Genomic DNA, 54,613 nt, shown 5'->3' on the forward strand with positions numbered 1-54,613 from the left:
AGCCCCTCGTAACTGCCCGGGATGCCCTTGGCCTTCATGATGGCCAGCGACTGCTTGATCCAGCCGTCGAGGTTGTTGCCGTTCCCCTTGCCGTCCGCCGCCGAGACCTTCGCCACGGACGAGCCGACCGGCTTCACCTCGGCGGCCTGGGCGGAGGTGGACGTCAGGGTGAGGGCGGCCGCAGCGGCGCCCAGCGAAGCGACACCGGCGACGGACAGGGTACGGATGCGGGCGAAACGGCCGGTGCGGGACTGCGTGTGCGTGGTCATACGGAAGAAACTCTCCAATGCGGGGACGTCACGTGGTGCCGGCCGTCTCGATCACGGCGGCCTGCGGAGCGGAGCCCCGCCATGCGGGCCGGTGCGATCCGGACCGACGCGATCCGTGCGGCCCGGTCGCGGTCTCCCGCAACGACAGCCATGGTTAACGCCCGGCCGAACCCCACGCAAGAATGTGACGTACTACCCTAATTAGGAGCAATGTCCGAAATGCCAGATTCTGCGGCATTTCTATGCCGCTCGGGTCGTACTCGTCCTCCTATCTTCCCTAGGATGTGACGCACCTCCTATGGGTGGCATCACATTCCAGGGCCCGTATCGAGCGTTTCGACGGGTCTCCGGCGCTGCTCGAACGGAGCAGCCGGCGGGGGGGGGGGGGGGGGGGGGGGGCCCCCGGGCCCCCCCCCCCCGGGCCCCCCCCCCCCCCCCCCCGGCGGCGCCCCCCCCCCCCCCCCCCCCCCCGCCGCCCCGTACGCGGTCGACCCCGCCTGCCCCGGGGTGCGGGGTGCCGAGTCCGGCACCCCCGCGCCCCCGCCCGACGGCATGGGCCCCGGTGGGGTCAGGTCTTCCGCAGGTCCGGGGCCGGGACATCGATGAGCAGCCTCCGCAGGGCGTCCCACGCCACGCGCATCGCACGGGTGATGGCGGGTGAATCGCTCCCGACGATGCGCACCCACGCACCGCAGTCGTCGGGCAGCGTGCTCACTCCGAACGCCAGGCCGGTGGCCAGAAGCGCCTCGTGGAGGGTGTCCGCGACCCGGGTCGCGGGGGCGAGCGGAGTGACCGCGTACAGGGAGGCCATCAGATCGTGGTCCGCGAAGACCGCCGGACCGGTGACCGCGCCGGGAGCCTGCGGATCGAGGCGGACGCTGTCCACGGCCAGGAGTGTCCCGTCGGGACGCTGGATCTCCAGGTCGCTGAAGAGCATGCGGTAGGCATGGCGCTCACCGCGGGCCAGCCGTCCGGCCGCGATCGTCTCGCCCATGAGCACGGTGGCCGTCGGATCGACGGTCACCCGGGTGTGCTGGTAGAAACGTGCGTCCCGGTACGGGATCAGGGAGTCCGGCAGGTACTCGACGTAACTTCTCTCGCCAGCAGTGAGGTTGACGACCTGGGTCGCGTGGTCGAACTCCATCCGGTGGACCTTGGTGGCTGCCTGGGTGGTGAGGTGCACCGCGGTACCGGGGCCGCAGTCGATGTCGATCCGGTTGCGGTCGGCCTGGATGACCCCGCCCCCGGTCGACATCAGATAGGTCACCGGCAGATCGGGCCGCGCCGGATCGACGTAGAGCGGGCGCATGATCTGCAGCGGTGACTTCTGATAGCGGTCGACGAGCTCGGTCCGGTCGCCCACACGCGCGTAGCGCAGTTCGAGCAGGCCGACCTTGCCGGGGCGCCCGGCGGCCAGCGTGTCCGGGGGGCCGGCGAGGTCGAGCATCCGGGCCGGTACCCGCCGGGGTTCGTAGTGCGCGGGTTCCAGCCGCGCGGGCGCCTTGGTCACGCGGAGGCCGCCACCTGGGCGGCTTCGTGGGACAGGAGGAAGTCGGCGATGGTGTCGAGTCCCTCTCCGGTGAGGGAATTGGTCAGCACCACCGGCCGTCCGTCCCGGACACGGTATGCGTCCGATTCCATGACGCCGAGATCGCACCGCACATAGGGCGCGATGTCCACCTTGTTGATGACGAGCAGCTCGCACTCGGTGATGCCGGGGCCCCGCTTGCGCGGCATCTTGTCGCCCTCGGCGGTGTCCAGTACGAACAGGAAGAGGTCGACCAGCGCGGGGCTGAAGGTGAGTGTCAGGTTGTCTCCCCCGCTCTCGAAGAGCAGGGTGTCCACGTCGGGGAAGCGCTCCACGAGTTCGTCCGCGGCGGCCTGGTTCATCGTCGGGTCGTCCCGGACCGCGGTGTGCGGGCAGGCCCCGGTCTCCACCCCCACGATCCTCTCCGCGTCGAGGAGCCCGGCCAGGGTACGGCGCACGTGCGCGGCGTCCTCGCTGGTGTAGATGTCGTTGGTGATGACGGCAGGGGTCCGACCGCGCTCGATCAGCACGGGGACGAGCGCTTCGATCAGCGCGGTCTTGCCGGAGCCCACCGGTCCGGCGATGCCGACGCGCAGTACGCCGTCCTTGGGCCGCTGCATGAGCTCGTCGTGGTCGTGGTGGTGCCTGGCCTGCATCGGGTCGTGCATGGTGATCCTTCCGAAGGGGTGGTCTTGTCTGTGGGAGGGGCGGGTGGTGAAGGGACCTTTCGTCCGGAGCACGCCGGGCTCGCGTGCCCCGGTGACGTGCCGATCGCCGATCCCTGGTGCCGTGGCCGGAAAGGCTTGCCGGCCACGGCACCAGGGGCTGTCCCGTCATCGCGCGCCCGCCAGGGGGTACGGAGCCGGCCCTCAGCTGGCGAAGAGGCGTGCCTCGGCGCGCTCGTGACGGCCGGCCATGACATCCGCCACCGGGACACAGCCTCCGAGGTCGGCCAACTCCCGCCGCAGGGACGCGTCGACGGTCTCCTCGATCACCGGGGAGGCGTCGTGCAGCACGACCTGCGCCCGGCGGTGGTCGGTCAGCCGCAACCGCACGGCGGCCCCCACGAAACTGGCCGCGAAGGCGAACAATTCGCAGGTGACCGCCTGGCGGGTCGACAGACCGTTGGCCGCGTGGACGACGGCGGCGACGACCGGTTGGCAGCCGCGTACGGCTCCCTCCCGGTAGAGGGCCTGGTACCGCTCGATCCGTGGGGTGCGGTAGACCTCGCCGGCGAGGTCCAGCAGCTGCCGTCCGGTGCGGACGGCGGCCTGCCGGGCCTCTCGACCCAGTTTGGTGGCATGCAACCGCTGTTCCACGGCCACCACCTCCGCCCAGTCGTCGGCGATGACCGCACGGTGGGCGAGGGCGAGGGCGGTCGCGTCGGCCGGCCCCGCGCTGTTGCGCAGCAGGTCGTGGAGGAGGGCGGGCAGACCGCGCGGGGTGACCGCGCGGGCCTGTTGGAAGCCTTCCAGACCGTGGGAGAGGGTGTAATAGCCGCTGGGGAAAGCCGAGTCGGTGAGCTGGAGTCCGGTCAGCAGCGCCGGGATCGGCATCGGGTCGTTCACGCCGGGGATTCCGTTCGTGCCAGTGGGCCGTCCGAGGTGGTCCGGCCGTAGACGGCCGTCGCGAGGACGGTCAGACGATGTAGAAGAGGTGGTTGAGCGGGAGGCGCTCCGCCGGCTCGATGGTGGCGGGCTCGCCGTCGACCGTGACCTTGTACGTCTCCGGGTCCACTTCGATGCGCGGCAGCGCGTCGTTGCGCACCATGTGCTCCTTGCCGATGGTCCGGCAGCGCTGCACGGGTTCGATCCGCCGCTGCAGCCCCAGCTCGTCGGGGACGCCCGCGGCGATGGAAGCCTGGGACATGAAGGTCACCGACGTGCGCTGCCGGGCACGGCCGTACGTGCCGAACATCGGCCGGTAGTACACCGGTTGCGGTGTGGGCAGCGACGCGTTCGGATCGCCCATCAGTGCCCAGTTGACCATGCCGCCCTTGATGACCATCTTGGGCTTGGCCGCGAAGGAGTGGATCGGCCAGAGCACGATGTCGGCGAGCTTCCCGGGCTCCAGGGAGCCGATCACGTCCGCGGCACCGACGGCGGTCGCGGGGTTGATCGTCAGCTTGGCCAGATACCGCAGCACACGCGCGTTGTCGTTGCGGGAGCTGTCCTCGGCCAACGGGCCGCGCAGTTCCTTGCAGTGGTGCGCCGTCTGGAAGGCACGGACGAAGGACTCGCCGACCCGCCCCATGGCCTGGGAGTCCGACGAGAAGATGCTGATCACACCGAGGTCGTGCAGAACGGTCTCGGCCGCGATCGTCTCGGCCCGCACCCGGCTGTCGGCGAACGACACGTCCTCGGGGATGTCGCGGGACAGGTGGTGACAGACCATCACCATGTCCAGCAGCTCGTCCACCGCGTTGATCGTGTACGGCAGGGTCGGGTTCGTGGAGGCAGGCAGTACGTTGGCCTCGCCGGACACCCGGATGATGTCGGGGGCGTGACCGCCACCGGCACCCTCGGTGTGGAAGGTGTGGATGGTCCGGCCGTCGATCGCCGACAGGGTGTCCTCGTAGAAGCCGCCCTCGTTGAGGGTGTCGGTGTGAATGGCCATCTGGACGTCGTGCTCGTCGGCGACCCGGAGCGCGGTGTCGATCGTGGCGGGGGTGGCGCCCCAGTCCTCGTGCACCTTCAGCCCGGCCGCGCCGGCCTCGACCTGCTCGCGCAGCGCCTCGGGCAGGCTGCCGTTCCCCTTGCCGAGCAGACCCACGTTGACCGGCAGGTCCTCCACGGCCTCCAGCATCCGGTGGATGTTCCACGGGCCGGGGGTGCAGGTGGTGCCGTTGGAGCCGTCGGTCGGCCCGGTGCCTCCGCCGAAGAAGGTGGTGATGCCGTTGGACAGACCCTCCTGGGCCTGCTGGGGCGCGATGAAGTGGATGTGCGTGTCGACGCCCCCGGCGGTGGCGATGAGGTGTTCGCCGGATATCACCTCGGTGCCCGGTCCGATGACGAGCTTGGGGTCGACCCCGCTCTGCAGATGCGGGTTTCCCGCCTTGCCGACGCCGACGATCAGGCCACCGCGGACGCCGATGTCACCCTTGACCACGCCCAGAACCGGGTCGAGCACCACGACATTGGTGATGACGAGGTCCAGGGCGCCTTCGCGGTTGAGTGCGGACGGGTCCTGGGCCATCCCGTCCCGGATGGCCTTGCCTCCGCCGTAGACGGCCTCTTCCCCGTAGGAACCGGCGTTGTGGTCGTACTCGACCTCGACGACCAGATTGGTGTCGGCCAGGTGGAACCGGTCACCGACGGTGGGACCGAACAGATCCGTGTACTGCTTGCGCGGGATGATCGCCATCAGACCCGGGCCCCCTCGTGGTCGGTCTCGGTGTCGCTGTCGTCGTGTGTGAAGCCGAGCTCCGCCGCGCGGCGGAGGGCGACGCGCTTGGTGTCCGGGGCCGACAGGCCCCCGTTGACGAGCGCGGCGAAACCGGTGAGCCGCCCGGTGCCGGCGAAGGCGCACAGCTCCACCTCGCGGGTGTCGCCGGGCTCGAAGCGCACAGCGGTGCCGGACGGGATGTCCAGGCGCATGCCGTAGGCGGCCTCGCGGTCGAAGCGCAGGGCGCGGTTGATCTCGAAGAAGTGGTAGTGCGAGCCGATCTGCACGGCCCGGTCACCGGTGTTGGCGACCGTGAGTGTGATCCTGGCCCGGTCGGCGTTGATCTCGACGGGGTCGTCCCCGTAGAGGTATTGAGCTCCGCCAGACATCTGTGTCTCCTCGGTGTTTCAGGCGCTGATCGGGTCGTGGCAGGTGACCAGCTTCGTCCCGTCGACGAAGGCCGTCTCGACCTGGAGGACGGTGAGCATCTCCCGCACTCCGGGCATCACGTCGTCGATGGAGACGACCTTGCGGCCCAGCTCCATGCATTCGGCGACGGTGCGGCCGTCACGCGCGGCCTCCAGGACGGCTTCGGTGATCAGGGCGGCGGCTTCGCTGTAGTTGAGTTTGGTTCCCCGGTTCCTGCGGCGGCGGGCCAGGTCCGCGACCACATAGACGTGGAGTTTGTCGATTTCCCGCGGTGCGAGGTTCATGGCGTCACATTGCTTTCTGGGACGAGATGCCGGGCCGGCCCAGGAATGGACCAGCCGCCAGGAAGAGCCAGGTCGTCACGGTGAACGGCCAGGTGAAGGGGTATCCGCCGGAGGGCTGGGCAACTGCTTCCCAGGCAGCGGCGAACGGGACCGAGGCAGCCGCGGCGAGCGCGGCGTACCCGGCGGTCCACGGAGTGAGAGTCAGGAAGGTGGCCGTCAGCGCGATCGCGCAGAGCACCGCGTTGTATCCGTACAGCCCCTCGATGATCCGGTCGGCGGGCAGTCCTGTCAGACAGGCGGTCAGAAACGCGACGACACTGGCGCCGATCGCCGCGACGGCGGCGATCCGCGAGGCGACGAGCAGCCCGACGAGCAGGATCAGCCCCGCGTACCACTTGTCCAGGTAGAAGATCTGACCGATGTTGTTGCAGAGCGCCCGCCCGGTCTCCGCGGCCGTCATGGTCGTGAACCCCGAGACGCGTGCGGCCGGACCGTCGGTGACCGGCGCCTTGGACAGCGTGACCACCAGCGCCCCGGCGACCAGGCAGTAGGGGGCCGTCAGCACGGGCAGCCCGAGAGGGCCGAGAAGACGGCCCGCCGCGGCGCTCAGTACCGAACAGACCGCTGCGCCGAGCACGGCCAGTACGGCGGTCTGCCACGAGGTGCCGAGCCGTACGACGAGTGCGATCCCGGTCAGGCAACCGCAGTAACCCTGCAGCCCGTTGACCAATCCCTTCCGGTCGGCGCCCAGGAGCGCCGCGGCGGCGGTGGACGAGGCCGCACCGAGCAGGCCGTACACGCCCAGTCGCCATCCACCCACGAACAGTGCCACGGTGAACAGCAGCCCGGCCCAAGCGTTCGAGCTGAGTGCGACCTGGGCGACACCGCGCAGTTGTATCTGTCCGGCACGGGTAGAGGCCCAGCTCTTCGCCTGCACCACCTGTTCCACTGCAGGCATGTCTTCTCCTTTGAGGACATGACGAAATCACCAAAACCCCCGCATCCGGGAGGCTTTGGATCTTGATCAACATTCTGTTGAGACCGTACGCCCGGCAAGGACGGGCCAGGGGTGCGAAATTTCGATGCTCAGCGTGATCGCATGGGCGCAATCAGACATACCCGCTGCTGGGGATGGGCGTTTCCCGGGCCCACAACGACGATTTCCAGCCCCGTCGCGTCAATTTCTTGGTCAGAGGTTGAACATTCCGTACCTGTCGTTTGACCGAACCGGGCGGACGCGGCCGCACTTCCCGCTCTCTCTCCGTGCGGGGCCCGCGAGGGGGCCGCACTCGGCGCACCCGGTGCGGCGGCTTGCCGCAGACCGGTACGGACATGTCGCTCCAAGTCTCCCGAATCCACGGCGACTTGACATGAACAGCGCGGGCTTGTGCCTGGCGGAGCTTCGTCTCGGGGCAAGGACGGAATGCGCCCGCGCGTGGCGTCGTCGGTGTGCATCCCGCCACCGGGGACAGAAGCGCGGCGCCACTACGTGTTCCTGAGGCCCCGTCGGGCGCTGCGGACGTCGGGCAACTTCGGGGTGAGGAGGTGGAGGGACCACTCGCCGTCGAGTACGCGGGGCCGGGCGGCGTCCGCAGGACCCGGGCCGTGTCCCTTCCCCGTCAGGGCGGACTCACCGAGCAGGCCGCCACCGGCGCAGGCGACCAGGCATGTCGCATGCTTCGACTGCCCACCATCCGCTCTCGGTTCCCCGACCTCGCCGAGACCGCCGGCCGTGAGCAGATGTCCCACCTCGGTTTCCTCGCCGAGCTCCTGCCGGGGTTTGCGGCTGGGCCGTGCGCCGTTGTTTGCCCTACGTGCGCTCTGGGTGTGCTCTGCGCGGAACGCCCCGGTCCGGCCTACGTTGGCGCGGCACTGATCGACCACCGAACGGGGAGGCCCCGATGTTCAAGCGCCGTACCACTGCGGCCGTATCCACACTCGCTCTCGGAACGGGCTTACTGCTGGCGACAACAACCTCAGCAACAGCCGGCCCGGCCCAGACCCAAGCCGTGACGTGCGGCGGCCTCAAGGAGATGGTGGGCAGCGGCGGGCACCACGGGGCATCGATCACGTGCCTGGGAAGTGGCTCTTTCACACTGACGATCGACTGCTACCAGACCAGCACCGGATACCGGTACAGGCACTACGGCAACCGGACCTCGGCACCCGGCACTTCCACGGCGTGGTGCGACCTGGGAGCCACGATCGAGGGCTACGGCATCCTGTAGCCGAACGTCCCGGCCCGCTCCCGACGCCTCCCGGTACGGGCGCACCATCGGCGGCGGCAGCCGGTGAGGCGTGCAGGCAGCAGGTCGAAGACGGCGGAGCTTCACCGCACGCACCCGGTAACGCAGGCGGGTTGACCCGTGAGGAGAACGCACGAGTGCTCGGGCGTTTGTCCGCCTGCGCCGCCGACATCTCCGGTGAACAACCTGCGCGACAGCTCCCGCATCGCAGTGGTCGGCCGCAGAGCGGCGGCCGGACGGCGGACCATGTCCCCGGCCAGTTCGTCCTTGGTCGCGAGGCCCCGCTCGTTCAGGAACTTTGCCGCCCGGCAGCGGTCCCGGCCTCGTCGCCACGGACGGGCGAAGCCGAGCGGAGCGCGAAGGCGCTCGACGTACGCCGGCTCCGGCTTGCGGTTTCCGCTGCGTCAACTTCTACGGTCGTCCATGCGGCCGGAGGGACCGGCCGGGTGATGGGAGGCACGGCAATGGCCTGGTCGATCGCGGATGTGGCCCGGATGTCCGGGGTGACGTCCCGGACGCTGCGGCACTACGACGAGATCGGTCTGCTGCCACCCGCGTGGATCGGAAGCAACGGGCACCGCCACTACGAAGAGGCCGGTCTGCTGCGACTGCAGCAGATCCTGCTGATGCGGGAGTTGGGCCTGGGGCTGCGCGAGATCCAGGCGGTCCTGGACAGCCAGGCCGACCAGGTGACCGTGCTGCGCGAGCACCACCTGCGGCTCCTCGGAGAGCGTGACCGGCTGGAGACGCTCGCCCGCACGGTCGAGCGAACCATCGCCGAACTGGAGGAAGGCAGGGAACACGACGCCATGACAAGGATCAACAGGCCGGAGAACCTGTTCGACGGATTCGAGCACACCGACGCCGACGCCGAGGCCGAGGCCGAGGTGCGCGAGCGGTGGCCGAAGGCCTGGGAACAGTCCAGAAAGGCCGTCGCGACGATGACCGCCGAGGATCAGGAGCAATGGCAACGTGAGGTGACGGCGCAGATCATCCGCGTCGCGGAGCTGATGGTGGCCGGCACGCCGGTCGCCGATCCTGCGGTGCAGGCCGAAATGGAATCCCACTACCAGGGCATCTGCCGGTTCTGGTCCCCGAACGCGGTCGCCTACAAGGGATTGGGCCAGACCTACGTCGACAACCCGCGGATCAGGGCGAACTACGACAGGATCGCCGACGGTTTGGCCGTCTACCAGCGCGACGCGATGGCCGTCTACGCCGACGCCCGGCTGAGCTGACCGGCGGCCGGCACCGCCGGGGGGCTGCAGACCCCCGGCGACAGACGACTCGCCCCGTGCGTGGAACGCGCGGGCACCGGTGACCCGAGGATCCTCCATCGTGCGGCACGAACCGGGCCACACCGGCCCAAGGATCCCTTCACCACCGCACGGCCTCATGGGCGAGGAGCACGGGCCGGGGTGAGCGGTGATCGCCAGGACCGCACCGGAAAAGAATTTTGCACACCACGCAAAATTACATAGCATGCACACCATGAGTGCCGACGACATGCCCCTCGGGCTGCGCGAACGCAAGAAGCGTGCGACGCGTGACGCCCTTGCGGACGTGGCGTTGCGCATGGCCGCGGACCGCGGAATCGAGAATGTGACCGTGGAAGCGGTCACTGATGCGGTCGGCGTCTCCGTGCGCACCTTCTTCAACTACTTCCCGTGCCTGGAAGACGCGATCACCCGTCCCGATCAGGACAACGCCGAGCGGGCCCGTCGCGCAGTGCTCAACGCACCGAAAGAACTCACGGCACTCAATGCCCTGCGCGAGGGGATCGGCCAGGAGCTCGCCCACATCGAGGAGGATCACGAACGCTGGGAACTCCAGATGTCCGTGCTCAGGGCGAGCCCTTCGCTGCTTCCCGCATTCCTGGCCGCACAGGGCGCGGACGAGCGCGCCCTGGTCGCTGTCGTGGCCGAACGCCTCGGCCAGGACCCCGAGTCGGATCTCTACCCTCGGCTTCTCGCGCACGTGGTGATCGCCGCCGTGCGCGCCGCCGTCGAGCTCTGGGTTGCGTCCGGCCGTACCCGCACGTTCCAGAGCATCTATCGCGAGGCGTTCAACTCGCTGGCCGACGGTCTGAGCGGCTGAAGCACATCCGAGGCCCCCGGCCGGGGGCCCTTCACAAGAGAATGAGGAACGTCAGCCGATGACCGCTGCCGTCACACCCGAAGCCGGTGCGCCCGAGGGGGCCGCACCAGCCGCCATGACACGCCGTCACATACTGCAGGCCATGTCGGGCCTGATGGCCGGCATGTTCGTGGCCATCCTGGCCTCCACCGTGGTCTCCAACGCCCTTCCCAGGATCATCGCCGATCTGCACGGCACCCAGTCCTCCTACACCTGGGTGGTCACCGCCGAGCTTCTGGCGATGACGGCGACCGTCCCGATCTGGGGCAAGCTCTCCGATCTCTACGACAAGAAGCTGCTCATCCAGCTCTCCCTGTCGATGTTCATCGTCGGCTCGCTCGTCGCCGGCTTCTCGCACAGTGTCGGCCTGCTCATCGTGAGCCGCGTGGTGCAGGGCATCGGTGCGGGCGGTCTCACCGCGCTGGCCCAGGTCGTGATGGCGGCGATCATTCCACCGCGTGAACTCGGCCGGTACTCCGGCATCTTCGGCGCCGTCTTCGCGGTCGGCACCGTCGCGGGACCGCTCATCGGCGGTGTGCTCGTGGACACCTCCTGGCTGGGGTGGCGCTGGTGCTTCTTCATCGGTGTGCCGTTCGCCCTGCTCGCGATCGTGCTGCTCCAGCTGACCCTGAAGCTGCCGACGGTCCGCAGAGAGGTGAAGATCGACTACCTCGGTGCCGTCCTCATCATGAGCGGGGTCAGCGCACTGCTGCTCTGGGTGACCCTCGCGGGCAACCGGTTCGACTGGGCGTCGTGGCAGACCGCCGCACTGGTCTCCGCCGGTGTGGTCCTGCTGGTCGCGGCGGTCGTCGTCGAATCCAGGGTCCAGGAGCCGATGATCCCGCTGGACATCTTCCGCAACCGCACGGTCACGCTGACGACGGTGGCGAGCCTGCTGGTCGGTGTGGCCATGTTCGGCGGTACGGTCTTCCTCTCCCAGTACTTCCAGATCTCGCTCGGCAAGTCCCCGACGGTCGCGGGCCTGATGAGCCTGCCGATGATCCTCGGTCTGATGCTGTCCACGACGATCGCCGGGCAGATCATCTCCGCCCGGGGCAAGTGGAAGGGCTTCCTCATCGCCGGTGGCATCATCATGACCGCAGGCATGGGCCTGCTGTCCACGATCAGCGCGGACTCCTCGTTCGGGCTGCTCAGCGTCTACATGGTGGTTCTCGGCGTCGGCGTCGGCATGCTGATGCAGAACCTGGTCCTGGCGGCCCAGAACGACGTACCCGCGTCGGAACTCGGCGCGGCGACCTCGGTGCTGTCGTTCTTCCGCAGCCTCGGTGGGGCGATCGGCACGAGCGCGCTGGGCGCCGTACTGAGCCACCGGGTGGCGAGCGAGCTGGAGAAGGGCTTCGGCGGGGCGGCGGGCGGCGGAGGTGCCGGGCACGGCGTTCCCGACCTCTCCACGCTTCCCGCACCGGCCCGTCTGGTGGTCGAGCACGCGTACGGGGTCGCGACCGCGGACGTGTTCCTGATCGGAGCCCCCTTCGCGTTCCTCGCCCTGATCGCGGTGCTCTTCATCAAGGAGAAGCCGCTCAAGACGCAGAGCGGCATGGAGCGGCTCGCGCAGGAGAATGCCGCAGCGGCAGGGGCGCCGTCGGCCCCGACGCACTGAGCACACCGAGCTGGAGGAGGGTCGCCGTGCCCGGACAGAATCTGCGGACGCGCAGGATGCAGCGCACGCGTGAGGACGTCGCGCGTACGGCGGCCGGACTCTTTCTCGCCCAGGGGTACGAACGGACCACCGTCGACCAGATCGCGGACGCGGCGGAGGTCTCCCCGCGCACGGTCTTCCGCTACTTCCCCGCCAAGGAGGATCTCGTGCTGGCCCCGCTGACCGCGAGCGGGGACGCGCTGGTCGCAGCGCTTCGGTCACGACCGGCGGAAGAGAATCCCATGCGTGCGATGCGCGCGGCGTTCGGTGCGGTTCTGCGCACTCTGGAGGGAGGCGGCGCGTCCGGTGTCGATGCGTCGCTGCTCCGGCTGATCGACCGGACGCCCGGCCTGAACGCCGAACTACTGCGCCGCACCGCCGGACTTGAGGCTCGGCTGGCCGAGGTCATCGCGGAACGCGAAGGCATCCCCACCGGTTCCGACATGCGTCCCCAACTGATGGTCGCCGTCTTCGCCACGGCCGGCCGCGTGGCGATGCGGAACTGGTGCGGCAAGGAACCCACCACCGCGTCGCACATCGGAACGCTGCTGGAATCGGTCCTCGACCAGATGGGTCCGGGACTCTTCGGGGACTGGCGCAGCAGGAGCGACGGCGACACGGCCCCCGCGCGGCCGTAGCCGAAGGAGCGGGGGCCCAGGATGAACAGCTGGTCGCCAGAGGCGGACGAGGTGTTGGAGGCGTCGGGAAGGGCGCCTGGACGGATGGTGGACACGGGGCGCCGCCGATCCGGCGACCGGCAAAGCGGCGGCGGCGGCCACCTGCCCTTGGCGCGCGGTCGGCCGCGTGTCCGTCCGGCTACGCGGAGTTGATCCGGTTTTCGCGGCACGGGCGATGTGTTGCCAGTTCCGCTCCGCCGGCGCCGCGAGTCACTCAGCCTCCCCAGTCGGCGCAGTGGCACGACGCAACGGTGGACTGCAGGGCAAGTAGCCCCGGGGGCCGCCTGCGAGCCGCAGCCGCGGGTCCTTGTGCCCGCCCGAACGGACGTCACCTGTTCCCTTCGATCTGACGCTCTCGTGGCGCTGCAAGAGGGCTTCTTTCCTAGGAGGGACACGACTTCGTCCTGCATACGCGGTGAGTCGGTACAGGCCGAAGGTACTTGAGGGCAGAGTGAACCGGCCGTGCGGGCAATCACCCACGACTGCCGCAGCCGTACGTGCTCGGCCAGGGTGCGAGCAGCGGATCAAGGAGTGCCGACGCGTACGGCGGTGGTCACCAGAGTGGTGTAGTGCATCGTGAAGCGGCCACCCAGAGCCTCGATGGCAAGGCCGACCGCGCCCAGTATCTCGGCCAGCTGATCGGGACGAAGTCGGGTGAGGCCGCCGGTGGTGGGGAGCAGGTCCAGCCATTGGTCGCGCGTGTAGGACTGCTCCCAGTCGAATCGCCACTGTTCCAGGTCGTTGAACTGCTCGGTCTCGCGGATCTTGTCGGCGATCTTCGCGTACCCCGCTCGGTACACGTCCGACGGACGTCGCGCCGGCTGATGGCTGAACGGGGAGTCGGGCACCACCCGACGGCAAGCAGCCGCGAACGGCTCGGCCACCTCGGCAGGCGGCTCGAATACGTGCCCGAAGATCGCCAGGCGCCCGTTCGGACGCAGCACCCGGGCCGCCTTCACGCCGCCGGCGACCGGGGCCACCCAGTGCCACGACTGGGCCGCGATCAACGCGTCGAACACTCGGCCGGCCGGCTCCCAGGCTTCGAAGGTTGCCACCTCGACCTGCAGGCCGCGGGCCTGCGCGAAGTCGGCCATCCGCGCATCCGGCTCGACGCCGAGCACGGCGCAACCGGCGGCCTGGAATTGACGGGCCGCGATGCCCGTGCCGCAGCCGACGTCGAGCACGTCAGGCCCCGGGCTCCCGGCGACGACACGCGCCACCAGGTCATCGGGGTAGCCCGGTCGGGCCCGGTCGTAGCGTTGCGCATCCGTGCCGAAGGACTCGGCCATCCTGCGAACCTGATGCGGTTGCGTCGGCTCTGGTTGCTCTCGCGGTAAGGTGGGCATGCGTTCACTTTAGTGGGCAAGCGCCCACATGCCAACGGATGCCAGGATCCTGGCGCACGAGAGGACCTGCAAGTGCCGACCGGGGTACACCTTCGCGACGCGCGGCAGCAGCTGTTCGACGCCGCCGAACGCGTGCTGCTGCGGGATGGCGCGAACGGGCTGACCAGCCGGGCCGTCACCGACGAGGCAGCCTGCGCAAAAGGTGTCCTGCACCGGCACTTCACCGACTTCGATGCTTTCCTCACCGAGCTCGTGCTCGACCGGGCCGCACAGCTCGAGACGCAAGCGCATGCGCTGCGCGAGACCGTCGGCACCGGCACCGTGGCCGATAACCTCACCGAGGCGCTGACCACCCTGTTCGGACCGGTTCCCGTGGCGATCGTCCCGCTCATCACTTTCCGGGACGAGTTGCGCGCGCGGCTGCGGCAAGCCAGGCCCGAAGGCGGCATCGCGATCCTCGCCCAGGTCACGACCGCGGTCTCCGCCTACCTGTCCGACGAGCGCGCAATGGGCCGCATCTCGGCCGACGCCGACATCGACTCACTCACCCTCTCCTTGGTCGGAGGCGGGCACCTCCTTTTCGCGGACCGCGCCCCCGACCCACCGACCACGGCAACCGTCAACAAGCTGGTGACCACGGTGCTCGCCGACGTCGTACAACGGCGGCCACGCCGAACCTGACTCGCAGCCCGCAACGGTCCGCGTCGAAAAGGGGTCTCAGCGTCGCCTGTCGCCGGGCGCGAGCAGTCTCGTGAGCCCGGCGATCGCCTCAGGGGAGAGCTTGCCGCAGCGGCGGACGTTCTCCGCCTTCCTGTGCCGGGACCTGGCCATCAGCAACAACTCGCACACGCCCTGCCCACCCGGATGCGTCAGCCCGGAGCGGCGCCACGTGTACAGGTCCCAGCCGGTGCCGGGCCCGCGCAGGGCAGCGCGCTGGTCCGGCATCGCGCGGGCCTGCCCGCAGGGCGGACGGGCCGGGCCGGTGTCCGGGCACACGTCCCGCGTGGTGTCTCCTGTCACCAGGACAGGAGACACCACCACGTTCATTTTCAGGGCAGGAATTCGTAGAACGGGCCGTCAGGAGCGAAGTTGCGAGAACGGACCGTCACGTCCCTGCCCTTGAGATAAGCCAGCAACCACTCACCGAACGTCATCTCGTAGAGCGTCCAGGCCGGACTGTCGAACTCCTGGACCACGACTCGCCAGGGCGACGAGGGGTTGTCGGGAATGCGAAGGAAAACCGCCTCGCCCGTCGTGGCCGACGCCACCGGCAACAGTTCCCCGGGGTTCGCACCCACCGGGCTCGGCAGGAACTCCGCCATGTCCTCCTCGCGCCAGAGCTCGAGGTCTCCCCTGATCTTTTCTCCCAGACTGTGCAGAAGGTGGCCGGCGGGGTGCTTCAGATACAACTGGGTGTTGATCTCTATCGAACCGTAGGCGTCAAGGATCTCATGGAAATCCGTGGGAAATTCGATACCGAGTTCCTGCTCCAGTTCGATCCATGGAGCCGGATCCGACCAGTTGAAGCGGGGCTCGCCCAACAGGGCTGTGATTTCCGGAAGCATTGTCACCACTACTAGTACTCCAGCCGTAGATCGCGATCCTGGTTTGGTTGGTTCTTCAGATGTTTCATGTGACAGTGTGGGCGGATGACCCTCGACGGAGATCCTCAGCCTGAGGACTGGCCGGTACGTGCGCACGAGTCCTTCGTCAATGCCCTGTGGAGCCTGGTCGTCGATGAGGACGACTACAACGACGGCAAGCCGGCGTGGATGGAAGCGTGGGGCTGCCAGCAAGGGCACGTCCCAGAGCCGGCCGCTCTGAACCGGATCTTGGCCTGTGGTGTGGATCCGGACGATCTGACCGATGTGGTGCGAGTCATGCAGCACCTCGTCATATACAACGCCTGCCAACTGATCGACGATCCTGGGCTGTTGGGCATTGGGTTGAACAAGGAACGGTCCGAGCGGGCAGAATTTGGCTGGGAGCTTGTGGCCTTCCGCGCCGAACGGCCTACCGAACGTGCACCGCTTAACTACCTGCACTCTCTGTGTAACGAGCACGATCCCAGCGGTCGTAGCGGCGAGCCACGTGGACGACCCATCCCTGTCCAGCTCCCGGGCCAGCCCCTCTACGCGCGACTGGCCGTTTCTCACGCACTTGCGGGCGATCGCGTTCAGGCACTCAAAACCTGGCGGAAGGCAACTGGCACGCCTTTGGGGGAGGCGAAGGCAGCTATCGAACTCCTCCTCGACCAGCTGCGGCAAAAACCGGAAAGCACGCCGTGATGAGCTGCCCCGAGTTTCGTAGCGGCCGGCTTGTGTGCTTTCAGGCGGTATTTTGGGTCACCAGGGAACGGTAGTACGCGGCCTCGAATTCCTCGGGTGGGAGGTAAGGGCAGAGTGCAGCCGCTCGGTGTTGTACCGGCCGACCCACTGGACGACGGCATGTTCGGCCTGGTCAACGTCCCGCCAGGAGCCCTGGTGCTCGATCGGCTCGGCTTTTGACGAGCCGTTGAGGACCTCGGCCATAGCGTTACCGTACGAGTCGGCGACGGAACCGACCGATGCGGCCGCACCCGCCTCCAGGAGTCGCTCCCCGTAGCGAATTGACACATATCGCGAACCGCGGTCGCTGTGATGAATCAGTCCCGAACCCTTCTTGGTCCCCCGCCTCCACAAGGCCATCTCCGGTGCGTCCAGTGGGAGATCGGTCCGCATGTGGGTGGCGAGCTGCCACCCGACGATCATCCGTGAGTACACGTCCAGGGCGAAGGCGGCGTAGACCCAGCCCGACCATGTGCGGATACAGCTCAGGTCGACGACCCAGAGCTGGTTGGGTCGGCTCGCGGCGAAGCGCCGGTTGACCAGGTCCGGCGGGCGCGGGGTGGTCGGCTCGGGGATGGTGGTGCGGCGTCGCTGTCCGCGGATGACGCCTTCCAGGCCAGCCGGCCGCATCGAGGCCGCCCGCCTGGCCCTGCCCCTGGGCCGACGTGATCGCAGGGCGTCCGCACACCTGGTCTTCCGGTACGGACACCGCACACGTACGGCGCCCGTATCAGGTCCGCCCCATGTCGGATCATTTTTCTCAGGGGATGTCAGTGGCCTGAGAATGGAATACACACCCCTTCAGGCCCCATTCCATCAAATCCCGCATACCCCAACCCTCGCTGCCGAACCGGGCTCCGGTGAAGGTGGCGTCACCGTGGAAGGATGCGCGCCCCGAGTGGGTTCCTCGGATACAGAAATCAACACCTGTACTGAACAACACTTCTTCGAATGTGGTTGCTCCATAGAACTGGGCTCCGGAGAAGTCCCCGTACCGCAGGTGACATTCACTGAGGTCGAAGTCGATCAGTGTTGCACCGGAGAGCCTCAGAGAGAGGTCTCCCCAGTGCGTGTCCGCCGTGTGGCGCGTGCGGTCTGCGAGGATCCGTTGCGCGGCATGTCGTGTGCGCAACTCCTGAGCCTGGTCGGCGGTGAGGGCTGTCGGCTGGACTGTGACGTCGAACGTCAGGGGCATCCGCAGATACTCACATATCGTGTCGGCCACTCGCTGCCTGAGCCCGGGTTCGGCGTCGCCGACGCCTTCGAGGTCGCGCAAGCCCGAGAGCCGTACCGCAGGATCCGAATCAGCGATCTGACGACAGAAAGCGTGGGTGGCACGATCGGGTATCAGGCGACCCGCGTATTCATCCCCGTTCTCACCTTCGCCTCCGCGCTCGAAACTCACCGTCCAGCCGAAAGGCCAGCGCTGCTCGTCGTCCGCACCAGCGCCGGCCACCCGGGCGGCGGTGAGGTCGACGGAGGGGTGGTCGAGATGCACTCGGCCGGAGAACGCCGCACGCTGGAACAGCGATCCGCCACCGAATCGCGCCTTCCAGAACCAGGCGTCGTCCTCGAACCGGGCGTCCCGAAAGGACACCTCGCCGTTGAATCGTGCTCCATCACCACCCTCCCCCCAACTCTGGTACTCACCGACAAGAACGTCGCGCGGCCACATCGGGTCGTCCTCGTTCAGCTCTCCCCAGGGAATCGCTCTTCTCTTTTGCACGGCCTCCCACGTCGCATCGTCATTCTCGTCGATCGACTCCTCGCCGTGCCCGAACCATGCCATCCCCTGGAAACGAGCCCCATCGAAATTCGCTCGACCGCGGAATCGGGTGCGACCGAAGACGGCCCAGCAACCGAACCGCACTTGTGAGAAGCTGACATCGGATGCGAAGAGCGCGCACTGGAATTGAGCTTCGCCAGTGAAATGTGCACCGTCGAAGACGCACTGACCGTTGAACAATGTATCCGCGAAAGACGCGCCATCGAAACGGCAGCCGCTGAAATCGACATCCCCGAGCTCGGCACCGGAGAGATCCACCTGCAGACCCTTCGGGACTCTCGCGGCACCAGGGGTTTCTCCCGAGTTGTCCGGAGCTACCCGCAGTTGGGAGGCCAGAATCCGGAGCGCTTCCCGCCGCACCTCACCGTCCTGACTTCCCTCCATCTCGGGCGCGCGCAGATAGCCGCAGATCGCGTCCACCACGCTCTGCCGCCACGAGGAGTCCTCCATGACCAGCGCGTCCAGTTCGAGCAACGCGGAGAGGCGGGCGCCGATATCCCGGCCTGCCAAGCGGTCGACGGCTTTGTGGTATGCGTCGGGAAGCTGTGGTCGCGAAGCCATGATGGCCCTCTCTACTGACCCCCGCGTTTCAGTTGCGGTGGTGTCCGGATCGCGAGTGGGAAGCGGAAGCGCCTTCCGGCCCGGGACGACAGGCTTGTCCGGGGCTTCTGTCGCTACGTGGGAAAGGAAATTTCTACGTGCACACTATCGGGTCACGTCCCAGGCCTTTCGTTTCGTCCGACGATTACGGGGTGGTCAGCCACACCGGGTCGGGACGGGTCCGTCCCGCCCATACCGACGTGAACCCGGCCGGCGACCACATCTCGGTCCTGGACGATGCGCTTGTCGGTGGGGCGACGCAGTACAGATGATCGAGGTCCTCATGCGCATCGGCGTTGCCCGCCCCAGGGCGGGCGGCCACGCGAGCCGTCGCCACCCGACCACGACTCATGGCTGTCCCGGAGTCCCTGGTGGGCCGGCGCGAGGCATCGGACGCGGCGCGGCGCTGTGCGCGAAGGCCGAGGGCACCTCGGTGGCGTCCGGGGTGGAAGTCAGGAAGGCTTGCGCGCATGGTTTCGGTATTGCAGAACGTGGCGATCGACTGTGCGGATGCCTATGAGCTGGCCCGGTTCTGGAGCAAGGTGACTGGCTGTCCACTGCATCCGGAGGACAGACCGGGTGACCAGGAGACTCAGGTGCTGCTGACGGACGGACCAGTGCTGTACTTCAACCAGGTGCTCGAGTCCAAGAAGATCAAGAACCGGATCCATCTGTGTTTGCGTCCCGAGACCTCGCGTGAGCAGGAGGTGGAACGGCTGCTGGGCCTCGGCGCCACCCTTGTGACCGATCACCGGAACCCCGATGGCTCTGGCTGGGCAGTCCTTGCCGACCCTGAAGGCAACGAATTCTGTGTCCTTCGCAGCGATTCCGACCGAGCCGCGGTGAGTTCCTGAAGCACACGCACCATCCGGCGCGGGCAAGGGCTGTCGTCGAACTCCTGTCGTCCGCCAGGAGGGCGGGCGCCGCGGCGTCAGGTGCGTGCTCCGGGGGGGCACCCCCTCTGCTCGGAGAGCTTGAGGAAGTGCCGGGTGCAGGCTCTCGTACCGGATGTACATGGGTCTGTGCCCAGTGCGGCGAGTGGGGGTGTTCCCTGCTCGCAGAACTTGGGGTGGGTGTACCTCCCTGCCCGTAGAGCTTGGGAAGTGCAGGGCGTCGCGGCGCAGGCGGGAGTTCGAAGACCGGGCCCGGGGGGCGAGTGCGAAAGTCTGACCGCGCCCGGTCATGAAACCCGGTGAGCCGCCGGTCCCCCTCCATCGAAGCGTGCTGCTGCCGGACGCCTCGAAGATCTCGACGTCATCCCTGCCCCGCCCCCGCCAGCCGCCCCCGTGCGGCTGCCTGGATCCGGGAGGGCCCGAGCCCCCACTGGAGGGTGCGTCCGACGGCCGTCGCCAGGGGCCGGTCCCAGCCGGTGCGGACGGGGGCCGGACGGTGGATGCCGAGTTCGGTGCGGGCCCAGTCGGGGAGCAGCCCGACCGAGGCGTTCGTGAGCAGGCTTACGACCAGCCGCTCCCGTCGTGTGCGTCCGAAGCGACGGAGGAACAGTACCGAGTCCAACGCGGCCGCAGTGGCGTGGAGTCGGGGGCGGAGGCGAGCCAGGTATCGCTCGACTTCGAGGGACGTGAGCGGTACGTTCCGTGCGCCCAACGCCCCTGCCATGGGGGCGACTTGGCGGTAGTAGTCGTCGCACTCGGCGGGGGTCAGCCGGAGCTGCCGGGGCGCGTAGGTCTGATAGCCGGCGAGGAAGCTGCGCACCTCGGCGGTGTGCACCCAGGTGAGCAGGTCGGGGTCGTCCGCGCGGTACGGCCGGCCGTCGGGGGCGGTGCCGTGCACCCGGGTGTGGATCCGCCGGACGAGGTCGATCACCTCGCGGGCGGGGGCCGAGGAACCGAACGTGGTCGTGGTGATGAACCGTACGGTTCCGTTCAGCCGCCCGACCGGATCGGCGCGGAAGTCGGAGTGCTGGTCGACCCCCGCCATGGCCAGCGGATGCAGCGACTGGAGCATGAGCGCGGCGAAGCCGCCGATGAGCATCCCGGTAGCCTGCCCGTGCACCCTCCACACCGGATCCCCCGGCGTGATCCCGAACAGCCCGGGATCACCGGGCGGCCCGGCGTACCGCTCCAGCTTGAGATCCCCGCCGTGCATGGTCGCGGTGAGTTCCGCCGCGATCCGTTCCCGCAGTCCCACCGACACCTCCAGGATCCGTTTCCCTCAGCCGAGGGTACCGACCCGTCCGGCGAGCACGGCCACGAGGATGAGCAGTCCGCACAGGGGATTGGTACCAAACGCCCGCCCGCAGGCTCCGACATCCGCAGGGTCGGCCCGCCACACCTGCCATCCCAACTGCCCCGCGACCACGCACAGTCCGGGCCAGTACAGCGGCCCGAGCCCGGCCACGACCCCGAACCAGGCGAGCAGCACCACACACCCCGCGTACACGCCGCCCACCAGCACCCGGCTACGCAGCCCCAGCAGCACGGCGGCCGACCGCACCCCGGCCCGCACATCGGCCTCCCGGTCCTGGCAGGCGTAGATCACGTCCGTCCCCACGGCCCAGCAGATCAGCGCCCCGTACAGCACCCCGCCCCCGAGCCCGAGCCCTCCGGTGAGCAGGCCGTACACCAGCGGCACCGTCCAGTTGATGGTGATCCCCAGCCACACATGCGGCCAGTGGGTGACCCGCTTCATATACGGATACACCGCCGCAAGCGGCGCCCCGACCGCCGCCCACACCACGGCCTCCACACTCCAGAAGCCCATCACCAGCGGAGCGACGGCCCCCACCACGACACACAACACCAGCGCCCGCCCGACCGCCAGCCTTCCGGAGGCGACGGGCCGCCCTGCCGTACGCGGCACCTGCGCGTCGAACCGCGCGTCCAGCACATCGTTGAGCCCGCAGGCGGCCCCTCTCGACAGCACCCCGTACACCAGGAGCAGCAGCCCGAGCAGGCCCCCGTCCCGGGGCCCGGCGATCGCTCCCAGGGCAATCCATCCGGGCACCACCAGCAGCCAGGCCCCCACCGGCCGGTCCAGCCGCAGCAATTCCAGATACGGCCGCACCCCGGCGGGGGCCCGCCCCACCAACCGGGCGACACAGCCTCGGGCCGGAACGTGAGTCGGGACTTGGGCCGGGGCTCGTGAGGCGACGGTCATACCGACTCATGTCCCCTTCCAGGGGGATTGCATGCCGATCGGCCCGACCTGGCCCCGGCTGGGTGGTGCCTTCGAACGATCTCGAGCGGTGGATCACAGTCGGTGATACGCCGACATGAACTGCCTGACGTCGCAGGGCAGTTAGCCCGGCTGTTGTCCAGGTCGTTCCGGGTCAGGAAGCGGCTGGACACCGCACCTTCCACACGATCCCGTTGAGTGTGGGGCGTCGCGTACCGCGCGCCGGAGCTCATCCACCGGTATCAGTGGGTTGTCCGAGCTGCCCGGGCCATCGCTGTCGCGCTGTTCCGGAATCACGACGGTCGCTGCGATCTGCGGCGTGGCGTCGTGGGTGGTCGTGGCCTCGATGCCCAGGTCCTGCCCGGCGGCCGGTGTGAAGGGTTCGGCGGCTTCCGGCGGCGGTGCCGCGTGGGCGGCAGGTACGCGTCCGTTGCCGGTGAGGGGCGGCGTCGGTGTCATGGGCGGGGCGAGCGGGGTGAGGGCTTCGATTGCTTCCCTCACCCCGTGCATCTCGCTTTGCAGTGCGGTGACGGCCCGGCGCACCTCCGTGTACAGCATGTCTCCGCCGGCCGTCAGCCGGTCCCGGGCCTCGCGCAGGTTCCGTCCGCATGCGGCTGAGTTCGTCGACCACGGCCTGCTCGGTGGACTCCTGTGTGGCCTGCCCTCTTGCTTCCAGCTTCTCCATGCCCTTGCCGATGGCATCGCGCGGATCGGTCCCCGTGTTCATCACGGCGGTGTGCAGCATCGTCAGCGTGCCGGTTCAGTCGGTTTCCTTCGGCCGTGACATCCGCCCCCTATTGATTGCAAACGGTAGTGACGTGTGTTCACTGCGCATGCCGCCCAACTAGGGGCTCCCGGTACGGGAGATACGGATCAACTCACCCGGGATCAGCACCATCCGGCCGACAACGCCGCAAAGCACCCGGTCCGGAACTTCGGCGGCCCGGGCCGTGAGAGGTCCGGGTGGCACCGCGCGCCAGCCATTCCACCAACTGGTAACCGGTTCGGCCGGCACCGGGATGGACGAGGGAGGTTGCGTCTCACCCGTGGTCTGTGGATCCGGCCGTCCGGTATCAGTGGCCCCACGGTGTGGCGCGGGTCACGGGAACCCCTCGGTCGGGCCGGAGAGGTAGAGGGTGTGAGAAGTGATGAGCAGGGAGATCGGGAGTGCATGCGCGCACGGATCAGGGCGGGCGACCGCGAGGCGTTCACCGCGCTCTACGAAGAACACGCGCGGAAGGTCTACAACCACGCCTACCGGCTGTCGGGCGACTGGTCGACGGCCGAGGAGGTGTTGTCCGAGACTTTCCTGGCGGCCTGGCGTACCCGTCACGCCGTCGACCCGGAGGGCGACTCGCTGCGGCCGTGGTTGCTCGGTATCGCCACCAACAAGGCACGCAACGCCAACCGCGGTATCGGGCGGCGCCTGGCCTTCCTGGCCCGCCGCCCCGCCCCGGAACTGGTGGCGGACATCGCGGATGCCACGGTCGGACGCGTCGACGACGCACGGCGGCTCGCCGCGGTCCGGCAGGCGCTGGGCGGACTCCGCCGCCAGGAACGCGAGGTGCTGGCCCTCTGTGTCTGGTCCGGGCTGAACTATGCCGAAGCCGCCGAGGCGCTGGGCATTCCGGTGGGCACCGTGCGGTCGCGGCTGTCCCGTGCCCGTACCCGGCTGCGTCGGCTCACCGACGAGGAACTCGGCTGGACGCCGGGTGGGTCCGCGCGGGAAGCCCACCCCGGAGAACCGGTCCGGTCCGGGAGGGAACCACGCCCCGGCCGCGGAGAGGTAGAAAGCAGGGCCGCGTTCGTGGCCCTGCCCATCCAGGAGGAAGCCTGATGAACGACCGTACCTCCGGCCTCGAGCGGGCCGAACGCGAGGAACTGGCCCGGCTGCTGCCGGCCCCGGCCGAACGGGACCTGCCCCCTGGCCGTCATCTCCACCACAAGGACACCCTGATGCGTCTGATCGAACAGGACGGCGACCGCACCTCCACCCGCCCCCGTCTCCTGCGCCCCGCCGTTCTGCTGCCCGCCGCCGGACTGGCTCTGGGCGGGGTGCTGCTGACCACGCTCGCCGCCACCGGCCAGGACAACGCTCCGGCACCGTCCGCCACAGGCACGGGTTCCCGGGCCACGCCCCCGCGTGGCGCGGCCGTGCTGCTCGACCGGATCGCCTCGGTCGCCGCGAAGAAGGGCGAACAGAAGGTCACAGACGACCAGTTCGTGTACGTCAAGACACTGCAGACCGAGAACGACGGCAAGCTCGGCAGCCCGGTGAAGCTGACCAAGCCCCGCGAGCGTGAGGTCTGGATGTCGCAGAAGGCAGGACCGGTGATCGATGTCGGCCTGATCCACGAGGACGGCTCGTACTACCCGATCGAGGTCGGCGTCCCGGACGGCGAGCCCGCCGTCGGCTACCCGGCAGGCCTCAGCCGGCCGACGTACACATGGCTGGCCTCGCTACCCACCGATCCCGATGCCCTGCTCCAGCGGCTCACCACCGAGATCGCCCGGGACCAGGACCAGCGCAACACCCCGGCCAAGGACCGGGACCAGGCCCAGGACACCTTCGACACCATCGGTGAGCTGCTGCGGGAGACGGTGATGCCGCCGCAGACCGCGGCCGCCTTGTACAAGGCCGCCGCGAAGATCCCCGGCGTGACCGTCGACTCCGACGCGGTGGACGCGGCCGGCCGGCACGGGATCGGTGTGGCCCGCGACAACACCCGCACCGGTGACCGCACCACCTGGATCTTCAACTCGACCACCCTGGAGTACCTCGGCGAACGGAGCTACCTCATCAGGGACACCTCCATGGGCGAGAAGGGCACCCTGATCAACAAGTCGGCGGTCCTGGAGCGCGCGGTCGTCAACACCCTCCGTGAGAGGCCGTCGACGGAGAAGTCGCCGACGACGACCTGACCCCGACAGCGACCGGGGCCGGGGAGTGACCCAGCACCCTCGGCACCGGTCGCTCTCTGCCCCCCGCCAGGCACGCCGAGCACACGGCGCCTGGACGCCCGCGCGTGCAGCCGCCCGTCCGGCGGACCCGCGGCAGTCGGTGGTGAGGAAGCTTCTGCTTCCCCGTGCTCTGCGTGGTGGACCTCCTCCTTCATCCGCCGGCCCAGACGGTTGTCTTTCCGTCGGCCTGGACATGGACGGTGGGCGACATTTCGCGGTAGTCCCACGCTGCCTGCAGGGACGGGCCGACCCAGGCCACTGCCTGAAACGCCGAGGCGGGCTGCTTGTCCACGACGCAGCTGTCCGGAGGGCTCATCACGCTCGTGCCGGGCTTCACTGTGAGCTGCACGCCGGTTCCCCACCGCGCGGGGCAGGGGTGGGGAACGGTTGCGCGGACATAGGCGAGTTTCGTTCTGACCCTTACCGGATCGGATCCGCTGTTGGTCAAGCGCACCACGAATGTCAGTTCTGCCGCATCGACAGAGGTGCACGGCGACCACGACAGACCATTGAGAAACCGGGGCCGGGCGCAGCGGTAGTCGCCGTCGAGGTCTGCGTCCGTTGTCGGCGCCGATGGAAGCAGGCTTGGTTCGCCAGTGGGCGATGCGGATGCACCGGGTGCGGCGGCCGCACCGGGGCTCTTGGTGTCAGCCGTCGCGGACTTGGGCGCAGCCATGAATCGGCCGACGAGAACCGCAGCCGCCACCACGGCGATCCCCACGAGGGCCCACCCCACCTTCTTGCCGCTCGTACGCAGCCGTGCTCGAGCATCGGGGGCAACCGGCGGTGCCTCGGTCAGGGTGGTCGGCGTTTCCTCGCCTGGTTCCTCGCTCTCCTGGCGGGACTCCTCGCTCTCCTGGCTTGGCAATGAGGGAGGACCGTCCGGGGAGAGCTCTGCTTTCGCGTTCCGCCACCGTGACGCCCACGTACTGACATCCGCTTCGATCTGCTCCCCGCTCGCCTTTGCGTAGGAGAGGCAGGCTCTGACGAACGCAGACGTCACGTCCCATGACGGCAGCTCGTGACCGCGGGCGGCGCTGGAGAGCGTCGTGTCGGAGTAGGGCGTCCGGATCTTCCGTGTCCAGGAGGCAAGTTCCCGGTAGGTGGGTGATCCGCAGGTCTTCCTGAGGTCGCGCAGCTGCTGGGCAAAGAGCGCCTGGGGGCCGTGCGCCGGATCGATGGAGCTTTCCTGCCGCCCCTGTCGACCACTCATGTGGGCTCCTTCGTGGAGTCTTTTGATGACCGGTTGATGACCGGGAAGCCAGAGTGTGGCGGGTCATCGAGCCTCTGGCCAATCTGCGGTCAACGGCCCTTCCAGCAGGTCACCAACCGGGTGACCCGGAGGGCCGAGTGCAGATGGGACACCTGATGACGAATCTTCACGAAAATCTCAAGCGGGCCGCCGTGGCGACCGCGGCCTCGGTTGTGCTGCTCACGGGCGGGGTCGTCGCCGGCCCTGCGCCTGCCGAAGCCGCCACGCTCGGCCGGGTCTGCATGGTGAACGCCCCCGACGGGGTGGTGGAGAACATGAACATCGGGCACGCGGCCTTCATCGTCAAGGACCGTGCCAGGAGCAACCACTGGATCTACGGGTCCTTCGGCAGCACGGTCAATGGGCCGAAGGCCGGCTGGATCCGCGGCGGCACGTGGGAGCAGGCCCGCGCCACGTTCACCAAGGTGAACTTCCCCGGCACCAAGAAGCTGTACTACACCCGCTACCGCTGCATCAACACCGCAGATGGCGACCTGAAGACCGCGCAGTCCTGGTACACCGCGGTCCGCAACCGCGGATACGCCGTCCACACGAACAACTGCCTGCACATGTCCATGGCCGTCTTCAAGGGCTACAGCAGGATCCTCCGCAATGACAAGCGCCTGCCGAGCGCGACCAACAAGTTCCCGAACTCCTACTACGAAAACATCCTCAAGGACGGGCACTGGGAGGCGTCGCACAAGCTCGACAGGTAGTAGCCCTGCTGGTGCTGCGGGGACGGGCTGGACCGATCCCCCGCAGCACCACGCATTGCGAAAGGGGGCGGGTACCAAAAGGGCTTGGCAGGATGTCCGAGCTCAAGCCCCCGATGGGAAAGGACCCGCCGACCATGGCTCGTGCCATCACGTTGATCCGCTCTGCCTCCCTGTCCGACGTTGCCGAGTATGCCTACGCGGCCACGGCGCCCGCTGAGTCACGCCTGATCTTCCTCGCCGGGGCGTGTCCGCTGAACGAGGACGGCTCCACGGCAGCGATCGGTGACTACGCGGGTCAGGCTACGAAGGCCATCGAGAACATGCAGGCTGCCCTCGCTGCCTCAGGTGCGTCACTCCAGGACGTCATCAGCACAAGGGTTCTGGTCGCATCGGCCCGGCGAGAGGACCTGGTGGCTGCCTGGGAGGTGGTCCGGGACTCGTTCGCCGACCATGACGTCCCAAGCACCTTGATGGGCGTCACCGTGCTCGGCTACAAGGACCGACTCGTCGAGATCGAGGCCGTCGCCGCCGTGCTCGATTCTTGAGCCCACTGACACGCTGTGGCGGCGTGACCAGCAGCCTTCGCCGGCGGCGTGAGCGAAGACCACACGCCGAACCACTGCTCGGCACCCCACGCCTCGAACCGTTCCAGCTCGGTGAACCCCAGCTTCGCCGCGAGGTGCATCGAGCGGGTGTTGGCGCTCTGGGTGTAGAGCACCACCGGCTCACCGGGCAGCGCGCCGGCAAACCAGTCGAGTGCCGCTGTGCACGCCTCGGTGGCATACCCCCGGCCCCACGCCTGCGGCAGGAACAAGTAGCCGAGCTCGGTCCCGCCGGCCGCCAGACGGTGGTTGCTCGGACTCTCGGGGGCATGCGGTTTGAGCTGGATCGTGCCGATCATCGCTCCGTCGAGCTCGACCACGAACCAGCCACGGCGCTGCCCAGGCACCTCGGGCATCATGCGTTCGAGCTCGGCGCGCGGTCGAGGGCCACCAAGGTAGGTGTTCACCTCTGGCGAGGCGTTCAGCTCGATGGCCGTCGCGCGGTCCCGGGCCTCGGACTCGCGGAGTACGAGCCGCTCGGTCTTGATCGGGGCAGGTGGCCAGGCGAGGGCTCCGTGGTCGGTCATGCCGGCCAACCTAACCAGCAGACTCAGAAGCGATCAAGACTCGCCGACCGATCAACCCATCGACCCGGGCCTCGCCCTCAAATCACCGACGGGGCCGGGCCCTATAAGCCACGCCTGTCAGGGACGCGGCCCGAAGGACCCGTGCCATCACGTTGTCCGACGCCACAGAAGTCGAGCCAGAACCCGGCTTCGGGAGGCAGTGCCGAGGGCCGCGGCGTCCGAATGGTTCACAGGATGCGGCACCAGTTGCAGCGCTCAGTGGCGGTACGCGGCTGTCGCGATCTCGATGAAGGATCGGATCAAGGGGTTGGTGTCACCTTCGTTCCACACCGCCACCACTCGGCTCGGCGCCATGTCGGCCAGCGGTACCAGGGCCAGCTCCGCGGACAGGTCGTGTCCGAGCGGGGCCAGACCGACCGTGCCGTTCCACAGCACGGCCTGCAGGCATTCCTGGACTGCGCGCACCACGGGGCCCTCACGCGGCCTGCCGCCGTTCCAGTACGACTGCCAGATGGGATCGGTGCCTTGTGGAAACTGGAACCAGCGGCGGTCACTCAGCTCAGCCAGCCGCAACCGGTCGCAGCGGGCCAGCGGATCGTCGGCGCGCAGGACCACGCCGACCGGATCGGTTCGCAGCGCACGCATCGTCAGGGTGGTCTCGTCGAACGGCGCCCGGGTGAGGGCGACGTCGACCAGTCCGGCGCGCAGCCCGCACGTCGGGTCGGTCAGATCGGTGTCACGGACGCGGATGTCGATGCCGGGGTGGCGTCGTCGGTAGGCGGCGGCCAGCCTGGACACTCCCGGGTCGGTGCCGTCGCCCAGGATGCCGACGGTGAGGATCGCGACGCCGGCCGCCGCGCTCACGCGTGCACGGACGCGGTCGGCATGGTCGAGTAGGGCCCGCGCCTCGTCGAGCAGCACCCTGCCCACCGGAGTGAGCGTGACGCCGGTGGGCGAGCGGGCGAAGAGCAGGGCCCCGACGTCGGCCTCCAACTGCTTGATCGCCCGGCTCAGCGGCGGCTGGCTCATGTGCAGTCGGGTGGCGGCCCGGCCGAAGTGGAGTTCCTCGGCGACCGCCACGAAGTAGCGCAAGGTCCGTAGTTCCACGCTGCAACGATACCCACGAGGTATCGCCGCTGCGGGATGGGTCTTGGACACCGGCAGAGCCCCGGCGGTGCACTGGTGAGCATGACCGAAGAAGCGAAGACCAGCGAGCCGCAGACCGACCCCGCCGTATCGGTGGTGGGTCCCGGCGACGGCGAGACGATCGTTCTGGGCACGACGCGCATGCGCGTCCTGGAGGACGGCAGCCCCACCGGGCACCGCCTCGCGATCGCCGAGTCCGTCCTCGCCCCGCGCACCCAGGGACCGCCGCAGCACCGCCACGCCCAACACGACGAGGGCTTCTACATCCTCTCCGGCACCGTGCGGTTCACCGTGGGGGACGAGGACCAGGACGCCACCACGGGCACGCTCGTGATGGTTCCGCCAGGCACCCCGCACACCTTCGCCAACCTGACCGACCAGCCCGCCGTCATGCTCAGCACATTCACCCCCGACCTGTACGTGCAGTACTTCCGAGACCTCCAGGAGGTGCTCACCGGCGGCCGGCCGCTGACGCGACAGGCCGACATCGATGCCATGAGCCGCTACGCAACCGAGCCCGCCACCGACCGCGCCTGAAGCCGATGGGAAGGAACGGCCCAGCCACCCGCCTTGCGACCGGCGAGGCCGTGGCGCTGCCGCCTTCCCGTCCGGCCCCCTCGGACGACGGACCGGGCCTTCTCCAGGGGCTTCCCCGGCAATCGACGCAATCGACGGGCCCGGCGAACCGGTGGCCCATGAACGGGAACGATGAACATCACCTACTGGATCGTCGCCGGACTGCTCGCCCTCTTCTACTGCTACGCGGGAACGCTGAAGGTGATCAGCAGCCGCGACCGACTCCGCCCGATGATGGCCTGGGTCGACCGCGTACCCCTGCCCGCCCTCAGGGCGCTGGGGACGGTCGAAATACTCGGCGCGACCGGCCTGGTCCTGCCACCTCTGACCGGCATCGCACCCTCGCTGGCGCCGGCCGCGGCCATCGGTTTCGTCCTCCTGCAGACCGGTGCGATCGCCATGCACCTGACCGGCGAAGACCGCCGGATCGCACTCAACGTCGGGCTCACCGCCACCGCGGCGGTGACCATCTGGCTGGCCACCAGGCTGTGATCGAGCACGGTCCTCGACCGGAGGATGCGCATACCGGGCCGGCCGGCCCTCGGCCGCTGTCATTCCTCATGAACATCGAACATGCCGTCCACGCGCTGCTCGGTGAGGCGCACATCTGCCGTCGCAACTCGTGAACGTCCCAGGCGATCAGGCCCTTCTCCTCAGCCTGGGCCCGGAGTTGCGTGAGGCAGCGGTCCAGGTCCCGTACCGCTGCCGGCGGCAGAACAGGTAGTACACCCGGCCCCAGGGTCCGGAGTGTTCTGGGACATCCCGCCACGGCGCCCCGATCCGGGTTCGCCATCTCCTGGCATCGATCGGTTGCCGCCGGATTTGTGTCGGAGGCCGCCCCGGCAACAGCGGCTGGAGCCAGGTCCACTGTGCGCCCGTCAGGTCGTCACGTGCCGCAGACCGGGATCACTGCTGTCCGGGATCTACTTCCGATGCCCGCCCCTGGCGTCCCGGTACTGATCCCTGACCTCGGGGCCCTGCTGGAAGCCGGCTGACTTGTAGGTGGCGACGGCGCCGACATTGGAGCTCGGGGCGCAGACGAGCGCGCTCGACGAGCCCAGCTCCTGAAGTACGGACGCCGCGGCAAGGGTGATCGCCTCGCCGTGACCGTGACGGCGATGTTCCCGGTGTACGCCCATCGGTTCGAGCAATCCTGGCCTGTCCGGACCGGCCGACCACACCGTCACCGCCGCCACCGCGTTGCCCTGGTCGTCCCACGCGACCAGACACCGGGCGTCGACGTACGGCAATCCGGCCGCCATCGCGTACCAGCGCTCGTCCGTGAACCTCGACCCGTCGAACGCGGCCCGATGTACGGCGGCAAACACGTGCGCCTGCTCCGGCCCGACCAGCTCGATCCGCATGCCTGGATCCTTCACCGGATCGGTGAGGTCGCGGCGCAGCGGCGTCCACGGCTCGTCGGTGTTCCAGCCGTCCTCGCACAGCAGATCCCGGACCAGTACGCCCATCGGCGTCTCGATGTTCACCCTCCCCTCGGGCAGCACGCCGCACTCCGGCTCGGTCACGTCTTCGAGCAACTGCTGCGCCAACTCCTCGTCCCGCTGGGCGTCCGGCGCGATCGTCAGCCGCAGCAGCCCGGGACCGTCCAGCAGCCCGACGGCGAGAATCTGTCCGTCCCGGCTCCACGTCCTGACCGCCGCGGCGGTCGCTTCCGCACCCAACCGCCAGAGCCAACCCAGGTCCCCCGGATGCAGTTGCATCGGCGCCCCGTCGTTCTGCCACTCCCGCAGCACGCCCACAGCCCCGCTCAGCCCGTCGATGCCCGGCTTGCCCAACGTAATCACCATGCCCCCGATCGCACACCACGGCACCGACGGTCCGCACTCGGATTCCGATCGGTCGGCATGGTGCGGGTCCTGGAACTCGGGCCGGCATTTCGAGCTTCCGAGCGGCCATGCAGGAGCGGACCGTCCCGTGGCAGACACCGACGCGGTGTTCCTCGGCCAGCCGATGAAGGACGCGCTGGTACGCCCCCTCCCGCAGCGACCTGGGTGCCGACCTCCGGCATGTTGATGTGATCGAACACCGGCGCTTCGGGGACGGAACGGTCCCGGTGCCCCGGTTCGGCCTGCCCCAGGTCGGCCCAGGACGGGGGCGCCCTGCGACACCATGTGGTCGACGAAGCGTGCTGCGACCGCTTTGCCGACCACATGCGCAAGCGGCTCGGAGCATCGGACGGTGGCAGTCGTCGACTGCTACACCTTCCGCGCCACGAATCCCCACTGGTCGACCGGCGCAAGGTCCTCGTCCTCGGCTCGCCAGAGAGTGATCGAACCGAATCCGGGCTCGACCAACTCCATCCCCTCGGCACTGGCGAGGATCTCCTCCGGCCGGCGCACCAGATACGGCGGGGTGTCGCCCGACGCATACGCCTCCTGCGCGGCCAGCGTCTGGGGTGTGGCGACCGTGTCACAGAGGACCAGATGGCTTCCTGCCACTGTGCCGGCCATGTACCGCCGCATGAGTTCGATGCCTGCCTGCGGCTGGAGGTGGCCCAGCGTGGACAGCACCATGACGGCCACGGGTTGTGACATGTCCAGGGTGCGCGCCGCTTCCTCAAGCACCCGCTCGGCTTCCCGCATGTCCGCGTGCACGTAGTCCGTCAGCCCGTCCGGTGCACTCGTCAGCAGGGCACGGGCGTGTGCCAGGACCAGCGGGTCGTTGTCGACGTACACGATGCGAGCCTTCGGCTCGGTGCTCTGCGCAACCTCATGGGTGCTGTTCTGCACGGGAAGCCCGGTGCCGATGTCAAGGAACTGGGATATTCCCGCTTCGGCCAGATACCGCACCGCACGCGCCTGAAAGGCCCTTGAGGCCAGGGCGAGTTCCCGAGTCTGGGGATAGCTCGCGATGACCTGGTCTCCCAGCTCCTGGTCCACCGGGTAGTGGTCCTTGCCGCCGATCCAGTAGTTCCAGACGCGGGCCGAGTGCGGGACAACACTGCGGAATTGCTCTGCATCGTATGACTCGTGCTTCATAACAACCTCTTCTATCACGGTTGTTCGCGCCTCACGCCCACGCCTCGGCGTGCCAGGATGGTGTGTGCCCGCCCATGCGCGAAGAGTTGGCACTGCGGCCGGTCCGTTGCACGGACATCGGCGGCCGCCCGTCCCCTGAGCGTCCGGGGCGGAGCGGTCGTGAGCGCGAAGAGGAACGGCAGTCTCGGCAGCCACTGCGCATACGCGAGCACGTCGGCGTCGTCCCGTGATCCATCGATTCCGTGTGTGCATACGCACCGGAGGCAGTGTGCCGCTCGCCACCGGGCAGGCAGCAAGAACCCTGGCAGCCCGTGGATCTGCGACATCGACAGCGCCCATCCGCACGCCGTGCCGGTCCTGAACCCAGCTGTTGATGGGTCGTCGGCTGCGGAGTTCTCACATCGTGTGGGCCGGGACGTCATGGTGCGACCAGTGCCGGTGTGGCAGAAACCCGGTTCAGTCCAGCTCCAGCACCCCCACCGTCTCATCCCCACTGGTCTCTCCGGTCGGGCGGAATCCGAGTCCCAGATAGAAGCCTGCCGGGCCATCCGTACCCGGGTGCCAGGTGGCGGTCAGACGTGTGCCGCCACGACGCCGGATCTCGGTGGCCACGGACTCCACCGCGAATCGTCCGTAGCCCCGTCCCTGCTTTCCGGCCGCGATGTTGAGGCGCCAGAGCCCGGAGCGGAAGTCCGTGCCTTTGCCTGTCCAGTCGATGTCGAAGAAGGCCATGAGGAACCCGACGGCCTCGTCGTCGTCGCAGATGAGGCGGGGCCATGCGACAGCGGTGTGAACATATGCCTCGGCGAGAGACTTCATCACTGGTGCCACCAGGTGTTCCTGATCGGGGCGGACCCTCAGGTCGATGGCAGTCTCGAAATTGTCAGGAGTGATCTCTTGCAGGTGCAGTGAACTCGGCATGTCTACACCCTATGCAGGCACTGCAAGGGATTTTCGCCCGCCGTCGGCCGGGCCGGTGCTTCTCGGTCGAGCGCTCCGGCGTCATCACCGCTGCCCTGAGACCTACCGCACTGCGGAGCTTCTACGCTGCGCCGATCGTTCTCGGTCGAGTGAGGGCGACAGCAGGTAGGGGTGCGCCACGTGTGCTGTGAGTGATCTGCGTACGGCGGCAGTTGCGACGACACGCCGTCGCGCCGGAGACGGCGCGGGGCAAACCTGTCGTGCCGGAATGGCGAAGACGGATGAGGCAGCGCCCTCCGTAGCGCCTCGGGTCGTGCGGCGCTTCAACGGTTCCGGTTCCGCCACGGCTCGCGCGTGAGGTCGGACGGTCGGGACGTTCCGGCAGCGCCGAACTCGGAGCAGAACATCTGCGGAACCGCTGGATCCGGCGGCCACCGCCGTCGTACCGGCGGATACCTCCGCGGGCGTGCAGGTCAGGATCGAAGGAGAGGACTTCCTGGTCCTCCGGGCGGCAGTCGAACCGTGATCACCCCAGGGCGCACGTCCAACGAGTCCCGAGGCGCAAACGGCGGACGGCCGGTCGGCCGAACCGGGTGGGCCTGGTCGGGAACCGATCCGCTTCGGGAGTTCCGCCAGGTGACTCAATCACTTTCGCCGTGCTCGCGCATCGCGATCCGGGCCAGCTTCGTCAGCATCAGGCCGTTGCGGACCGCGACAATGTAATCCACGGGCAGTCCGTGCATCCGGGTGCCGGGGCCCCGCAGCGGGTGCCAGTCGAGAACGAAGAGGGTGTTGTCGCCCCAGGGGATCAAGTTCATGGCGATGCGGGCCGCGCCGAAGGGATCGGCCTTCGCCTCCAGTTCGAGGCGGTGTCGCGGTTCGCAGATACGGACTACGCACGTGTCGTCGAGAGTCAGTGGGCCGGCCCCGACTCGGACTTTCAGACGGGCGCCCACTTCTGGCCAGTGCGGGTCCGCGGCGAGGACCCGCCGGGTTCCTGTGACCCACTCCCCGTAGCGGTGGCCGTCGGACAGCAGGCCCCAGACCTCGGACGGCGAACTGAGGATCAAACGGTAGTTCCGGGCCACGCTGAGCACGCTCCTTCTGCAGAACGAGGGAAATGGGAAGGCTGCCGATCGTTGTTCCTCCGGGACGAGGCCGTCCGGCACAGCAGGCGCTGGGGAGCCATGAAGCCCGGCGTGGCAACCCGTCGACGGGACTCGGGCGCTTTCCGTCGATCGCCCGCGCGGAGCGCTTCGTCACCGCTCGTACGGGGCGATCGGCCGAGCACGCGTGGAACTGCGGGAAACCCTCATCCCTTACCGCTTTCACCGCACCATGGATGAACTCCGTCCTTCGCACCGCCCGGCGCATGGCCGCTTCGACGAGACCGAGCCGTCGACCCGATACCGATGGCCCCCGGATGCTCACGCCGGTCGGCCGTCGTGATCCTCGGCACGACGGCTCGGCGCGGCGGTACCGGGCTCCCGGTCCGGCCGCCCACGGACTCGGCCTCCAGCCTCATGCCGGTCTCACCAGCTGCACAATCCGACAGGCCCATACGGGGCTGAGCTGAAAGGATTCCGAAGGAACCGTTCTCTCCGTCGAGCCCGGCTTGCCGCCCACGGCGAGTCGTTCGCACACGCCGGCGAGCGGAACGTCGGCGGAGCGGCCGACGTCGACGCACAGACTCAGCCGCGTGTCGTGGCTCCCGGGCGGACCACATCGCGGTAGAGCCGGAAGAGGCCGACTTGCCCGACCCCCTCCGCGTGCTCCTCCAGGAGCGACCAGCACTGCGCGACGAGTTGACGGGCCTCGGTGCCGGCCCAGGGCCGGGGCAGCAGCTCCGGGGGCAGGAGGGGATCGGGTTCCATGGCGCGGGTGAACTCCGCAGCCAGTTCGATCGCGATGGCCAGCCGCTGGGGACCAGGGAGGTCGGCGTCCTCCTGGAGCCGGCGCAGCCGCGGTCGGGCGACGGCGGCAAGTCGCCGGTAGCGGTCGGCGATCTCGTCCTGCGGCCACAGTGCGCGGGCGAGTGCGGCGGGCTCGTGTTCGTCGCCCTGGCGCAGGTTGTCCGTGGTCAGCAGTGTGAGGTGGTCGAGGACATCGAGCTGACGGGCCTGGTCTTCGACGTACGGTTCCCAGGCGTTGGCGCTCAGGTAGAGCCCGCCCTGCACGGCGGCACCGCCGAGCCGGGTGAGTGCGGCCCGCAGGGCGTCGCGGGCGGTGCGGGCGGTCTCGGGGACCGCGAAGGCGACCAGGTGCCAGATGCCGTCCCAGGGTGCGAGGCCCGCGTCCTGCTGGAAGGCGTGCGCGACGAACTCGACGTCGGGCCCGAGAGCCCGCTCGGTGGCTCCGACGGCCCGCAGGACTGCTTTGCGCCCCCTGCCGTCCTGGGCGAAGCGCCCCTCGGTGACCAGCCGCTTGACGCACAGTCGCACCTGTTGGTCGGTCATGCCGAGCAGTGGGGCGATGGCGTAGAGCTCGCCGGTGTCGACGGTGTGGTCGGTACGGATCAGTGCCTCGACGAGCGTCCTCGTGGGGACCTGGACGGCCGGTTCCGAAGTGCGGGGTGAATCCGTTCCAGGCATGAGGTGGTGGCCCTTTCGAGCGTCGTCGCGACGATTGATCAAGGTGCTGCGGCGGACCGCCGAATCGAGGAGCGATCGGAATCGGTTCGATCGTTCACGAAAAGAGTACCGTCGGCTCATGGGGACTGAGAGTGATGCCGACCACCTCGACCAGGTCCTGATCGGAGGCCGCGAGGCGCGGCCGATCGTTGTCGTCGCCCCCGATCCGGGCTGGGGCGACCAGTTCGTGGCGCTCGCCGTGAGAGTCCGCCGTGCGCTCGGGGGAGGCGGCGCGGGTCGAGCACATCGGATCGACCTCGGTGCCCGGGGCCGGCGGCGAAACCGATCACCGGCATGCTGCTGATCGTCGAGGACGCCGACGCCGAGGAATCCTTCGTCCCGGCACTCGTGGCAGCAGGGTTCGAACCACGGGTGCGCGAGGGAGGCCATCGGATGCTGCGCACTCCCGAGCGCGATGCACATCTGCACGTCCATGGCGAGGGAGCGGGAGAGATCCAGGACTACCGCGATCTGCGCGACTGGCTGCGCCATGACCGGGCGGACCGGGACATGTACGCGGCGAAGAAGCGCGAGCTCGCCAAGAAGGAGGAGTGGCCGGACATGAACGACCGCGCCCAGGCCAAGGACGATGTGGTGGCTCTGGTTCTCGCACACGCCCGTGCGCGGCGTGCCGGCGGGCGCGCGCAGGACGACCGGGCCACGACCTGAGCGTTCCTTCCGACGCCGGGCCCTCGCGCCCGCGCGACGCGCTTCACAGGTCGTTCCGGAAGGAGCTGAGCAGAGCGGCTGTCTCCTCGGTGCGCTCGATCTGCGGCAGGTGCCCGGTTCGCGGGAAGAGGTGGATGCGTGCCCCGGGCAGGGCGGACGCGGCGTCGATGAGGTGACGGGCGGGGAGGATGCGGTCGTGGGCGCCCCAGGCGACGAGCACGGGGACATCGAGCGCCGAGACCTCCGCGAGCGGCTTCGTACGCCAGTCGGGACGTACGCCGCGCCAGGAACCGAGGTCGCGGGCCACCTGCCGCAGCGTCAGCGAGGACACGCGTGTGGGGGCACGAGCGGTGAGCTGCATCGCGATGGCCCCACCGAGGGAATTGCCCACGGCGTGCACGGCGGACGTGAGGCCGAGTCGGTCGAGCACCCGCTCGACGTGCCCGGCCAGTGGGACGTGCCGGCAGTACTCTGCCGGCACGTCGTACCTCCTGTTGCGTTTCACTCGGCCGGGGTCACGTCGATGACCACGCCGTCACAGGGGCCGTCGTCACCGACCAGGTCGGGCACATGGCGTGCCAGGTCGAGGAAGAAGCGTTCGGCGTCGACGGCTGTCTCCGGCGGGTGGACACCGAGAGGGCCACCGGTGCCGTCCAGTAGTTGTGCGAGCCCCAGCGCCAGGGGCAGACCGGTCGCCTCCGCCATGTCGTCGAGCAGCGCCGAGGCACCGGGTGTATCGGCGAGCCGGGCCAGAACAGTGACCCGGCGGCCGTCGCGGGTGCCCGTGGCGGTGGCGAAGAACGGGGGCAGTGACCCCGGCCCCTTGCGGGTCATGGCACCCGCGGTGGCCCGCAGCGCCCGGGACACCGAGGGCTTGGCCAGATCGGCCGCCGCAGTCTCGTTGGTGAGTTTCCCGGCGTCGATGTCGCGGCGCAGGACATCGAGGTAGGCCACCGTGCCCGGGGTGACGACCATGAGGTTGGCCGCCTCGCCGGCCGGTCGGAAGCTGCGGTGCAGCGTGACCGGCTCGGGGTGGCCGACGGTGTAGGCCGTGCCGGCGCGTCCGGCGGACACGGAGAGGGCGACCGGCAGGAGCGGTCGCCGGTGGACGAGCCGGCCTTCACCGACCACCGCCACTTCCCCGCTGATCTGCTCCATCCAGTGCACGGCGGCCGCGCTGGGACGCCCGTCGGGGTCGCTCAGCTGCTCGTCGTCCCTGCCGGTGCCGGAGACGTCGACGGGCCATGCGGTGTACAGGTCCTGGACATGGTCCAACTGCTGGACGGCGCGCGTGGCCAGCAGATTGCTGACACCGGGGCTGGCGCCCATTCCCACCACGGCGCGGATGCCGGCGGCCCGGGCCTCCTCGTCCAGGCCGAGCATCTGCAAGGTCGGCTCCCAGTCGTCGCAGATGTCCAGGTAGTGAGTCCCGGTCGCGATCGCGGCACGCAGCACGGTCAGGCCGAAGCGGTAGTACGGACCCACGGTGTTGAGGACGACGTCAGCGCCCTCCAGAGCGGCGTGCAGGGCGCCGCTGTCGGTCACATCCACCTCAAGCGCCCGCAACGCCGCGCCACCCGTACCGTCCTCGCCGAGTCGGCGCACCAGCGCCCGAGCCGCCTCCAGGTGCCGGTCGGCCACCACGATCTCGGTGACGCCGTGGAGTCCGGCCGCCACGCGTACCGCCACGGCACCCATCGCTCCGGGGCCACCGAGAGCCAGAATCCTCATCACGCACTCCATTCTCGCATGCAATACGATCGTAGACGATGCGATCGCATTCGATAAGAACGATTGTCGATGGAGAAGGATCATGACCGATCCGCACAGCACTGATTCGACCCCCTGTGGGCCGGCCGTGGCAGGACATCGACACATCGGGCCGGGCTGCGCCTCCCCCGGGCCTCATGTATCCGTCGTCATCGTCGGCGCGGGGTTCGCGGGCCTCGGTACCGCCATCCGGTTGCTGCAGGAGCGCCACCGCGACCTGCTGATCCCGGAGCGGGCCGACGAGGTCGGCGGCACGTGGCGGGACAACACCTGCCCCGGATGCGCCTGCGACGTGCCCTCGTGACGGTCTTTCAGCGCACTCCTGCATGGATCGCCCCGCGCCGGGACCGGCCGGTCCCGACATGGCAGCGCCGCCTGTTCCGGCCGGCTCCACCGGTGCAGCGCGTGGCGCGCCGCCAGTCGGCAGGGCGTGCGCCCGAGGACTGCGGGCCCGTAGCGCCGGGCGTTCCGAGCCACTCCCCCACCGCGGCGATCCCCGCCTCGCGCACCTCGCGGGGCAGCTCCGCCGACGCCACCGACTCCTGGTCGCTCGGGGGTTCCCCCGAAGCCGTCACCCAGGGAGGGAGCGCCGGCCGACCCGGGGCGGCGGTCCCACCTCGGAGCACCCGACTTGATAGGCAAGTAATTGCTTGCCTATGGTTCGATGGTGACAGAGGACGTCTTCAAGGCACTGGCCGATCCCACACGCCGCCGCATCCTTGACGAGCTGGTGGACCGGGACGGCCAAACCCAGTTCGAGATCTGCACGCGGCTGGTGACCAAACACGGCCTGGGGCTGTCCCGCCAGGCGATCAGCCAGCACCTGGCCGTGCTGGAATCCGCGGGGCTGGTCCTTTCACGGCGGCAGGGCCGCTTCAAGTTCCACGATCTGAACACCGAACCCATTGAACGCGGCCTGGCCCGATGGCTCAGGCCCGATGCACCGGAGAGCGCCCCATGAAGATCCACCTGTCCAGCGTCTTCGTCGATGACCAGGAAAAGGCCCTGCGCTTCTATACGGACGTGTTGGGCTTTGTGAAGAAGACCGAGGTCCCGCTGGGCGAGGACCGGTGGCTGACCGTGGTCTCGCCGGAGGATCCCGACGGGACCCAACTGCTGCTGGAGCCCGACCGCCATCCCGCGGTGAAGCCGTACAAGGCGGCGCTGGTCGAGGACGGCATCCCCGCCGCGTCCTTCGCCGTGGACGACGTGCACGCGGAGTTCAGCCGGCTGCGCGAACTCGGGGTGCACTTCACGCAGGAGCCGCTGGAGATGGGCCCGGTCACCACTGCGGTTCTGGACGACACCTGCGGAAACCTGATCCAGATTGCGCACAGCAAGTAGGACCGTGTCCTGCACGGTGGGGCCGCACAAGCCTGTGCGGCAGCAGAGCGCGGGAGCGAGGACGAAAGACCGGATCGCGACACCACCGCCTTGCGGCCTCACGCGGGCCGGAGCCGGCAACGGCCCGGCACGGGAGGCCGTTCGGCGGTACTCCGCACGCGAAAGACCCGGTGAGTCCCGCCGCCGTGACACAGCCGCGGAACGCACCGGGGTGAGGAAGGAGGTCAGGCGCCGCGCTGGACCGGACCGATGAGGGTGCCGGTGGCCACCGTGAACTCCCCCTCGGCGACGGACGTACCGGGAATCTCGCCGTCCGGGGCCCGGAGTGTGAACGACGCCTCCGTCGCGGCGGTGGTACGGCCGGTGTTGGGAACCTGAATGTCGAAGTGCACCGGTTGTCCCGGACCGAAGGTCACCACGGTCGCCTGGCTGCCGTAGTGACCGGCGGTGACCCCGATCTCCGAACCACGGTTCGAGAACCGCACGTCGGTGGGTGAACCGGCCAGCTTGCACGACTCGTACCCGCGCGGCGCGGTCAACGTCACGCGGTAGTGGCGGTGCCCTGCACTGGCGGGCCCCGCGGTGATCTTCGCAATGTGATTGGCCGGCCGGCAGGCCGACGGGGCGGCGCTGCCGGCCGACGAAGCCTGCGCGACTCCCGCACCGGCAACTCCCGTCAGCACCGTGGCGGCGACGGTGACGGCGAACTTCCAGTTCGTACGCATTCTGAACACTCCTTGCCTTGCTCAATGGTCCTGCGGGTGCTCTCCGTCAGAACCATGGTCGATACGATTCCTGCCCCTCGACCCGCACAGGGAATGTCTCAGGATCGACACGGCGGTGCGACCGGACGGATCCGCGACGGCGGACGAGGTTCCATGTCCCCGGGCTGCCGGCGCAGACGGTACGCACGAAGCGGCGCGGCAGCCGGCGCCGACGGTATGCACGAAGCGGCGCGGCAGCCGGTGCAACGGGACGGCCGGCGTACTCCGACCGACGCACGGCGGCTGTTGAACACCAGCGTCCGGGATGCGGACGCCCTGCGCGACGACGCCGCGCTCACGTCCGCGAGCACCTTGGTCCGGGCACCGCCCTCATCGCGCGCGGGGCAGAGGCGGACGGCTGCGCGGGTCCGGCCCGGTTCGCGATTCAAGCCGGTTGGCCGTGGGTGCGGGCCTCGGCGGTGGTCTTCAGGTCGCGCAGCCATGCTTCGAGGCCTTTGGCGAGGATCTCGGTCGCGGCGGGAACGTCCGCTTCGACCTGGTCGCCGGTATGGGTCTCCTCGGTGCGCACGCGGACACCGCCCTCGATCCTGGTGAAGGTCCACACATGGACGCCGTCGATGCGCAGCCCTTCACCGACCGCGGGGCCGGTCCAACGGATGCAGGAGTTGCGCTTGAGCTGCTCGACGGTCGAAGTGATGTCCAGGCTGGTGGCGGGGGTCGCAGGATTGGGAGGTACCGGAGTCGTCCACCGGAACGCCGAGCCCTGCCGGAGGGGCCCCTGGTCGAGGCGTTCGATGGTCTTGACGGGGGCCTGCCAGGTGGGCCAACGCTCCACGTCGGTCTGCAGCTTCCAGATGGTCCTCAGGGGCGCGTGGATCACGATCTCGGTCCTGTAGCGGACATGCGCGTCGGGATCGACACCTTTGCCGCGGCACATGAGGGACTTGAGGGAGTGGGACGGGGTGGCCTCGGCAGGTGCCGCGGTGGTACCGAGAAGACTGACGGCGACGAGCGGGACGGTGAACAGAGCGGCAGGGACGCTGGTGCTCCTGGTGCCGGGCATGGCGGTCTCCTTGTCAGTTGCTGCGCGGGATCCGGTGGTTGAGCGCACATCGGTCGACGTGCGGGCTTCGCGTCACCGCACGGGAGGACCCCGGCGGCGGGCTCGACGGATCGTGACGACGAGTACGGCGGACGCGGCGACGATCAGCCCGGCGAAGGCGGGGTGCATGTCCTTGGACAGGCTCTGCGCCCCATCGGGCCGCACCACCCACACGGCCGGCGGGATCAGGTACGCGACGGCGAGCAGGGGGGCCGCTCCGCGCACCGCACGGTCGCGGACATGACGCGGAGCGCCGACCAGCGCGACCACGTCCCTCGAACTCGCAGGCCACTTCTCCGGGATGGGCTTCGACCCCGCCCTGCTCTTCGCAGCCGAACTGGACTACCTGCCGGCACACCGGGCTTGACGCCTCCCGACCGAGTCCTCCTCGTCACCGGCCTGCGAGGACATCGGCTGAGATGACGTCATGAGAGCGGCCGGGACAAGGTCCCGGACGACACCCTGCGCAGTCCGTCGAAGACCTCACGTGGTGGCGAACGGTCGACAGGCTTCACCCGATCCTCCGGTCGACCGGCCGCTGTCGGCCCGCACCCGGAGGACCCCTGCGGAGCCGATGCCGCTCCCCAGGCCGACGCCCCTCTGCGCCGCCGCCGTACGTGCGTGTACACAGCACTGAGCGAATCGGCCTGGATCCCTCCCCTGGAGCATTGCGGCAACGCGCGGAGCCGCCATCTGCGGCAATCTGATGGTGCCCGGTGCTTGTCGGCGGTCTCGGGGCACCGCCCGGCGGAGCTGAAGAAGGAAGCAGCACCAAAAACGGCCCGACAGGCTTTGGAGGATGTGGGTGGTTACGAGACGGCGTGTCGTCCAGGCAGCGGCCGGCGGAATGTTCGCGCTCCTTCCGGCAGCCACTATGGCTCCACGCCTCCACGCGCCAGGCGGCAAGGGTGTCCTGGATCCGGGCAAGGTGGACAAGTACGTCACGCGGCTCGTCGTTCCTTCCACGATGCCGCGGTCCGGGGGCGGCGCCGCTGATCGCATCGACCACTACGTGATCGGCGTGCGCCAGTTCCAGCAGCAGGTGCTGCCCCCCGGCCTGCCGGCTACAACCGTGTGGGGGTACGGCTCGACTCTGCATCCGCGCAGCTTCCATTACCCCGCATTCACCGTCGAGGCCCGCTACGGAACGCCCGTACGGGTGAGGTGGAAGAACCAGCTGTTTGATCACAAGGGCCGTTACCTGCCGCACCTGCTGCCGGTCGACCCCACACTGCACTGGGCGAACCCACCGGGCGGAACCTCGGCCCGGGACACGCGTCCCGGATTCCGATCGACACCCGAACCGTACTCGGGCCCGGTACCGATCGTGACGCACCTCCATGGCGGGCGGAGCACGGAGGAGAGCGATGGCTACACCGAAGCCTGGTACCTTCCCGACGCGGTCGACATTCCTGCGGGATACGCTGAAGTCGGTTCCTTCTACGGGGAGTTCAAGGACAAGTTCGAAGACCGGTTCGGCGACGCCTGGGGCCGGGGAGATGCCGTGTTCCAGTACGCCAACGCGGAGAGGGCCTCGACCTTCTGGTTCCACGACCACGCGCTGGGTGTCACGCGGCTGAACGTCTACGCCGGACTGGCAGGGTTCTACCTCCTACGAGGCGGACCCGCGGACCTTCCCGACGGGGTATTGCCCGGTCCCGCACCTCGGGCCGGTGATCCGCCCGGCCGGAAGTACTACGAGATCCCTCTCGTCATCCAGGACCGCTCGTTCCACGTCGACGGCAGCCTCTCCTACCCCGCCGGACGCGCCGCCTTCGACGGATTCAGGGGCCCCTATGTTCCGGCCGGCGACATCGCTCCGATCTGGAACCCCGAGTTCTTCGGCAACACGATGGTGACCAACGGGAGAACCTGGCCGCTCCTCCAAGTCGAACCGCGCCGCTATCGGTTCCGGCTCCTCAACGGATGCAACTCACGGTTCCTGATCCTGAAGATCGTCACCCGCCCACTCGCTCGCAGACCCGCGAACGCAGCTCTCCCCTTCTGGCAGATCGGCAGCGAGGGAGGCTTTCTCCCCGCGCCCGCACGACGCGACGAACTGCTCATCGCTCCCGCCGAGCGCGCCGACGTGATCGTCGATTTCGCGTCGGTACCGGTCGGGACCGAGTTGTATCTCATCAATGAGGGCCCCGACAAAGCGTTCCAGGGCGGGAAGACGGGTGCGGACTTCTCCCCCGCGGACCCGGCCACCACCGGGCAGGTCATGAAGCTCACGGTCGGAGCACTCACCACGCCGGACACCACCGTCCCGCCCTCCCAGCTGTCACTGCCGTCGCTCGAACCCCTGGGAGAGGCGAGCCGCATCCGACGGCTTTCCCTGAGTGAACAGAACTCCGCGTCACGCCCGCAGGTCGGCCCCCGACAGATGCTGCTCGGCACCCTGGACAAGAACGGAGCCGCCATGCCGATGTATTGGGACGACCCCGTCACGGAGAATCCGGCCCTGGGCGCGACCGAGATCTGGGAGTTTCACAATTTCACGAAAGATGCCCACCCGATCCATATCCACGAGGTCCAGTTCCAGGTCCTCGACCGGCAGCGGGCGGGCCGTGCCGCCCGGCCCGCAGAACCGTGGGAGCGCGGGTTCAAAGACACCGCAGTCGCCTACCCGGGTGTCGTCACGAGGGTGAAGGCGACGTTCGACCGGGCGGGCCGGTACGTCTGGCACTGCCACATGCTCGAACACGAGGACAACGAGATGATGCGCCCCTACACGGTCGGATGACGGCGGGGGTTCTGCCACTCCCCCCACACATCGCGGCGCTTCCCCGGAGCGGGATCACCCCAACCGGAACCGTGGGCTGCCGGGCTGCCGGGCACGTCCTGCGCACAGCGACATCCCGCACCGCGGCAGACACCCGGCCGCGGTGCTCGGCGGCACTGTTCAGCGCTGCTCACGCAGCAACGTGAGGCGGCGTTTGTACTCGTCGTCGTCGATTTCCCCGCGGGCGAACCGCTCTGCGAGCAGGTCTTCGGCTCGCCGGCTTCCCCAGGCCGCCTCACCGGGGGGCGGGCCGGCCTGATGACCGCGCCGGGCGTTGGTGAGGTAGTGGATGAGAGCGACGGCCCCGACGATCAGCAGAGACCAGAAAACCACCATGATCACGATCATGAGGAGCCATCCACCGCCCCAGCCGCTGTGGTACCACATCATGCCGATCACCTTCTTCAGGACGGCCGACTGTCGACAATTCCAGGATGGCGCGACGCTGCGCCGTTGAGGAGAGGAAGCACGAGCCCTGCGGGGGGGGCCGAACGATCCGTACGGTGGCGGTCGTCGGCGAGAACCCGATCGGGGCGAGGGTCTCGGGAGAGCGCTGCACGGCGTCGGCTCCGAGGAACGCAATCGCAGGCCCGAGGCCTCGACGTGTCGGGCCCGTGCGGTCCTCGCGTCAGTCGTGGGGGACGACGGCGACCGGGCAGCGTGCGTGATGAACGGCCGCCTGGGCCACGGGACCCAGGTGTGGTGCCGGGGCGTGATGGTGCTGTCGCCGGCCGACGACCAGCAGATCGGCACCTTCGGCGGCCCGAACGACAGCCTTGGCAGGGCTCACGAGCGGGGTGCTGTCGGTGACGTCCACCTGCGGATACCTGTCACGCCAGGGTCGGAGGGTCTGACCGAGGAGCTTCCGTGCGTCCTGAACGATTCCTTCCGCCACGTCGTGGTTGACGCCCCAGGGCGCGTACGCGGCCACCGGCAGACTCCGACCGTGGACGACCCGAAGAGGCATGCCTCGCGCGGCAGCGGTCTCGAAGGCGAATTCGAGCAGATCGTCGCAGGGGCCGTGCAGTTTGAGCGCCACCACCACACCTCCCGCCGCTGTTCGGGTGGGCTGTGGGCCGTCCTCGCCCGTACTGGCTCGCACCAGGACCACCGGCCGCTCGGCGCGCGCCACGACGGGCATGCTGATGTCGCCGAGGAAGAAGCTCTCGACAGGCACCAGCCCCCGCGAACCGAGCACGATCATCTCGGACTCCGATGCCGCTCGCAGAAGCGCGTGCTCGGCGTCGTCGGCGACCAGGCTGCCGACGACGGGGAGGCCGGGATGGTGTGCCTGGATCTCTGCCCGCGTGTTGTGCACGATCCGCCTCGCCCAGTAGTTCTGATCCATCTCGGCGGGAATGCGGGTCGACTCCGGCACCAGCAGAGGCCACGCGTGCAGCAGGCGCAGCGTGAGATTGCGGCGCTCGGCCTCGTCGGCGCCCCAACGGGCGGCGGACAGGCTCTCGGGTGAGCCGTCGAGGCCGACGGTGACGACTGGCTCCATGTCGACTGCCTCCGTCTCGCAAGAAACCTGAGTGGCGGTGTGGCGGCCGCCTTCGCCCGCTGCTGTCTCCCCTGTGCCCCGGGATCGGCCGGGTGAGCGTCCATGCATCGCTCACCCCGTCGTGACCGTCTGCGCAGACGCGCCGGGCAGGGGTTCTCTTCCTTCGACAAGTACCCCAGATCCTCCGGTGGCGCATGCGGAACCCGGCGTGACGCCCGGGGAGGGATTCCGGTACGCGCACGGTCGGCAGGAGGTGGCACGTGCTCCGGTGGTTGGGTACCGGCGGGCCGAGAGGGCAGGGACACCGCGGTCTCACACGCCGGTGGGTGAACTCCGTACGTCGTCGGTCCGGTAGGCCAGGTGCTCGGCGACGGACACCACGCCGTCGACGCTTCGGCACAACCGTTCGATGATGGGGATCTGGCTCTTGAACTCGACGGATCCGCCGAGGACCACCTCCCCCTGCCGGACCTCGACCGTCACCGCCGAGGGATCGAGGCCCATCGTCCGCTGCAGCACGTCCCGGTTGATCTCCTCCCGGATAGCGTCGTCGTGGCGCAGGAAGACCCGTAGCAGGTCTCTGCGGCTGACGACGCCCAGCAGCTTGTCCGCCTCGTCCACAACGGGCAGACGCTTCACGTCCTGCACCTCCATGAGGCGGGCCGCCTCGACCACGGTCCACTCCGGACGCGCGCACACCGCGGGGGCCGACATCAACTCCTCCGCTCTGGCCCCCTCGGCCTTGGCCCGCTCCCACGCCTCGATGTGCGGCATCGGCGTCAGGCCGGAGGGATCGGCCTGGTCGGACGACTTGCGCAGCAGGTCGGCCTCGGACACCACACCCATGGGCCGGTCGAGCTCGTCCACCACGGGCACCGCGGTGACGTCGTTCTCCGCCAACAGTTTGACGATCTCCTTGAACGGCAGGTCACGCCGCGCCCGGACGACGTCTCGCGTCATGAGCTCTGCAACCATTCGGTGATGCATGTGACGCCCCCTTCGGGGTGTGACGGTCAGAAGTGGTCATATGTCGAGCGGATCAGGAACCGGACGCCCGCGGTTGAGCCGACCGGGCCCGTTCCGGGAGACCAGTGGGCCCTGAAACGGGCCACTGGACCCGGCGGCAGCGGCACGCCGTTCACGGCGGGTTCGAGTACAGCAACATGATGAGGAAGCGATGACGATCGCGCGAGCTCACCTCGGCGATCGCCTTGTTGTCGAACGTCCGGCCACCGCCGGCGCCATGCACGACGGCCGGATCGGTGAAACCACACAGGGCGTCTTCTCGGACGTCATGGGGCGCAGGCTGCCAGGCGGCCTGAAGGGTTGGTTCCCGAACGAGGAGTTCCTGACCCGCTCAAGGCGCGCCTTCCACGGCGCCGCCACCCGCCGTGCAAGCACACTGCTCCTCGCCCACGAGGAGTTCGAGAACAACCGGGCGATCTCCCGCAGTCGTACCGCAACAGTCGGGTTCCGTGTGTCCCGCCCCGTCAGCGAGCTCGGCGAGCGGGCGCCGGACACGCCCTACCTCTTCGTACGGGTCACGACCGCGCCGAAGAGGGCCAGGCCCTTGATGACGACGCGCGGTGTGCCCGGCCTGCCGATCCTGCGCGCGGCACGCTTGTCGAAGACACCGAACAGGCCGAGGCCCCTCACCTCGACCTCGATGTCGTCCGGAACCACGATCCTGGTGCCTCCCCACAGTGCGACGGCCCGGATCTCCGTGTCCTGGCTGCTGAAGCGCGCCTCGGACAGATCCAGCTTGCCGCCGCCCCACATCGACCAGAGGGTCATCCGCGGCGGCACGACCCACTGGCCCCTGCGCTCGAAGCCACCGAAGATCCCCGCCACGAAACGCCCGGAGGTCGGCGGGCGGTCCACGACGAGCGCGTCCCGCGGGCCCGGCCGCGGCAGACCCCGGCAGGCGGCCTCCAGATCGCCCCGGGTGCGCGAGGCGTGCACCTCGTCCAGGCGGGGCGCAAGTTGCTCCAGCGGCAGTCGGCCGTTCTCCACTGCGGCCCGCAGCCGCTCCTCGGCCTCGTTGCGCTCATGGTCCGAGGCCAGGAAGTCGAGGTCGTGCGGCGTCATGGTGTCAACCCTCCGAGATAGGCGGCAAGCACTGAGGACAGGACGGTGCGGTAGGCGTCGTCATGCCCCGGCTCTTCGGGGTCGTGGCCGAGGTCGGTCAACCAGTAGCGCCGGCCGAGCGCGTAGCCGTACGCGCCGGACATGGCCAGGAGCACGACCATCTCGATCCGCGCCCGGTCCGGCCCCTCGGGCTCGGGGAGCACCGTACGGACCCCCTCCTCGATCGCGTCGACCAGCCGGGAGAGATCGGTCGCGGAGTCCGGGGCCTTCTCGACGTCCCAGCCATGGAGCTGGGACCACGTCCAGAGCCGGACATACCGCTCGTCCCCGAGGATCTCGAAGAGCACCCTCGTCATCCCGTCCGCGTACGGCACGCTCCCGTCCGCCCGCATCCGCTCCCGTACGAGGTCTCGTTTGCGCTCGTTCTCACGCTCCAGAACAGCCCGCACCAGCGCCCGATACGTGCCGAAGTAGTGGGTGACCAGACCGTGCGTCACCCCGACCGCCTCCGCGACCCGGCGCAGCCCCACACCGTCGGGCCCATGCCGCGCGATGAGATCGGTGGCAGCGTCCAGAATCTCCGTCCGCGCCTGCTCAGGCGTACGCCTTCGCCGTCCAGCAACCATGGCCCTCTCCTGTTTGCAAGGTGGACAATACCTTGTTATCCAATTGGCCAACAAGGTTGGCGGCCGGCCAACTTGCCCACCGCTGCTGCCGGTTGGGGCGCGACGCAAACCGGCACCACCCCGGTTCGGGTGATCCGCAAGGCGGGGAAGGTCCGGGCGGAGCACCGGCCCGGCCCGCGCTGCCCGGGTCAGGTCGCGGAGGCAGGACCGGGCGGCAGGTGAACCGTCATGATCAGGTGGCAGGTTTCGGCGCCGGAGCCGCGGTAGGCATGGGGGGCATCACCGTCGAAGGTGGCGGTCTGTCCGGCTTCGACGGGGTACTCGGCACCGTCGACGACCAAGGTCATCCGGCCGGAGGTGACGCTGACGGTTTCCGCGACTCCGGCCTGGTGCGGGTGGCTGGGGTACTCCTCGCCGGGCTCCAGTCTCCAACGCCAGACCTCGACCGGGGCCGGCCCCGAAGTCGTCAGCATCAGCCGGGCCTCGCCGCCCTGCGCCCCGGTCCACAGGGGGGCCACTGCGTCGGCGGTCACGACGCGGACGCGGCCTTCGGCCGACCCTTCCATCAGCGCGGACACGGAGAGGCCGAGAGTGTCGGCCAGCCGGACCAGGGTGGCGAAGTTGGGGTTGCCCTGGGCTTTCTCCAGCCCCACCAGCGCGCCCTTGCTGACCTGGGCACGCCGGCCGAGCTCATCCAGGGACAGGCCGGCGCGGGTGCGGGCCGCCCTGACGTTGTGAGCGAGCGTCCGCAGGGCTGCGGCCGTCTCGGCCATCCGATCACCATCCTTGCGCGTGGACCACTGGAATGCACCGCGCGGTCGTTTGGTTGACACGACCCGGTCGATCCGTTGTACGGTTCAGTCATTCCACTGAAATGGTAAGGGATGTAGCGTGATCGCTCTGCTGCTGGCCCTGGGCAGCTCACTCGCCTACGGGTGCGCCGACTTCCTCGGCGGCCTCGGCGCGCGTAGGACACATGTGCTGCGTACCGTGATGATCGCGGCACCGGCCAGCCTCGCGGTCGAGATGCTGCTGTGGCCGCTCCTGGGCGCCTCGTTCAGCACCGGCGCTCTCGGCTGGGGTGCCGCGTCCGGGGTCGCCTCGGCCGCCGCGTTCACCCTGCTCTACCGCACTCTGGCGATCGGCCCGATGAACGTGCTGTCACCCGTGACGGCCGTGGTGTCCGCCGCGCTGCCCGTCGGTGTGGGTCTGCTGCAGGGCGAGCACCTGGGCGCCACAGGGCTGGTGGGCCTCCCGCTCGCGCTGGTGGCGGTGGTTCTGGTCAGCGCCGGAAACGGTGCCGGCGCGGCCCGCCCGTCACGTACCGCGCTCCTGCTGGCCCTGGGTGCGGGCGCCGCCATCGCCCTTCAGCTGATCTTCCTGCACCAGGCGCCGTCCGACAGCGGGGTGGCGCCGCTGATCGTCGGTCGGGCAGTCTCCTCGGCGGTCACCCTGGCCGCAGCAGGGCTGATGCTGCGCAAGCTCGGATCCGAGCGCCCCGCCTACGCGATGTCGGCAGCCGCCGGTGTGCTGGACTCCGTGGCGAACCTGTTGTTCCTGCTCGCCGCCCGCAGCGGGGACCTCGCCGTCGTCGCCGTGATCACCGCCCTCTACCCGGCCGGCACGGTCCTGCTCGCCCGCAGCGTGCTCGCCGAACGCATCCATCGCGGCCAGATCGTCGGCCTGGGTACCGCCGCGGTCGCCGTCAGCCTCCTCGCCCTGACCTGAGCAAGCCCGAAAAGTCCGCCCCTCCTGCGCAAGGAGAGGATCCGCGGTCCGAGCCCGACAGTCACCGAAGCGGTGACCGGGTTCATGTACGACGACCACAAACCCGCCGAGCCGCGCCGCCGTACTCGACCACCTCACCGCACGCGGCCGGGGCCTCGACGCTCCCACCGCACGCCGGCAGCACCGCCGCCCGGTCCGCATGGGCCCCTGAAAACCGTGACCCCGCACCCGCACATGAAACGGAACCCTCGCACATGACCGACTTCCGCCTCTCCCCCGCCATCGCGGACGCTTTCCCCGACACCCTCATCGCCCTGGTCACCGCCACCGGCGTGCGCGGCCACGAGCCCTGGCCCCGCACTGTCGCCGCCCTGGAGGACCTGGAACAGCGGCTCGCCGACGGCACCTGGCGGCCCGCCGACGAGACCGACCCCCGTATCGAGGCGTGGCACGCCGCCTACCGTTCCTTCGGCACCAACCCCCGCCGCATCCGCCCCAGCGTCGACGCGCTCGGCCGCCGCTTCGTCAAGAAGGGAACACTGCCGCGCATCAACCCGGCCGTCGACTCCTACAACGCCGTCTCCGTGCAGCACGGCCTGCCGGCCGGCGCCTTCGACCTGGACCACGTCATCGGTGACATCGACGTCCGCCACGCGGACGGCACCGAACCCTTCACCCCGCTCGGCGAACCCGGCACCGTCGAGAACCCCGAGCCCGGCGAGATCATCTACGCGGACACCACCGGCGTCCTGACCCGCCACTGGAACCATCGTGACGCCCACCGCACCCGCGTCACCGAGGACTCCACACACGTGGCCTTCGTCCTCGAAACCCTCCGAGCCCACCGTGACGGCCACCTCCTCGAGGCCGCAGCGGAGGAGCTGCAGGGGCTGCTGGCCCCTCACGCCGAACAGACCGCCGTGCACCACCTCAGCGCGGCACGGTCGAAGGTCACCGTCTGAGGTACCGCAGGAGACGGCGTGGTCGACCCGTGCATCCGACGTGAGAACGAGGAGCCCCGACGAACGGGCGCCGACCCCTGGAAAACGTGCGTGCGTACGCATGCTCGACCGTGCCAGGATGGCGTCGGGAAGCGAGGTCTCGTGGACGAGTTGAGGCGATTCCGCCTGGCGCTGGTCGCGTGGGCGGCCGGCGGAGCGGAGGCGGATGCGGCCGCCGCGGTGGCGCGGGAGCTGGCCGGCGGCGGTGTGCGGAAGATCGTGCTCGTCGAGGGGACCAGTGATCAGGTCGCGCTCGAAGCACTGGCCACGCGCTACGGCCGCGACCTCGGTGCAGAGGGCGTCGCGGTCGTACCGCTCGGAGGTGCGACGAGCATCGGGCGTTTCCTGGACGTGTGCGGTCCTCCGGGGCTCGGCCTCCCGCTGGCCGGTCTCTGCGACATCGGTGAGGAGCGGCATTTCCGGCGTCATCTTGAGCGGGTCGGGCTCGGGTCCGGTCTCACGCAGGCCGAACTGGAGACACTCGGGTTCCATGTGTGCGTCGACGACCTGGAGGACGAGCTGATCCGCGCTGTCGGGGCCGAGGGCGTGCAGCAGGTGATCGAGGCCCAGGGCGAGATGCGTCCCTTCCACACCTTCCAGGGCCAGCCGGCACAGCGGGAACGGCCCGTGGAGCACCAACTGCGGCGCTTCATGGGCACGCACAGCGGTCGCAAGGCGCTCTACGCGCAGGCACTGGTCGCGCACCTGCCCCTCGATCGCGTTCCCCGGCCGCTGGAGCGCCTCCTCACTCACGTCTGACGGTGCCGGGACGCCGTCGCGGCGCCGGCATGCGGCCCCCGCCGGAGGGCCGGCGGAACGGCGTGTGTCGAAAATGGATCTCGGGCGTGGGAGGAACTCGGCTCGTGGCACGTGGAGATCTGACGGATGCGCAGTGGGCCCGACCGGAGCTGCCACTGCCCAGGGGCAGGAAGCCTGGCCCGACCACGTCCGCGACCGCCGGGAACCCGGCTCTCGCGGCGGTCGGCAGCCGAGATTCGACAAGACCGACCACCGCGAGCGCCATGCGGTCGACGCGCTCTCGGTCCGCTACGAGGACCGTGCTCGTGGCGGCCGTCAACGAGTGGCTGTGACCGGGATCGTCATGAAAGTGGGCAGGTGGCTTCTGGAGTTCGGGGTGTTCAGGGGTTGATGGTGTGTTCGGTGAACCGGCCGCAGGAGCGGAATCCCAGGCGGCGGTAGACGGGCTCACCGTCGGTGGACGCCTGCAGGACCGCGATGTGGTGGTTCCGGTCGCGGGCCGTGTGGAGCGCGGCGAGTGTGATGGCGCCGCCGTAGCCGCGTCGGCGGTGGGCGGCCAGGGTGCAGATGTTGTAGATCCCGGCAACCCCCGCGTGATGAAACACTTCGGCCGAGCAGACCGGGCGGCCGTCCACGTAGCCGACCAGGTAACGGGCCGGACAGTGGGCTGCCAGGGCCTGCGGGGCGGCCCGGGTGAAGAAGCGGCGGACGGTGTCGGCGGGCGGGGTCCAGTTCGCGGCGAGAACCGTGGCATAGTCGGCGAGTTGTTCGGACGTGGTCACCGTCTGGATGTCCAGTCCCGGGGCGGCGGGCAGCGGCAGGCTGTCGTCCAGCTCGGCCCACATCGCCGTTTCGCGTTCGGATGCCGGCAGACCGGCCGCCGCCAGGCGGGCGTTGAGGTCCGGTGGCGTCGAGGCGGGCCCCACCCACCAGGAGAACCGGCGGCCGGTGCGAGCCAGTGTCCGGGCGGTCTCGGTGATACGTGCCGTAGCGGTGGTGACGGTGAATCGGGCTGCGGCAACGATGTTGAAAGTGTCGTCGTCCAGGCCGCTGTCGGCGACCAGGAGGTCATCGGTCTCTGCAACGGTCGCACCGCTCATGCTCCGGTGCAGGTGACAGGCATGTTCCGCCAGATTCTGCTCCATCTTGTCCGTCACGTCGGCGTCATTGAGGAAATGGACATCCATGACGAATGATCCCAGCATGGCTGGGCGCTGGTTGCACGTGATTTTGGATCGCTCGCCGGCGGTGTCACGTCGGCGACCAGCACATTCGATACACGCCCGAGCTTGGTTCGGAAATGACTTGCGACCTGCGGGATCGACATGCTGCGGGCCTGTGGGCGACGCGGTCGGGCGGCATGGCCCGACGGACGAGGCGTGGGCGGTGGTCGAGGTTTCGCTGCCGGTCGCAGGGGGCGGTCGTCCGTCCGGGAAGCGCCCCGGTCCGTGGTGGCGCCACCTCCCATGGTGTTGCCACCGACACCCCCGACTCACTGCCTGGGGCCAGTGTTCGAGGCTCCGGCCCGGACCAGAGTGGTCCCATGCCCACTCGACGCGAAACCCTTGCCTCCTCGGCCGCCCTGACCGGCGGCGCCCTCCTGTCCGCCGCCCCGACCGCGGCGGCCGTCCCCCGCGTGGCCCCGGTCCGCGCAACGCGCGCATCCGGTCAGCGCCCCGGCGGCACCCTCGCCCTCACCCACGCCACCGTCCTCGGCGCGGGCCCCGACCGCACCGTCCTCATCCGCGACGGCCGCATCACCCGTACCGGCCGTTCGGCCGAGGTCCCGATCCCGCGCGGGGCGACGACGTACGACCTGACCGGCAAGTACATCGTCCCGGGCGGCCTCGTCGAGGCCCATGTCCACAACGACGGGCCCGAGAGCGTGCTGCCGCCCCTGTTCCCGCTCAACGGCGTGACCGCGGTCCGCGAGATGTGGGGCGGAACCGTCCACCACGAGTGGCGCGACAAGGTCCGCGCGGGCGAACTCCTCGGCCCGCGCTGGGTGATCGCCAGCCCGATCATCGACGGACGCCCCTCGATCTGGGCCAATGACACCGGTGAGCGAGTCGTAGAGGTCACCGACGCCCCGTCCGCACGCCGCGCGGTACGGGAGGCGAAAGCAAGCGGCGCCGACTTCGTCAAGGTGTACTCACGGCTCACACCCGAGGCGTACGAGGCGATCGCCGACGAGTCCCGCCGCCAGGGTCTGCGCCACGCGGGCCACTGCCCCGACACCCTGCCCATCTCCCGCGCGAGCGACGCCGGGCAGCAGTCCATCGAGCACCTCCACGCCCTGCTCCTCGCCACCTCCGCCCGGGAGACCGAGATCAGGCGAGCCATGGCGGAGGCCCGTATCGACCCCGCTCTCCCCA

At 69.2% G+C, this 54,613-nt stretch carries 57 protein-coding genes and 5 pseudogenes (1 of these 62 cut by a window edge); 25 read left to right on the forward strand and 37 right to left on the reverse strand.

Annotated features, from left to right (window positions below; all coding sequences use genetic code 11):
• The 8 genes and pseudogenes from ACIRP2_RS31515 to ACIRP2_RS31550 form a co-directional block, all read right to left on the reverse strand.
• Positions 1–269 (reverse strand): annotated as a pseudogene (locus ACIRP2_RS31515) (hypothetical protein); the annotation flags it as partial.
• A gap of 568 nt (positions 270–837) precedes the next feature.
• Entirely contained in the window at positions 838–1,716 is an 879-nt protein-coding gene (locus tag ACIRP2_RS31520; protein ID WP_404256778.1) for an urease accessory protein UreD, read from the reverse strand.
• Between the two features lie 59 nt (positions 1,717–1,775).
• Complete coding sequence (gene ureG / locus ACIRP2_RS31525; RefSeq protein WP_376284636.1) at positions 1,776–2,417, reverse strand: urease accessory protein UreG; 642 nt, start codon at positions 2,415–2,417, stop codon at positions 1,776–1,778.
• 249 nt (positions 2,418–2,666) lie between these two features.
• Complete coding sequence (locus tag ACIRP2_RS31530; RefSeq protein WP_404256780.1) at positions 2,667–3,353, reverse strand: urease accessory protein UreF; 687 nt, start codon at positions 3,351–3,353, stop codon at positions 2,667–2,669.
• Between the two features lie 82 nt (positions 3,354–3,435).
• Positions 3,436–5,160, reverse strand: coding sequence for an urease subunit alpha (ureC, locus tag ACIRP2_RS31535; RefSeq protein WP_404256274.1), 1,725 nt, complete (start codon positions 5,158–5,160; stop codon positions 3,436–3,438).
• The gene (locus tag ACIRP2_RS31540; RefSeq protein WP_404256276.1) at positions 5,160–5,570 is read right to left on the reverse strand and encodes an urease subunit beta; all 411 of its coding nucleotides are present in this window, start codon (positions 5,568–5,570) and stop codon (positions 5,160–5,162) included. Before ACIRP2_RS31540 ends, ureC begins: the two co-directional genes overlap by 1 nt.
• 18 nt (positions 5,571–5,588) lie before the next feature.
• Positions 5,589–5,894: an urease subunit gamma gene (locus tag ACIRP2_RS31545; protein WP_391743787.1), complete on the reverse strand. Its 306-nt coding sequence runs from the start codon at positions 5,892–5,894 to the stop codon at positions 5,589–5,591.
• A 4-nt stretch (positions 5,895–5,898) separates the two neighbouring features.
• Positions 5,899–6,852, reverse strand: coding sequence for an urea transporter (locus ACIRP2_RS31550; protein WP_404256279.1), 954 nt, complete (start codon positions 6,850–6,852; stop codon positions 5,899–5,901).
• Between the two features lie 647 nt (positions 6,853–7,499).
• On the opposite strand from ACIRP2_RS31550, the pseudogene ACIRP2_RS31555 reads away from it, so the two are divergent.
• From ACIRP2_RS31555 to ACIRP2_RS31580, 6 genes and pseudogenes are all read left to right on the forward strand, one after another.
• Positions 7,500–7,667, forward strand: a pseudogene (locus ACIRP2_RS31555) (AAA family ATPase); the annotation flags it as partial.
• A 236-nt stretch (positions 7,668–7,903) separates the two neighbouring features.
• Positions 7,904–8,122: a hypothetical protein gene (locus ACIRP2_RS31560; RefSeq protein WP_404256281.1), complete on the forward strand. Its 219-nt coding sequence runs from the start codon at positions 7,904–7,906 to the stop codon at positions 8,120–8,122.
• Positions 8,123–8,604: 482 nt separating this feature from the next.
• Complete coding sequence (locus ACIRP2_RS31565; protein WP_404256782.1) at positions 8,605–9,378, forward strand: MerR family transcriptional regulator; 774 nt, start codon at positions 8,605–8,607, stop codon at positions 9,376–9,378.
• A gap of 253 nt (positions 9,379–9,631) precedes the next feature.
• Positions 9,632–10,237 (forward strand): TetR family transcriptional regulator, encoded by a 606-nt coding sequence (locus tag ACIRP2_RS31570; RefSeq protein ID WP_404256283.1) that lies wholly within the window; start codon positions 9,632–9,634, stop codon positions 10,235–10,237.
• Between the two features lie 58 nt (positions 10,238–10,295).
• Positions 10,296–11,897 (forward strand): MDR family MFS transporter, encoded by a 1,602-nt coding sequence (locus tag ACIRP2_RS31575; RefSeq protein ID WP_404256285.1) that lies wholly within the window; start codon positions 10,296–10,298, stop codon positions 11,895–11,897.
• Between the two features lie 26 nt (positions 11,898–11,923).
• Positions 11,924–12,574: a TetR family transcriptional regulator gene (locus ACIRP2_RS31580; protein ID WP_404256287.1), complete on the forward strand. Its 651-nt coding sequence runs from the start codon at positions 11,924–11,926 to the stop codon at positions 12,572–12,574.
• A gap of 563 nt (positions 12,575–13,137) precedes the next feature.
• Here ACIRP2_RS31580 and ACIRP2_RS31585 read toward each other — a convergent pair.
• Complete coding sequence (locus ACIRP2_RS31585) at positions 13,138–13,959, reverse strand: class I SAM-dependent methyltransferase (RefSeq protein WP_404256289.1); 822 nt, start codon at positions 13,957–13,959, stop codon at positions 13,138–13,140.
• A 72-nt stretch (positions 13,960–14,031) separates the two neighbouring features.
• Here ACIRP2_RS31585 and ACIRP2_RS31590 point away from each other — a divergent pair, with 72 nt between their 5' ends.
• Positions 14,032–14,640 (forward strand): TetR/AcrR family transcriptional regulator, encoded by a 609-nt coding sequence (locus ACIRP2_RS31590; protein ID WP_404256291.1) that lies wholly within the window; start codon positions 14,032–14,034, stop codon positions 14,638–14,640.
• Positions 14,641–14,676: 36 nt separating this feature from the next.
• Here ACIRP2_RS31590 and ACIRP2_RS31595 read toward each other — a convergent pair whose 3' ends face one another.
• Both ACIRP2_RS31595 and ACIRP2_RS31600 read right to left on the reverse strand, forming a co-directional pair.
• Positions 14,677–14,979, reverse strand: coding sequence for a hypothetical protein (locus tag ACIRP2_RS31595; protein ID WP_404256293.1), 303 nt, complete (start codon positions 14,977–14,979; stop codon positions 14,677–14,679).
• A gap of 29 nt (positions 14,980–15,008) precedes the next feature.
• Positions 15,009–15,524 carry an SMI1/KNR4 family protein gene (locus tag ACIRP2_RS31600; protein WP_404256784.1) on the reverse strand — a complete coding sequence of 172 codons (516 nt, stop codon included), beginning with the start codon at positions 15,522–15,524 and terminating at the stop codon, positions 15,009–15,011.
• Between the two features lie 84 nt (positions 15,525–15,608).
• On the opposite strand from ACIRP2_RS31600, the gene ACIRP2_RS31605 reads away from it, so the two are divergent.
• Entirely contained in the window at positions 15,609–16,247 is a 639-nt protein-coding gene (locus tag ACIRP2_RS31605) for a hypothetical protein (RefSeq protein WP_404256295.1), read from the forward strand.
• A 57-nt stretch (positions 16,248–16,304) separates the two neighbouring features.
• Here ACIRP2_RS31605 and ACIRP2_RS31610 read toward each other — a convergent pair whose 3' ends face one another.
• Positions 16,305–17,081: an IS3 family transposase gene (locus ACIRP2_RS31610; protein WP_404256297.1), complete on the reverse strand. Its 777-nt coding sequence runs from the start codon at positions 17,079–17,081 to the stop codon at positions 16,305–16,307.
• Positions 17,047–18,633 carry a pentapeptide repeat-containing protein gene (locus tag ACIRP2_RS31615; protein WP_404256299.1) on the reverse strand — a complete coding sequence of 529 codons (1,587 nt, stop codon included), beginning with the start codon at positions 18,631–18,633 and terminating at the stop codon, positions 17,047–17,049. The genes ACIRP2_RS31610 and ACIRP2_RS31615 overlap by 35 nt, the downstream gene beginning before the upstream one ends.
• 509 nt (positions 18,634–19,142) lie before the next feature.
• Between ACIRP2_RS31615 and ACIRP2_RS31620 the strand changes: the two genes are divergently transcribed.
• A complete protein-coding gene (locus ACIRP2_RS31620) occupies positions 19,143–19,526 on the forward strand; it encodes a VOC family protein (RefSeq protein ID WP_404256301.1) in 384 nt (127 codons plus the stop codon).
• Positions 19,527–19,926: 400 nt separating this feature from the next.
• On the opposite strand, the gene ACIRP2_RS31625 is transcribed toward ACIRP2_RS31620, so the two are convergent.
• Both ACIRP2_RS31625 and ACIRP2_RS31630 read right to left on the reverse strand, forming a co-directional pair.
• Entirely contained in the window at positions 19,927–20,826 is a 900-nt protein-coding gene (locus ACIRP2_RS31625) for an oxygenase MpaB family protein (protein ID WP_404256303.1), read from the reverse strand.
• 18 nt (positions 20,827–20,844) lie between these two features.
• Positions 20,845–21,789, reverse strand: coding sequence for a 4-hydroxybenzoate octaprenyltransferase (locus ACIRP2_RS31630; RefSeq protein ID WP_404256305.1), 945 nt, complete (start codon positions 21,787–21,789; stop codon positions 20,845–20,847).
• 1,189 nt (positions 21,790–22,978) lie between these two features.
• Here ACIRP2_RS31630 and ACIRP2_RS31635 point away from each other — a divergent pair.
• On the forward strand, positions 22,979–23,644 hold the full coding sequence (locus ACIRP2_RS31635; protein ID WP_404256307.1) for an RNA polymerase sigma factor: 666 nt from the start codon (positions 22,979–22,981) through the stop codon (positions 23,642–23,644).
• A complete protein-coding gene (locus ACIRP2_RS31640) occupies positions 23,644–24,729 on the forward strand; it encodes a CU044_5270 family protein (RefSeq protein WP_404256309.1) in 1,086 nt (361 codons plus the stop codon). Before ACIRP2_RS31635 ends, ACIRP2_RS31640 begins: the two co-directional genes overlap by 1 nt.
• A 190-nt stretch (positions 24,730–24,919) precedes the next feature.
• Here ACIRP2_RS31640 and ACIRP2_RS31645 read toward each other — a convergent pair whose 3' ends face one another.
• A complete protein-coding gene (locus ACIRP2_RS31645; protein WP_404256311.1) occupies positions 24,920–25,981 on the reverse strand; it encodes a hypothetical protein in 1,062 nt (353 codons plus the stop codon).
• Positions 25,982–26,136: 155 nt separating this feature from the next.
• Between ACIRP2_RS31645 and ACIRP2_RS31650 the strand changes: the two genes are divergently transcribed.
• Positions 26,137–26,736: a hypothetical protein gene (locus ACIRP2_RS31650; protein WP_404256313.1), complete on the forward strand. Its 600-nt coding sequence runs from the start codon at positions 26,137–26,139 to the stop codon at positions 26,734–26,736.
• Positions 26,737–26,870: 134 nt separating this feature from the next.
• Complete coding sequence (locus tag ACIRP2_RS31655; RefSeq protein ID WP_404256315.1) at positions 26,871–27,281, forward strand: RidA family protein; 411 nt, start codon at positions 26,871–26,873, stop codon at positions 27,279–27,281.
• A gap of 38 nt (positions 27,282–27,319) precedes the next feature.
• On the opposite strand, the pseudogene ACIRP2_RS31660 reads toward ACIRP2_RS31655, so the two are convergent.
• Together ACIRP2_RS31660 and ACIRP2_RS31665 are read right to left on the reverse strand one after the other, a co-directional pair.
• Positions 27,320–27,865: pseudogene (locus ACIRP2_RS31660) on the reverse strand (GNAT family N-acetyltransferase); the annotation flags it as partial.
• A 255-nt stretch (positions 27,866–28,120) separates the two neighbouring features.
• On the reverse strand, positions 28,121–28,972 hold the full coding sequence (locus ACIRP2_RS31665) for a LysR family transcriptional regulator (protein ID WP_404256317.1): 852 nt from the start codon (positions 28,970–28,972) through the stop codon (positions 28,121–28,123).
• 81 nt (positions 28,973–29,053) lie between these two features.
• Between ACIRP2_RS31665 and ACIRP2_RS31670 the strand changes: the two genes are divergently transcribed.
• Positions 29,054–29,548 carry a cupin domain-containing protein gene (locus ACIRP2_RS31670; protein ID WP_404256319.1) on the forward strand — a complete coding sequence of 165 codons (495 nt, stop codon included), beginning with the start codon at positions 29,054–29,056 and terminating at the stop codon, positions 29,546–29,548.
• Between the two features lie 171 nt (positions 29,549–29,719).
• Complete coding sequence (locus ACIRP2_RS31675; protein ID WP_404256321.1) at positions 29,720–30,079, forward strand: DoxX family protein; 360 nt, start codon at positions 29,720–29,722, stop codon at positions 30,077–30,079.
• Between the two features lie 147 nt (positions 30,080–30,226).
• On the opposite strand, the gene ACIRP2_RS31680 is transcribed toward ACIRP2_RS31675, so the two are convergent.
• From ACIRP2_RS31680 to ACIRP2_RS31710, 7 genes are all read right to left on the reverse strand, one after another.
• Positions 30,227–30,433 (reverse strand): transposase, encoded by a 207-nt coding sequence (locus tag ACIRP2_RS31680; protein ID WP_404256323.1) that lies wholly within the window; start codon positions 30,431–30,433, stop codon positions 30,227–30,229.
• A 77-nt stretch (positions 30,434–30,510) separates the two neighbouring features.
• On the reverse strand, positions 30,511–31,395 hold the full coding sequence (locus tag ACIRP2_RS31685) for a GNAT family N-acetyltransferase (RefSeq protein ID WP_404256325.1): 885 nt from the start codon (positions 31,393–31,395) through the stop codon (positions 30,511–30,513).
• A 408-nt stretch (positions 31,396–31,803) separates the two neighbouring features.
• A complete protein-coding gene (locus ACIRP2_RS31690; RefSeq protein WP_404256327.1) occupies positions 31,804–32,586 on the reverse strand; it encodes an SAM-dependent methyltransferase in 783 nt (260 codons plus the stop codon).
• Positions 32,587–33,042: 456 nt separating this feature from the next.
• Entirely contained in the window at positions 33,043–33,507 is a 465-nt protein-coding gene (locus tag ACIRP2_RS31695) for a GNAT family N-acetyltransferase (RefSeq protein ID WP_404256329.1), read from the reverse strand.
• Between the two features lie 641 nt (positions 33,508–34,148).
• On the reverse strand, positions 34,149–34,595 hold the full coding sequence (locus ACIRP2_RS31700; protein ID WP_404256331.1) for an SRPBCC family protein: 447 nt from the start codon (positions 34,593–34,595) through the stop codon (positions 34,149–34,151).
• 603 nt (positions 34,596–35,198) lie between these two features.
• Positions 35,199–36,098: a PaaX family transcriptional regulator C-terminal domain-containing protein gene (locus tag ACIRP2_RS31705; RefSeq protein ID WP_404256333.1), complete on the reverse strand. Its 900-nt coding sequence runs from the start codon at positions 36,096–36,098 to the stop codon at positions 35,199–35,201.
• Between the two features lie 94 nt (positions 36,099–36,192).
• Positions 36,193–36,384, reverse strand: a complete 192-nt coding sequence (locus tag ACIRP2_RS31710; protein ID WP_404256335.1) for a hypothetical protein — start codon at positions 36,382–36,384, stop codon at positions 36,193–36,195.
• On the opposite strand from ACIRP2_RS31710, the gene ACIRP2_RS31715 reads away from it, so the two are divergent.
• Positions 36,309–36,806, forward strand: coding sequence for a GrpB family protein (locus tag ACIRP2_RS31715; RefSeq protein ID WP_404256786.1), 498 nt, complete (start codon positions 36,309–36,311; stop codon positions 36,804–36,806). The two genes, ACIRP2_RS31710 and ACIRP2_RS31715, sit on opposite strands and share 76 nt — an antisense overlap.
• A 43-nt stretch (positions 36,807–36,849) precedes the next feature.
• On the opposite strand, the gene ACIRP2_RS31720 is transcribed toward ACIRP2_RS31715, so the two are convergent.
• Complete coding sequence (locus ACIRP2_RS31720) at positions 36,850–37,287, reverse strand: alpha/beta fold hydrolase (RefSeq protein ID WP_404256337.1); 438 nt, start codon at positions 37,285–37,287, stop codon at positions 36,850–36,852.
• Between the two features lie 20 nt (positions 37,288–37,307).
• Positions 37,308–38,537: a saccharopine dehydrogenase family protein gene (locus tag ACIRP2_RS31725; protein ID WP_404256340.1), complete on the reverse strand. Its 1,230-nt coding sequence runs from the start codon at positions 38,535–38,537 to the stop codon at positions 37,308–37,310.
• A 145-nt stretch (positions 38,538–38,682) separates the two neighbouring features.
• On the opposite strand from ACIRP2_RS31725, the pseudogene ACIRP2_RS31730 reads away from it, so the two are divergent.
• From ACIRP2_RS31730 to ACIRP2_RS31740, 3 genes and pseudogenes are all read left to right on the forward strand, one after another.
• Positions 38,683–38,877, forward strand: a pseudogene (locus ACIRP2_RS31730) (NAD(P)-binding protein); the annotation flags it as partial.
• 366 nt (positions 38,878–39,243) lie between these two features.
• Positions 39,244–39,537 (forward strand): ArsR/SmtB family transcription factor, encoded by a 294-nt coding sequence (locus ACIRP2_RS31735; protein WP_404256342.1) that lies wholly within the window; start codon positions 39,244–39,246, stop codon positions 39,535–39,537.
• Positions 39,534–39,920, forward strand: coding sequence for a VOC family protein (locus tag ACIRP2_RS31740; RefSeq protein WP_404256344.1), 387 nt, complete (start codon positions 39,534–39,536; stop codon positions 39,918–39,920). The genes ACIRP2_RS31735 and ACIRP2_RS31740 overlap by 4 nt, the downstream gene beginning before the upstream one ends.
• A 224-nt stretch (positions 39,921–40,144) precedes the next feature.
• On the opposite strand, the gene ACIRP2_RS31745 is transcribed toward ACIRP2_RS31740, so the two are convergent.
• The 3 genes from ACIRP2_RS31745 to ACIRP2_RS31755 form a co-directional block, all read right to left on the reverse strand.
• Positions 40,145–40,645 carry a DUF4232 domain-containing protein gene (locus ACIRP2_RS31745; RefSeq protein WP_404256346.1) on the reverse strand — a complete coding sequence of 167 codons (501 nt, stop codon included), beginning with the start codon at positions 40,643–40,645 and terminating at the stop codon, positions 40,145–40,147.
• 424 nt (positions 40,646–41,069) lie between these two features.
• Entirely contained in the window at positions 41,070–41,708 is a 639-nt protein-coding gene (locus ACIRP2_RS31750; protein ID WP_404256348.1) for an SRPBCC family protein, read from the reverse strand.
• A 72-nt stretch (positions 41,709–41,780) separates the two neighbouring features.
• The gene (locus ACIRP2_RS31755; RefSeq protein WP_404256350.1) at positions 41,781–42,017 is read right to left on the reverse strand and encodes a hypothetical protein; all 237 of its coding nucleotides are present in this window, start codon (positions 42,015–42,017) and stop codon (positions 41,781–41,783) included.
• A gap of 1 nt (position 42,018) precedes the next feature.
• Here ACIRP2_RS31755 and ACIRP2_RS31760 point away from each other — a divergent pair.
• Positions 42,019–42,114, forward strand: a pseudogene (locus ACIRP2_RS31760) (TetR/AcrR family transcriptional regulator); the annotation flags it as partial.
• A gap of 507 nt (positions 42,115–42,621) precedes the next feature.
• Positions 42,622–44,493 (forward strand): multicopper oxidase family protein, encoded by a 1,872-nt coding sequence (locus ACIRP2_RS31765; protein ID WP_404256352.1) that lies wholly within the window; start codon positions 42,622–42,624, stop codon positions 44,491–44,493.
• Between the two features lie 159 nt (positions 44,494–44,652).
• Here ACIRP2_RS31765 and ACIRP2_RS31770 read toward each other — a convergent pair whose 3' ends face one another.
• The 6 genes from ACIRP2_RS31770 to ACIRP2_RS31795 form a co-directional block, all read right to left on the reverse strand.
• Complete coding sequence (locus ACIRP2_RS31770) at positions 44,653–44,922, reverse strand: SHOCT domain-containing protein (protein ID WP_404256354.1); 270 nt, start codon at positions 44,920–44,922, stop codon at positions 44,653–44,655.
• 238 nt (positions 44,923–45,160) lie between these two features.
• Positions 45,161–46,036: a universal stress protein gene (locus tag ACIRP2_RS31775; RefSeq protein WP_404256356.1), complete on the reverse strand. Its 876-nt coding sequence runs from the start codon at positions 46,034–46,036 to the stop codon at positions 45,161–45,163.
• Between the two features lie 312 nt (positions 46,037–46,348).
• On the reverse strand, positions 46,349–47,023 hold the full coding sequence (locus ACIRP2_RS31780; RefSeq protein ID WP_404256358.1) for a CBS domain-containing protein: 675 nt from the start codon (positions 47,021–47,023) through the stop codon (positions 46,349–46,351).
• Between the two features lie 537 nt (positions 47,024–47,560).
• Positions 47,561–48,124: a DUF1707 domain-containing protein gene (locus ACIRP2_RS31785; protein WP_404256360.1), complete on the reverse strand. Its 564-nt coding sequence runs from the start codon at positions 48,122–48,124 to the stop codon at positions 47,561–47,563.
• Entirely contained in the window at positions 48,121–48,750 is a 630-nt protein-coding gene (locus ACIRP2_RS31790; protein ID WP_404256362.1) for a TetR/AcrR family transcriptional regulator, read from the reverse strand. The genes ACIRP2_RS31785 and ACIRP2_RS31790 overlap by 4 nt, the downstream gene beginning before the upstream one ends.
• 188 nt (positions 48,751–48,938) lie before the next feature.
• Positions 48,939–49,523: a helix-turn-helix domain-containing protein gene (locus tag ACIRP2_RS31795; protein ID WP_404256364.1), complete on the reverse strand. Its 585-nt coding sequence runs from the start codon at positions 49,521–49,523 to the stop codon at positions 48,939–48,941.
• A 118-nt stretch (positions 49,524–49,641) separates the two neighbouring features.
• On the opposite strand from ACIRP2_RS31795, the gene ACIRP2_RS31800 reads away from it, so the two are divergent.
• From ACIRP2_RS31800 to ACIRP2_RS31810, 3 genes are all read left to right on the forward strand, one after another.
• A complete protein-coding gene (locus ACIRP2_RS31800; protein WP_404256366.1) occupies positions 49,642–50,478 on the forward strand; it encodes an EamA family transporter in 837 nt (278 codons plus the stop codon).
• Positions 50,479–50,732: 254 nt separating this feature from the next.
• A complete protein-coding gene (locus tag ACIRP2_RS31805; protein ID WP_404256368.1) occupies positions 50,733–51,440 on the forward strand; it encodes a B3/4 domain-containing protein in 708 nt (235 codons plus the stop codon).
• Positions 51,441–51,581: 141 nt separating this feature from the next.
• The gene (locus ACIRP2_RS31810) at positions 51,582–52,238 is read left to right on the forward strand and encodes a TOPRIM nucleotidyl transferase/hydrolase domain-containing protein (protein WP_404256370.1); all 657 of its coding nucleotides are present in this window, start codon (positions 51,582–51,584) and stop codon (positions 52,236–52,238) included.
• A 380-nt stretch (positions 52,239–52,618) separates the two neighbouring features.
• On the opposite strand, the gene ACIRP2_RS31815 is transcribed toward ACIRP2_RS31810, so the two are convergent.
• Positions 52,619–53,383, reverse strand: a complete 765-nt coding sequence (locus ACIRP2_RS31815; RefSeq protein WP_404256788.1) for a GNAT family N-acetyltransferase — start codon at positions 53,381–53,383, stop codon at positions 52,619–52,621.
• 398 nt (positions 53,384–53,781) lie between these two features.
• Here ACIRP2_RS31815 and ACIRP2_RS31820 point away from each other — a divergent pair, with 398 nt between their 5' ends.
• On the forward strand, positions 53,782–54,613 hold the 5' portion of the coding sequence (locus ACIRP2_RS31820; protein WP_404256372.1) for an amidohydrolase family protein. The gene runs 701 nt beyond the window's last position; the window shows 832 of its 1,533 coding nt (coding positions 1–832); the start codon lies at positions 53,782–53,784; its stop codon lies off the right edge, out of view.

Source organism: Streptomyces sp. NPDC101194, from assembly GCF_044767885.1.
In the GTDB taxonomy this organism is placed as follows: Bacteria; Actinomycetota; Actinomycetes; order Streptomycetales; family Streptomycetaceae; genus Streptomyces.

What these genes read in the sequence shown, in the direction of transcription:
- ACIRP2_RS31520 (WP_404256778.1), bottom strand. Translation starts at nt 1,716, where the DNA reads ATGCTCGACCTCGCCGGCCCCCCGGACACGCTGGCCGCCGGGCGCCCC.
- ureG (WP_376284636.1), bottom strand. Translation starts at nt 2,417, where the DNA reads ATGCAGCGGCCCAAGGACGGCGTACTGCGCGTCGGCATCGCCGGACCG.
- ACIRP2_RS31530 (WP_404256780.1), bottom strand. Translation starts at nt 3,353, where the DNA reads ATGCCGATCCCGGCGCTGCTGACCGGACTCCAGCTCACCGACTCGGCT.
- ureC (WP_404256274.1), bottom strand. Translation starts at nt 5,160, where the DNA reads ATGGCGATCATCCCGCGCAAGCAGTACACGGATCTGTTCGGTCCCACC.
- ACIRP2_RS31540 (WP_404256276.1), bottom strand. Translation starts at nt 5,570, where the DNA reads ATGTCTGGCGGAGCTCAATACCTCTACGGGGACGACCCCGTCGAGATC.
- ACIRP2_RS31545 (WP_391743787.1), bottom strand. Translation starts at nt 5,894, where the DNA reads ATGAACCTCGCACCGCGGGAAATCGACAAACTCCACGTCTATGTGGTC.
- ACIRP2_RS31550 (WP_404256279.1), bottom strand. Translation starts at nt 6,852, where the DNA reads ATGCCTGCAGTGGAACAGGTGGTGCAGGCGAAGAGCTGGGCCTCTACC.
- ACIRP2_RS31565 (WP_404256782.1), top strand. Translation starts at nt 8,605, where the DNA reads ATGGCCTGGTCGATCGCGGATGTGGCCCGGATGTCCGGGGTGACGTCC.
- ACIRP2_RS31570 (WP_404256283.1), top strand. Translation starts at nt 9,632, where the DNA reads ATGAGTGCCGACGACATGCCCCTCGGGCTGCGCGAACGCAAGAAGCGT.
- ACIRP2_RS31575 (WP_404256285.1), top strand. Translation starts at nt 10,296, where the DNA reads ATGACCGCTGCCGTCACACCCGAAGCCGGTGCGCCCGAGGGGGCCGCA.
- ACIRP2_RS31585 (WP_404256289.1), bottom strand. Translation starts at nt 13,959, where the DNA reads ATGCCCACCTTACCGCGAGAGCAACCAGAGCCGACGCAACCGCATCAG.
- ACIRP2_RS31600 (WP_404256784.1), bottom strand. Translation starts at nt 15,524, where the DNA reads ATGCTTCCGGAAATCACAGCCCTGTTGGGCGAGCCCCGCTTCAACTGG.
- ACIRP2_RS31605 (WP_404256295.1), top strand. Translation starts at nt 15,609, where the DNA reads ATGACCCTCGACGGAGATCCTCAGCCTGAGGACTGGCCGGTACGTGCG.
- ACIRP2_RS31615 (WP_404256299.1), bottom strand. Translation starts at nt 18,633, where the DNA reads ATGGCTTCGCGACCACAGCTTCCCGACGCATACCACAAAGCCGTCGAC.
- ACIRP2_RS31620 (WP_404256301.1), top strand. Translation starts at nt 19,143, where the DNA reads ATGGTTTCGGTATTGCAGAACGTGGCGATCGACTGTGCGGATGCCTAT.
- ACIRP2_RS31630 (WP_404256305.1), bottom strand. Translation starts at nt 21,789, where the DNA reads ATGACCGTCGCCTCACGAGCCCCGGCCCAAGTCCCGACTCACGTTCCG.
- ACIRP2_RS31635 (WP_404256307.1), top strand. Translation starts at nt 22,979, where the DNA reads ATGCGCGCACGGATCAGGGCGGGCGACCGCGAGGCGTTCACCGCGCTC.
- ACIRP2_RS31640 (WP_404256309.1), top strand. Translation starts at nt 23,644, where the DNA reads ATGAACGACCGTACCTCCGGCCTCGAGCGGGCCGAACGCGAGGAACTG.
- ACIRP2_RS31645 (WP_404256311.1), bottom strand. Translation starts at nt 25,981, where the DNA reads ATGAGTGGTCGACAGGGGCGGCAGGAAAGCTCCATCGATCCGGCGCAC.
- ACIRP2_RS31650 (WP_404256313.1), top strand. Translation starts at nt 26,137, where the DNA reads ATGACGAATCTTCACGAAAATCTCAAGCGGGCCGCCGTGGCGACCGCG.
- ACIRP2_RS31655 (WP_404256315.1), top strand. Translation starts at nt 26,871, where the DNA reads ATGGCTCGTGCCATCACGTTGATCCGCTCTGCCTCCCTGTCCGACGTT.
- ACIRP2_RS31670 (WP_404256319.1), top strand. Translation starts at nt 29,054, where the DNA reads ATGACCGAAGAAGCGAAGACCAGCGAGCCGCAGACCGACCCCGCCGTA.
- ACIRP2_RS31675 (WP_404256321.1), top strand. Translation starts at nt 29,720, where the DNA reads ATGAACATCACCTACTGGATCGTCGCCGGACTGCTCGCCCTCTTCTAC.
- ACIRP2_RS31685 (WP_404256325.1), bottom strand. Translation starts at nt 31,395, where the DNA reads ATGGTGATTACGTTGGGCAAGCCGGGCATCGACGGGCTGAGCGGGGCT.
- ACIRP2_RS31690 (WP_404256327.1), bottom strand. Translation starts at nt 32,586, where the DNA reads ATGAAGCACGAGTCATACGATGCAGAGCAATTCCGCAGTGTTGTCCCG.
- ACIRP2_RS31695 (WP_404256329.1), bottom strand. Translation starts at nt 33,507, where the DNA reads ATGCCGAGTTCACTGCACCTGCAAGAGATCACTCCTGACAATTTCGAG.
- ACIRP2_RS31705 (WP_404256333.1), bottom strand. Translation starts at nt 36,098, where the DNA reads ATGCCTGGAACGGATTCACCCCGCACTTCGGAACCGGCCGTCCAGGTC.
- ACIRP2_RS31710 (WP_404256335.1), bottom strand. Translation starts at nt 36,384, where the DNA reads ATGTGCTCGACCCGCGCCGCCTCCCCCGAGCGCACGGCGGACTCTCAC.
- ACIRP2_RS31725 (WP_404256340.1), bottom strand. Translation starts at nt 38,537, where the DNA reads ATGAGGATTCTGGCTCTCGGTGGCCCCGGAGCGATGGGTGCCGTGGCG.
- ACIRP2_RS31740 (WP_404256344.1), top strand. Translation starts at nt 39,534, where the DNA reads ATGAAGATCCACCTGTCCAGCGTCTTCGTCGATGACCAGGAAAAGGCC.
- ACIRP2_RS31745 (WP_404256346.1), bottom strand. Translation starts at nt 40,645, where the DNA reads ATGCGTACGAACTGGAAGTTCGCCGTCACCGTCGCCGCCACGGTGCTG.
- ACIRP2_RS31750 (WP_404256348.1), bottom strand. Translation starts at nt 41,708, where the DNA reads ATGCCCGGCACCAGGAGCACCAGCGTCCCTGCCGCTCTGTTCACCGTC.
- ACIRP2_RS31765 (WP_404256352.1), top strand. Translation starts at nt 42,622, where the DNA reads ATGGCTCCACGCCTCCACGCGCCAGGCGGCAAGGGTGTCCTGGATCCG.
- ACIRP2_RS31770 (WP_404256354.1), bottom strand. Translation starts at nt 44,922, where the DNA reads ATGATGTGGTACCACAGCGGCTGGGGCGGTGGATGGCTCCTCATGATC.
- ACIRP2_RS31775 (WP_404256356.1), bottom strand. Translation starts at nt 46,036, where the DNA reads ATGGAGCCAGTCGTCACCGTCGGCCTCGACGGCTCACCCGAGAGCCTG.
- ACIRP2_RS31780 (WP_404256358.1), bottom strand. Translation starts at nt 47,023, where the DNA reads ATGCATCACCGAATGGTTGCAGAGCTCATGACGCGAGACGTCGTCCGG.
- ACIRP2_RS31785 (WP_404256360.1), bottom strand. Translation starts at nt 48,124, where the DNA reads ATGACGCCGCACGACCTCGACTTCCTGGCCTCGGACCATGAGCGCAAC.
- ACIRP2_RS31790 (WP_404256362.1), bottom strand. Translation starts at nt 48,750, where the DNA reads ATGGTTGCTGGACGGCGAAGGCGTACGCCTGAGCAGGCGCGGACGGAG.
- ACIRP2_RS31795 (WP_404256364.1), bottom strand. Translation starts at nt 49,523, where the DNA reads ATGGCCGAGACGGCCGCAGCCCTGCGGACGCTCGCTCACAACGTCAGG.
- ACIRP2_RS31805 (WP_404256368.1), top strand. Translation starts at nt 50,733, where the DNA reads ATGACCGACTTCCGCCTCTCCCCCGCCATCGCGGACGCTTTCCCCGAC.
- ACIRP2_RS31815 (WP_404256788.1), bottom strand. Translation starts at nt 53,383, where the DNA reads ATGGAGCAGAATCTGGCGGAACATGCCTGTCACCTGCACCGGAGCATG.